The sequence below is a fragment of the Micromonospora chokoriensis genome (assembly GCF_000718555.1).
In the GTDB taxonomy this organism is placed as follows: domain Bacteria; phylum Actinomycetota; class Actinomycetes; order Mycobacteriales; family Micromonosporaceae; genus Micromonospora; species Micromonospora chokoriensis_B.
On record NZ_JOAN01000001.1, the window covers coordinates 455671 to 510311 of the forward strand.

General features: G+C 71.9%; 62 protein-coding genes and 1 pseudogene. 35 read left to right on the top strand and 28 right to left on the bottom strand.

Translation table 11 applies throughout. From position 1 onward, the window contains the following. Window positions 1-76: 76 nt before the first annotated feature. Complete coding sequence (locus IF46_RS0102090; RefSeq protein WP_030486533.1) at window positions 77-1090, top strand: potassium channel family protein; 1014 nt, start codon at window positions 77-79, stop codon at window positions 1088-1090. 34 nt (window positions 1091-1124) lie between these two features. On the opposite strand, the gene IF46_RS0102095 is transcribed toward IF46_RS0102090, so the two are convergent. Beyond that, the gene (locus tag IF46_RS0102095) at window positions 1125-1604 is read right to left on the bottom strand and encodes a MarR family winged helix-turn-helix transcriptional regulator (protein WP_030486534.1); all 480 of its coding nucleotides are present in this window, start codon (window positions 1602-1604) and stop codon (window positions 1125-1127) included. Between the two features lie 82 nt (window positions 1605-1686). Here IF46_RS0102095 and IF46_RS0102100 point away from each other — a divergent pair, with 82 nt between their 5' ends. Beyond that, complete coding sequence (locus IF46_RS0102100; protein WP_232233904.1) at window positions 1687-2331, top strand: FMN-dependent NADH-azoreductase; 645 nt, start codon at window positions 1687-1689, stop codon at window positions 2329-2331. A 69-nt stretch (window positions 2332-2400) separates the two neighbouring features. Here IF46_RS0102100 and IF46_RS0102105 read toward each other — a convergent pair whose 3' ends face one another. The 3 genes from IF46_RS0102105 to IF46_RS0102115 form a co-directional block, all read right to left on the bottom strand. Next, window positions 2401-3435, bottom strand: a complete 1035-nt coding sequence (locus tag IF46_RS0102105) for a 2-oxoacid:ferredoxin oxidoreductase subunit beta (protein WP_030486536.1) — start codon at window positions 3433-3435, stop codon at window positions 2401-2403. Further along, a complete protein-coding gene (locus IF46_RS0102110; RefSeq protein ID WP_030486537.1) occupies window positions 3428-5275 on the bottom strand; it encodes a 2-oxoacid:acceptor oxidoreductase subunit alpha in 1848 nt (615 codons plus the stop codon). Before IF46_RS0102110 ends, IF46_RS0102105 begins: the two co-directional genes overlap by 8 nt. Before the next feature lie 246 nt (window positions 5276-5521). Continuing rightward, entirely contained in the window at window positions 5522-7003 is a 1482-nt protein-coding gene (locus tag IF46_RS0102115; RefSeq protein WP_051723576.1) for a hypothetical protein, read from the bottom strand. Between the two features lie 130 nt (window positions 7004-7133). On the opposite strand from IF46_RS0102115, the gene ndhC reads away from it, so the two are divergent. Beyond that, window positions 7134-7511: an NADH-quinone oxidoreductase subunit A gene (ndhC, locus tag IF46_RS0102120; protein ID WP_030486539.1), complete on the top strand. Its 378-nt coding sequence runs from the start codon at window positions 7134-7136 to the stop codon at window positions 7509-7511. A gap of 6 nt (window positions 7512-7517) precedes the next feature. Here ndhC and folP read toward each other — a convergent pair whose 3' ends face one another. Then, window positions 7518-8387 (bottom strand): dihydropteroate synthase, encoded by an 870-nt coding sequence (gene folP, locus IF46_RS0102125; protein ID WP_030486540.1) that lies wholly within the window; start codon window positions 8385-8387, stop codon window positions 7518-7520. Between the two features lie 157 nt (window positions 8388-8544). Between folP and IF46_RS0102130 the strand changes: the two genes are divergently transcribed. The 4 genes from IF46_RS0102130 to IF46_RS0102145 all read left to right on the top strand — a co-directional run bounded on the left by IF46_RS0102130 (window position 8545) and on the right by IF46_RS0102145 (window position 10966). After that, window positions 8545-9174, top strand: a complete 630-nt coding sequence (locus IF46_RS0102130; RefSeq protein WP_030486541.1) for a DivIVA domain-containing protein — start codon at window positions 8545-8547, stop codon at window positions 9172-9174. After that, entirely contained in the window at window positions 9171-9668 is a 498-nt protein-coding gene (locus IF46_RS0102135; RefSeq protein ID WP_030486542.1) for an SRPBCC family protein, read from the top strand. The genes IF46_RS0102130 and IF46_RS0102135 overlap by 4 nt, the downstream gene beginning before the upstream one ends. Before the next feature lie 79 nt (window positions 9669-9747). Beyond that, window positions 9748-10329: a DNA-3-methyladenine glycosylase I gene (locus IF46_RS0102140; protein ID WP_030486543.1), complete on the top strand. Its 582-nt coding sequence runs from the start codon at window positions 9748-9750 to the stop codon at window positions 10327-10329. Window positions 10330-10342: 13 nt separating this feature from the next. After that, entirely contained in the window at window positions 10343-10966 is a 624-nt protein-coding gene (locus IF46_RS0102145; protein WP_030486544.1) for a hypothetical protein, read from the top strand. On the opposite strand, the gene IF46_RS0102150 is transcribed toward IF46_RS0102145, so the two are convergent. From IF46_RS0102150 to IF46_RS0102165, 4 genes are read right to left on the bottom strand one after another with little or no spacing between them, the layout of a single operon-like run. Continuing rightward, window positions 10963-12204: a DUF1501 domain-containing protein gene (locus IF46_RS0102150; protein ID WP_030486545.1), complete on the bottom strand. Its 1242-nt coding sequence runs from the start codon at window positions 12202-12204 to the stop codon at window positions 10963-10965. The genes IF46_RS0102145 and IF46_RS0102150 overlap by 4 nt on opposite strands. 14 nt (window positions 12205-12218) lie before the next feature. Continuing rightward, complete coding sequence (locus IF46_RS0102155) at window positions 12219-13517, bottom strand: DUF1800 domain-containing protein (RefSeq protein WP_030486546.1); 1299 nt, start codon at window positions 13515-13517, stop codon at window positions 12219-12221. A gap of 59 nt (window positions 13518-13576) precedes the next feature. After that, on the bottom strand, window positions 13577-14368 hold the full coding sequence (locus tag IF46_RS0102160) for an enoyl-CoA hydratase-related protein (protein WP_030486547.1): 792 nt from the start codon (window positions 14366-14368) through the stop codon (window positions 13577-13579). A 4-nt stretch (window positions 14369-14372) separates the two neighbouring features. After that, a complete protein-coding gene (locus IF46_RS0102165; RefSeq protein ID WP_030486548.1) occupies window positions 14373-15191 on the bottom strand; it encodes a PaaX family transcriptional regulator C-terminal domain-containing protein in 819 nt (272 codons plus the stop codon). Between the two features lie 190 nt (window positions 15192-15381). On the opposite strand from IF46_RS0102165, the gene IF46_RS33555 reads away from it, so the two are divergent. Then, window positions 15382-15549, top strand: coding sequence for a DUF3117 domain-containing protein (locus IF46_RS33555; RefSeq protein ID WP_007455245.1), 168 nt, complete (start codon window positions 15382-15384; stop codon window positions 15547-15549). 147 nt (window positions 15550-15696) lie between these two features. Continuing rightward, window positions 15697-17172, top strand: coding sequence for a leucyl aminopeptidase family protein (locus tag IF46_RS0102175; RefSeq protein ID WP_030486549.1), 1476 nt, complete (start codon window positions 15697-15699; stop codon window positions 17170-17172). A gap of 6 nt (window positions 17173-17178) precedes the next feature. On the opposite strand, the gene IF46_RS0102180 is transcribed toward IF46_RS0102175, so the two are convergent. After that, window positions 17179-17799 (bottom strand): O-methyltransferase, encoded by a 621-nt coding sequence (locus IF46_RS0102180; RefSeq protein WP_030486550.1) that lies wholly within the window; start codon window positions 17797-17799, stop codon window positions 17179-17181. 248 nt (window positions 17800-18047) lie between these two features. On the opposite strand from IF46_RS0102180, the gene IF46_RS0102185 reads away from it, so the two are divergent. Next, window positions 18048-19382: a S1C family serine protease gene (locus IF46_RS0102185; RefSeq protein WP_198041339.1), complete on the top strand. Its 1335-nt coding sequence runs from the start codon at window positions 18048-18050 to the stop codon at window positions 19380-19382. 76 nt (window positions 19383-19458) lie between these two features. Next, window positions 19459-19869, top strand: a complete 411-nt coding sequence (locus tag IF46_RS0102190) for a preprotein translocase subunit TatB (RefSeq protein WP_030486552.1) — start codon at window positions 19459-19461, stop codon at window positions 19867-19869. 125 nt (window positions 19870-19994) lie between these two features. Here the strand turns inward: IF46_RS0102190 and IF46_RS0102200 are convergent, their stop codons facing one another. The 3 genes from IF46_RS0102200 to IF46_RS0102210 form a co-directional block, all read right to left on the bottom strand. Further along, window positions 19995-21143, bottom strand: a complete 1149-nt coding sequence (locus IF46_RS0102200; protein ID WP_030486553.1) for an Mrp/NBP35 family ATP-binding protein — start codon at window positions 21141-21143, stop codon at window positions 19995-19997. Between the two features lie 76 nt (window positions 21144-21219). Then, complete coding sequence (locus IF46_RS0102205; protein ID WP_030486554.1) at window positions 21220-21867, bottom strand: DUF1003 domain-containing protein; 648 nt, start codon at window positions 21865-21867, stop codon at window positions 21220-21222. After that, on the bottom strand, window positions 21860-23146 hold the full coding sequence (locus tag IF46_RS0102210) for a magnesium transporter MgtE N-terminal domain-containing protein (protein ID WP_030486555.1): 1287 nt from the start codon (window positions 23144-23146) through the stop codon (window positions 21860-21862). The genes IF46_RS0102205 and IF46_RS0102210 overlap by 8 nt, the downstream gene beginning before the upstream one ends. 33 nt (window positions 23147-23179) lie before the next feature. Between IF46_RS0102210 and IF46_RS0102215 the strand changes: the two genes are divergently transcribed. Then, entirely contained in the window at window positions 23180-24049 is an 870-nt protein-coding gene (locus tag IF46_RS0102215; RefSeq protein ID WP_030486556.1) for a PhzF family phenazine biosynthesis protein, read from the top strand. Between the two features lie 12 nt (window positions 24050-24061). Further along, window positions 24062-24592: a hypothetical protein gene (locus tag IF46_RS0102220; RefSeq protein WP_030486557.1), complete on the top strand. Its 531-nt coding sequence runs from the start codon at window positions 24062-24064 to the stop codon at window positions 24590-24592. Here IF46_RS0102220 and IF46_RS0102225 read toward each other — a convergent pair whose 3' ends face one another. Both IF46_RS0102225 and IF46_RS0102230 read right to left on the bottom strand, forming a co-directional pair. Beyond that, window positions 24593-25312 (bottom strand): HAD family hydrolase, encoded by a 720-nt coding sequence (locus IF46_RS0102225; RefSeq protein WP_051723577.1) that lies wholly within the window; start codon window positions 25310-25312, stop codon window positions 24593-24595. It lies immediately after the preceding gene. A 135-nt stretch (window positions 25313-25447) separates the two neighbouring features. Further along, a complete protein-coding gene (locus IF46_RS0102230; RefSeq protein ID WP_030486559.1) occupies window positions 25448-26272 on the bottom strand; it encodes an SDR family NAD(P)-dependent oxidoreductase in 825 nt (274 codons plus the stop codon). A 126-nt stretch (window positions 26273-26398) separates the two neighbouring features. Between IF46_RS0102230 and IF46_RS0102235 the strand changes: the two genes are divergently transcribed. Continuing rightward, window positions 26399-27355 carry an HpcH/HpaI aldolase/citrate lyase family protein gene (locus IF46_RS0102235; RefSeq protein WP_030486560.1) on the top strand — a complete coding sequence of 319 codons (957 nt, stop codon included), beginning with the start codon at window positions 26399-26401 and terminating at the stop codon, window positions 27353-27355. Window positions 27356-27427: 72 nt separating this feature from the next. On the opposite strand, the gene IF46_RS0102240 is transcribed toward IF46_RS0102235, so the two are convergent. Beyond that, a complete protein-coding gene (locus IF46_RS0102240) occupies window positions 27428-27991 on the bottom strand; it encodes a DUF4190 domain-containing protein (RefSeq protein WP_030486561.1) in 564 nt (187 codons plus the stop codon). Between the two features lie 117 nt (window positions 27992-28108). On the opposite strand from IF46_RS0102240, the gene IF46_RS0102245 reads away from it, so the two are divergent. Further along, window positions 28109-29014, top strand: a complete 906-nt coding sequence (locus IF46_RS0102245; RefSeq protein ID WP_030486562.1) for an SDR family NAD(P)-dependent oxidoreductase — start codon at window positions 28109-28111, stop codon at window positions 29012-29014. 13 nt (window positions 29015-29027) lie between these two features. Here the strand turns inward: IF46_RS0102245 and IF46_RS0102250 are convergent, their stop codons facing one another. Beyond that, a complete protein-coding gene (locus IF46_RS0102250) occupies window positions 29028-29483 on the bottom strand; it encodes a DUF4190 domain-containing protein (protein WP_030486563.1) in 456 nt (151 codons plus the stop codon). Window positions 29484-29660: 177 nt separating this feature from the next. Here IF46_RS0102250 and IF46_RS0102255 point away from each other — a divergent pair, with 177 nt between their 5' ends. After that, window positions 29661-30857: an acyl-CoA dehydrogenase family protein gene (locus IF46_RS0102255; protein WP_030486564.1), complete on the top strand. Its 1197-nt coding sequence runs from the start codon at window positions 29661-29663 to the stop codon at window positions 30855-30857. A gap of 92 nt (window positions 30858-30949) precedes the next feature. Here the strand turns inward: IF46_RS0102255 and IF46_RS33030 are convergent, their stop codons facing one another. The 3 genes from IF46_RS33030 to IF46_RS0102275 form a co-directional block, all read right to left on the bottom strand. Then, window positions 30950-31708: a hypothetical protein gene (locus IF46_RS33030; RefSeq protein ID WP_051723578.1), complete on the bottom strand. Its 759-nt coding sequence runs from the start codon at window positions 31706-31708 to the stop codon at window positions 30950-30952. A 138-nt stretch (window positions 31709-31846) separates the two neighbouring features. Further along, the gene (locus IF46_RS0102270; protein ID WP_030486565.1) at window positions 31847-32254 is read right to left on the bottom strand and encodes a CoA-binding protein; all 408 of its coding nucleotides are present in this window, start codon (window positions 32252-32254) and stop codon (window positions 31847-31849) included. Window positions 32255-32273: 19 nt separating this feature from the next. Next, window positions 32274-33320 carry an Rv2578c family radical SAM protein gene (locus IF46_RS0102275; protein ID WP_030486566.1) on the bottom strand — a complete coding sequence of 349 codons (1047 nt, stop codon included), beginning with the start codon at window positions 33318-33320 and terminating at the stop codon, window positions 32274-32276. 93 nt (window positions 33321-33413) lie between these two features. Here IF46_RS0102275 and IF46_RS0102280 point away from each other — a divergent pair, with 93 nt between their 5' ends. Further along, complete coding sequence (locus tag IF46_RS0102280; protein ID WP_036390902.1) at window positions 33414-33833, top strand: thiol-disulfide oxidoreductase DCC family protein; 420 nt, start codon at window positions 33414-33416, stop codon at window positions 33831-33833. Here the strand turns inward: IF46_RS0102280 and IF46_RS0102285 are convergent. From IF46_RS0102285 to trxA, 3 genes are all read right to left on the bottom strand, one after another. Beyond that, window positions 33797-34744, bottom strand: a complete 948-nt coding sequence (locus IF46_RS0102285; protein WP_030486568.1) for an HTTM domain-containing protein — start codon at window positions 34742-34744, stop codon at window positions 33797-33799. The genes IF46_RS0102280 and IF46_RS0102285 overlap by 37 nt on opposite strands. Next, window positions 34741-35181, bottom strand: a complete 441-nt coding sequence (locus IF46_RS0102290; protein WP_030486569.1) for a hypothetical protein — start codon at window positions 35179-35181, stop codon at window positions 34741-34743. The genes IF46_RS0102285 and IF46_RS0102290 overlap by 4 nt, the downstream gene beginning before the upstream one ends. 145 nt (window positions 35182-35326) lie before the next feature. Then, on the bottom strand, window positions 35327-35689 hold the full coding sequence (trxA, locus tag IF46_RS0102295) for a thioredoxin (RefSeq protein WP_030329190.1): 363 nt from the start codon (window positions 35687-35689) through the stop codon (window positions 35327-35329). Window positions 35690-36240: 551 nt separating this feature from the next. On the opposite strand from trxA, the gene IF46_RS0102300 reads away from it, so the two are divergent. The 11 genes from IF46_RS0102300 to IF46_RS0102350 all read left to right on the top strand — a co-directional run bounded on the left by IF46_RS0102300 (window position 36241) and on the right by IF46_RS0102350 (window position 44652). Then, window positions 36241-36756 carry a MaoC family dehydratase gene (locus IF46_RS0102300; RefSeq protein WP_030486570.1) on the top strand — a complete coding sequence of 172 codons (516 nt, stop codon included), beginning with the start codon at window positions 36241-36243 and terminating at the stop codon, window positions 36754-36756. Between the two features lie 91 nt (window positions 36757-36847). Continuing rightward, a complete protein-coding gene (locus IF46_RS0102305) occupies window positions 36848-37384 on the top strand; it encodes a hypothetical protein (RefSeq protein ID WP_030486571.1) in 537 nt (178 codons plus the stop codon). 52 nt (window positions 37385-37436) lie between these two features. Then, complete coding sequence (locus IF46_RS0102310; protein ID WP_030486572.1) at window positions 37437-38060, top strand: TrmH family RNA methyltransferase; 624 nt, start codon at window positions 37437-37439, stop codon at window positions 38058-38060. A 79-nt stretch (window positions 38061-38139) separates the two neighbouring features. Next, window positions 38140-38817 (top strand): DUF6758 family protein, encoded by a 678-nt coding sequence (locus IF46_RS0102315; RefSeq protein ID WP_332261471.1) that lies wholly within the window; start codon window positions 38140-38142, stop codon window positions 38815-38817. Between the two features lie 116 nt (window positions 38818-38933). Beyond that, window positions 38934-39092 (top strand): hypothetical protein, encoded by a 159-nt coding sequence (locus tag IF46_RS34670; protein ID WP_007455302.1) that lies wholly within the window; start codon window positions 38934-38936, stop codon window positions 39090-39092. 6 nt (window positions 39093-39098) lie between these two features. Continuing rightward, entirely contained in the window at window positions 39099-39974 is an 876-nt protein-coding gene (locus IF46_RS0102325; RefSeq protein ID WP_030486574.1) for a PH domain-containing protein, read from the top strand. 103 nt (window positions 39975-40077) lie between these two features. Continuing rightward, window positions 40078-40833: a SigE family RNA polymerase sigma factor gene (locus tag IF46_RS0102330; RefSeq protein ID WP_030486575.1), complete on the top strand. Its 756-nt coding sequence runs from the start codon at window positions 40078-40080 to the stop codon at window positions 40831-40833. 89 nt (window positions 40834-40922) lie between these two features. Next, window positions 40923-42098: a hypothetical protein gene (locus IF46_RS0102335; RefSeq protein WP_157562519.1), complete on the top strand. Its 1176-nt coding sequence runs from the start codon at window positions 40923-40925 to the stop codon at window positions 42096-42098. 60 nt (window positions 42099-42158) lie between these two features. Continuing rightward, window positions 42159-43031, top strand: a complete 873-nt coding sequence (locus IF46_RS0102340) for a PHP domain-containing protein (RefSeq protein ID WP_030486577.1) — start codon at window positions 42159-42161, stop codon at window positions 43029-43031. Between the two features lie 41 nt (window positions 43032-43072). Then, on the top strand, window positions 43073-43687 hold the full coding sequence (locus IF46_RS0102345; RefSeq protein ID WP_030486578.1) for a MarC family protein: 615 nt from the start codon (window positions 43073-43075) through the stop codon (window positions 43685-43687). 44 nt (window positions 43688-43731) lie between these two features. Continuing rightward, window positions 43732-44652, top strand: coding sequence for a RecB family exonuclease (locus tag IF46_RS0102350; RefSeq protein WP_030486579.1), 921 nt, complete (start codon window positions 43732-43734; stop codon window positions 44650-44652). 18 nt (window positions 44653-44670) lie between these two features. Here IF46_RS0102350 and IF46_RS0102355 read toward each other — a convergent pair whose 3' ends face one another. Both IF46_RS0102355 and IF46_RS0102360 read right to left on the bottom strand, forming a co-directional pair. Continuing rightward, window positions 44671-45531 (bottom strand): oxygenase MpaB family protein, encoded by an 861-nt coding sequence (locus IF46_RS0102355; RefSeq protein WP_030486580.1) that lies wholly within the window; start codon window positions 45529-45531, stop codon window positions 44671-44673. An 81-nt stretch (window positions 45532-45612) separates the two neighbouring features. Beyond that, complete coding sequence (locus IF46_RS0102360; RefSeq protein ID WP_030486581.1) at window positions 45613-46041, bottom strand: Fur family transcriptional regulator; 429 nt, start codon at window positions 46039-46041, stop codon at window positions 45613-45615. Window positions 46042-46243: 202 nt separating this feature from the next. Between IF46_RS0102360 and IF46_RS0102365 the strand changes: the two genes are divergently transcribed. Continuing rightward, window positions 46244-46726, top strand: coding sequence for a DUF2231 domain-containing protein (locus IF46_RS0102365; RefSeq protein ID WP_030486582.1), 483 nt, complete (start codon window positions 46244-46246; stop codon window positions 46724-46726). A 21-nt stretch (window positions 46727-46747) separates the two neighbouring features. Here the strand turns inward: IF46_RS0102365 and IF46_RS0102370 are convergent, their stop codons facing one another. Next, the gene (locus tag IF46_RS0102370) at window positions 46748-47200 is read right to left on the bottom strand and encodes a hypothetical protein (protein WP_030486583.1); all 453 of its coding nucleotides are present in this window, start codon (window positions 47198-47200) and stop codon (window positions 46748-46750) included. 141 nt (window positions 47201-47341) lie between these two features. Here IF46_RS0102370 and IF46_RS0102375 point away from each other — a divergent pair, with 141 nt between their 5' ends. After that, window positions 47342-47524, top strand: a complete 183-nt coding sequence (locus IF46_RS0102375; protein WP_030486584.1) for a hypothetical protein — start codon at window positions 47342-47344, stop codon at window positions 47522-47524. Between the two features lie 494 nt (window positions 47525-48018). Beyond that, on the top strand, window positions 48019-48246 hold the full coding sequence (locus tag IF46_RS35005; protein ID WP_232233920.1) for a hypothetical protein: 228 nt from the start codon (window positions 48019-48021) through the stop codon (window positions 48244-48246). Window positions 48247-48308: 62 nt separating this feature from the next. On the opposite strand, the pseudogene IF46_RS35010 reads toward IF46_RS35005, so the two are convergent. Then, window positions 48309-48467, bottom strand: a pseudogene (locus IF46_RS35010) (FmdB family zinc ribbon protein); the annotation flags it as partial. Continuing rightward, on the bottom strand, window positions 48464-49141 hold the full coding sequence (locus IF46_RS0102385; protein WP_030486586.1) for a 5-formyltetrahydrofolate cyclo-ligase: 678 nt from the start codon (window positions 49139-49141) through the stop codon (window positions 48464-48466). The pseudogene IF46_RS35010 and the gene IF46_RS0102385, both read right to left, overlap by 4 nt. 85 nt (window positions 49142-49226) lie before the next feature. On the opposite strand from IF46_RS0102385, the gene IF46_RS0102390 reads away from it, so the two are divergent. The 4 genes from IF46_RS0102390 (at window position 49227) to IF46_RS0102405 (ending at window position 54632) form a co-directional block, all read left to right on the top strand. Continuing rightward, window positions 49227-51599 carry a GGDEF domain-containing protein gene (locus tag IF46_RS0102390; protein WP_030486587.1) on the top strand — a complete coding sequence of 791 codons (2373 nt, stop codon included), beginning with the start codon at window positions 49227-49229 and terminating at the stop codon, window positions 51597-51599. A gap of 9 nt (window positions 51600-51608) precedes the next feature. After that, window positions 51609-52571, top strand: coding sequence for a UTP--glucose-1-phosphate uridylyltransferase (locus IF46_RS0102395; protein ID WP_030486588.1), 963 nt, complete (start codon window positions 51609-51611; stop codon window positions 52569-52571). Further along, window positions 52568-53881: a gephyrin-like molybdotransferase Glp gene (gene glp, locus IF46_RS0102400; RefSeq protein WP_030329151.1), complete on the top strand. Its 1314-nt coding sequence runs from the start codon at window positions 52568-52570 to the stop codon at window positions 53879-53881. Before IF46_RS0102395 ends, glp begins: the two co-directional genes overlap by 4 nt. A gap of 100 nt (window positions 53882-53981) precedes the next feature. Then, window positions 53982-54632: a GNAT family N-acetyltransferase gene (locus IF46_RS0102405; RefSeq protein WP_030486589.1), complete on the top strand. Its 651-nt coding sequence runs from the start codon at window positions 53982-53984 to the stop codon at window positions 54630-54632. Window positions 54633-54641 lie beyond the last annotated feature (9 nt).

Here is a 54641-nt window from a genome sequence, read left to right on the forward strand (position 1 = left end):
GGCACCCCCATCATGCCCGTTTGCGTACCCGCTATGTTGTGGGCGTGCAGGCGACAGCGGGGGAGCAGGTTCGACGGTGATCCATTTTCCCGCGCAACGGCGGGGCCCACTTAGCGCGCTGAGCCTTCGGCTCGCCGCCGCCCTGGGCCTGGTCTTCGCCGTGGTCGCCGCGGTCTACCTGGGCCGGGACGGCTACCGCGATGTCAACGAGGACGGCCTCACCCTGCTCGACTGCTTCTACTACGCGGTCGTGTCGCTCTCGACCACCGGCTATGGCGACATCACGCCGGCCGCGCAGTCGGCCCGGCTGGTCAACGTCCTCTTCATCACCCCGGCCCGAGTGCTCTTCCTGATCATCCTGGTCGGCACCACCCTGGAAGTTCTGACCGAGCAGTACCGGACTGGCCGTCGCCTGTCGCGGTGGAGGAGAGCCGTGAAGGACCACGTCATCATCTGCGGCTACGGCACCAAGGGGCGCAGCGCTGTCTCCGCCCTGCTGGAGAACGGCCTGGACCGTTCGCGGATCGTGGTGGTGGAGCGCAGCGCCGCCGCCCTGCGGCAGGCCACCTCCGCCGGGCTGGTGGCGATCGAGGGCTCGGCGACCCGCTCGTCGGTGCTGAACGAGGCGCACGTCAAGACCGCCAAGGCCGTGATCATCGCGACCGACAGTGACGACGCGTCGGTGCTTGTCGCGCTGACGGTACGGCAGCTCACCGCCGGGCAGGTCCGCATCATCGCGGCGGCCCGGGAGGCAGAGAACGCCCCGCTGCTCAAGCAGAGTGGCGCACACCACGTGATCGTCTCCTCGGCCACGGCGGGCCGGCTGCTCGGCCTCTCCACCTCGGCTCCGCCGCTGATCGATGTGGTGGAGGACCTGCTCACTCCCGGCCAGGGCATGGCGCTGGCGATGCGCTCGGCAGAGCGGGACGAGGTGGGTCGCTCGCCGCGCGAGCTGGAGTCGCTGGTGATCGCTCTGGTGCGGCGGGGCAAGGTGGTCACCCTGGCCGACCGGGCCGGCGCGGTGATCGAGACCGGCGACATGCTTGTGCACGTACGCGACGACCGCCCCCAGTCGGCCACGACCGCCTGACCTGGGCTGACCGCTCCGCCGCTGTGGCGGCGTCTCAGTAGGGGTCGTCGCCGGCGCAGATCGACTCGGTGCAACTGCCCGGCGTGCCGGTGGAGGCTCGCCGGAGCAGCTCGTAGAGCGTCTCCCGCTCGGTGAGGTCCAGTGCGCTCAGCACCTCGTCCTCGGCACCGGCGAGGGCGCATTCGGCCTCGCTGAGGCGTTTCGCCCCAAATTCGGTGAGCTCGACGACGTGCCGGCGGCGGTCCTCGGGTGAGCGCCGACGCTCGATCAGCTGCTTCGCTTCCAGGTCGTTGAGCAGCCCGACGATGTTGGTGCTGTCCATTTCCAGGATGGTGGCGAGCGCCTGTTGACCGGTGCCGCCGCCGGCGCGCAGCACGGTCAGCGCGACCAGGTGCCGGGGGCGTAGCCCGAGCGGTGCCAGCACCGACTCCGACCGCAGCCGCATCCGCCGGGCCAGATGGTCCAGGAGCGCGCCCGAGCGGTGCTCCGAGGGGTCGAGCGGCGGGGCGGACATGTGACCGAGTCTACCGATCGAAGGGAACATCGTCCTGCTATAAATAGTTGGTGCTGCACAGACGATCCTTGGAGGAGGAATAATGCACCTGCTGCATATTGACTCGAGCATTCGCGGTGACTGGTCGGTCAGCCGGCGGCTCACCGCCCGCGCGGTCGACGCGTGGCGCGCGGCCCACCCCGATGGCACCGTGACCTACCGTGACCTGGGCGCCGAGCCGCTGCCGCACCTGGACTCGGCCGGCGGCCTGGCCCGGATGACGCCGCCCGACCAGCACACCCCGGAGCAGCGCGCATCCTGGGAGCTCAGCGAGCGCCTGGTCGACGAGGTGAAGCAGGCCGACGTGGTGCTGCTCGGCCTCCCGCTCTACAACTACGGCGCTCCCAGCAGCGTCAAGGCGTGGGTCGACCACCTGATCGTGCCCGGCCTCGCGTACGACCCGACGACCCAGGCGGGCCTGCTCGGCGACCGCGAGTTCGTGGTGCTGGCCACCCGGGGTGGCGGCTACGGCGAGGGCACCCCGCGCAACGGCTGGGACCACGCCGAGCCTTGGCTCCCGCACGGTCTGTCCATGACCGGCATGCAACCGCGCTTCATCAGCGCTGAGCTGACCCTGGCGCCCGCCGTCCCCGCGATGGCCGAGCTGATCCCGCTGCACGAGGCGAGCCTCGTGGCAGCCGAGAAGGAGATCGACAACCTCTGGCAGCCGGCCTCCGCCCAGCGCTGAGGCAGCGCCGCTACGACGAGAGCGGCCGTCCCCGATCCGGGGGCGGCCGCTCTCGTCGTTACAGATGGATCAGAGGATGGTCCAGGTGTCGCCGCTGCCCAGCAGGCCGGCGAGCTGCTGCTCGGGGGTCTCGGTGACCTTGGCCTTGGCGGCCGCGAGCTGACTCTGCACCACGCTGTCGTAGGACGGTCGGGCCACCGAGCGGAACACCCCGATCGGAGTGTTGCGCAGGTCCAGGCCGGGCAGCCGGGACAGCGCGAAGGCGTACGCCGGGTCGGTCACCGTCGCGTCGTGCACGACGATCTCCTCCGGGCGAACCGAGCTGGTCTCCCGGACCTCCAGGCCGAAGCCGCCCGGCGGGTGCACCACGCAGAACTGCCCCTCAGCGCCGAAGGTGATCGGCTGGCCGTGCTCCAGGCGGATCAGGTAGTCGTCCCGCGTGGACGGGTCCTTGAGCTGCTCGAACGCCCCATCGTTGAAGATGTTGCAGTTCTGGTAGATCTCCACGAAGGCCGAACCCTCGTGCTCGGCGGCGGCCCGCAGCACCGACTGCAGGTGCTTGCGGTCGGAGTCGATGGTCCGGCCGACGAAGCTGGCCTCCGCGCCGAGCGCGAGCGAGAGCGGGTTGAACGGGGCGTCCGCCGAGCCGGCCGGGGTCGACTTGGTGACCTTGCCGACCTCGGAGGTGGGCGAGTACTGACCCTTGGTCAGACCGTAGATCCGGTTGTTGAACAGCAGGATCTTGAGGTTGACGTTGCGCCGCAGCGCGTGGATCAGGTGGTTGCCACCGATCGAGAGCGCGTCACCGTCGCCGGTCACCACCCAGACCGACAGGTCCGGCCGGGACACCGACAGGCCGGTCGCGATCGCCGGGGCTCGGCCGTGGATCGAGTGCATGCCGTACGTGTTCATGTAGTACGGGAAGCGGGACGAGCAGCCGATCCCGGAGACGAAGACGGTGCGCTCCCGGGGGATGTTCAGCTCCGGCATGAACTGCTGGATGGCCGCCAGGATTGCGTAGTCACCGCAGCCGGGGCACCAGCGCACCTCCTGGTCGGACTTGAAGTCCTTCGCGGTGAGCTTGAGGGCGACGGGCTCAGACATTCTTCAGGACCTCTTCCAGCGTCGTCTCCAGCTCGGCCGACGTGAACGGCAGGCCGCGGACCTGGTTGTAGCTGATCGCGTCGACCAGGTATCGGGCCCGGATGACGTGGGCGAGCTGGCCCAGGTTCATCTCCGGGATGACCACCCTGTCGTACGAGCGCAGCACCTCGCCGAGGTTGGCCGGCATCGGCGCCAGGTGTCGCAGGTGCGCCTGGGCGATGGACAGGCCGCGTTGGCGGACACTGCGGCACGCCGCGCCGATCGGCCCGTACGTCGAGCCCCAGCCGAGGACCAGCACCCGAGCGTCGCCGTCCGGGTCCTCCACCTCGATGTCCGGCACCGGGATCGTCTCGATCCGGGCGGCCCGGGTGCGCACCATGAAGTCGTGGTTGGCCGGGTCGTAGGAGATGTCCCCGGTCTTGTCGGCCTTCTCCAGACCGCCGATCCGGTGCTCCAGGCCCGCCGTGCCGGGGATCGCCCATGGCCGGGCCAGGGTCTCCGGATCACGCAGGTACGGCAGGAAGGTGGTGCCGTCCTCGCCGTTGGGCTCGGTGGCGAACTCGACCCGCAGGTCGGGCAGCGACTCCACGTCGGGCAGCAGCCACGGCTCCGATCCGTTGGCGACGTAGTTGTCGGACAGCAGGATCACCGGGGTGCGGTAGGTCAGCGCGATCCGGGCCGCCTCCAGTGCCGCGAAGAAGCAGTCCGACGGTGACCGAGGCGCGATCACCGCGACCGGCGCCTCGCCGTGCCGACCGTAGAGCGCCATGTTGAGGTCGGCCTGCTCGGTCTTGGTCGGCATGCCGGTCGACGGGCCGGCGCGCTGCACGTCCACGATCACCAGCGGCAGCTCCAGCGCCACCGCGAGCGAGATCGTCTCGCTCTTGAGCGCCACGCCGGGGCCACTGGTGGTGGTGACGCCGAGCGACCCGCCGTAGGAGGCGCCCAACGCCGCGCCGACGGCGGCGATCTCGTCCTCGGCCTGCACGGTGAGAACGCCGAAGCGCTTGTGCTTGCTCAGCTCGTGCAGGATGTCCGAGGCGGGCGTGATCGGGTACGCGCCGAGGAAGACCGGCAGCCCGGAGCGGACCCCGGCGGCGACCAGCCCCAGGGAGAGCGCCGCGTTGCCGGTGATGTTGCGGTACGTGCCCGGCTTCATCTTCGCCGGCTTGACCTCGTAGCGGACCGCGAAGTCCTCGGTGGTCTCGCCGAAGTTCCAGCCGGCCTTGAAGGCGGCGACGTTCGCCGCGACCAACTCCGGGCGTTTCGCGAACTTGGTCTCCAGGAAGCGCAGCGTCGACTCGTAGGGACGCGAGTACATCCAGGAGAGCAGGCCGAGGGCGAACATGTTCTTCGACCGCTCGGCGTCCTTCTTGGACACCTGGTGGGCGGCGAGCGCGCCGACGGTCATCGAGGTCAGCGCCACCGGGTGCACGACGTAGCCGGCCAGCGAGTCGTCGTCCAGCGGGCTGGTCTGGTAACCGACCTTGGCGAGGTTGCGCTTGGTGAACTCGTCGGTGTTGACGATGATGTCCGCGCCGCGCGGCAGATCGGCCAGGTTGGCCTTGAGGGCCGCCGGGTTCATCGCCACCAGCACGTTGGGCGCGTCGCCCGGGGTGAGGATGTCGTAGTCGGCGAAGTGCACCTGGAAGCTCGACACGCCGGGCAGGGTGCCGGCGGGAGCCCGGATCTCGGCGGGAAAGTTTGGCAGCGTGGAGATGTCATTGCCGAGCTGCGCCGTCTCCGAGGTGAACCGGTCGCCGGTCAGCTGCATGCCGTCGCCGGAGTCACCGGCGAACCGGATGACCACCCGGTCGAGTTGACGGATCTGCTTGGTCACTGTGCCACCTTCGTTCGCGACTGCGGGGCTCGCCCGGCCACGGAACCTCCTTGACGCAACGTTTCACCGCACCGCCCCAGGCTGGTCCGGTCGCTGTCGTTCCTCACCTGAGAGCCTACGTCTAAGGGAGCCCTAACCATCCCCGGAGGTCCGCCGACTGGGACCACGTAGGGTCGAGAAACACCCCTTTTTGCGCTGTTACGCCCCGCCCGCCGTAATTCAGATCACCAACAGGCCGTCCGTCGATCAGTCGGTGGGGCGGGGTGCGCGCTTGGGTGCCAGGCCGCTGAACCGGCGACGCAGCGAGGTCGTGGCCAGCGTCAGAGCCAGCACCACAAGCAGCGTGGAGACCACGATCAGGATGACCGCGGTGCGCTGCACCGAGGTCAACCCGCCGTCTCCGGTCGCGGCACCGGCAGGGAGTACGCCCTGCGAGCCGGTCGGCGCGGGCGCGGAGACCACCGGCGTGGCCAGGGCGGCCGCCGCGGTGATCCGGAAGCTCATCTGCACCCGACGGGCCGGGCCGCTGCGGGGATCGAGTTGACCGACCACGGCGCCGGACAACGGCGCTTCCCGCTGGGCCTGCGGCGTCGCCTCCACCGGCAGCTGCACCTCGGCGGCCGTGCCCGCCAGCACCAGGCCGGCGTCACAGCGGGTACGCGTCTCCTCGACCGCCACGCAGCCGAGCGGTGGGGTCGGCACGGTCACCCCGGCGGGCAGGACGACCTCGACCTGGCCAGCGGCGTCCACCGTGCCGGTGTTGCCCAGCCGGAGCGTGAGGGTGCTGGGGCTGCCGCTGATGTCGAAGACCACCTCGTCGGCGGCGAGCGCGATCCCGGGCGCCGGCGGGCCGGGTGGGAAGAGCACCGCGAAGCCCTGGTCGTCGGTCGCCTCCCCGGGCACCCCCGGCGCACCCGCGACGACCTGGACGGAGCCACTGAGCGGCATCTGCTTCCACGCCGTGCCAGCGACTCGCAGGTGGAGCAGAGTGCTGAACCGTACGCCGGCCTCGGCCGTCCAGGCCCCACAGCGGTACGCCCCAGCGCCGACGGCGGCGCAGCCCTTAGTGCCGGCGTCGGTCAGCCCGGCCGGCAGCGTGTACGAGAGTTGGATCCGTTCCGCGGTGGTGCCGGTGTTGTGCACCGTGACCTGCAAGGTGGCGGCCATGCTCGCCGAGTTCCAGTACGCCTCGCTGAGGGTCACGTCTGCGGTGCTGACCTGTACGCCCAGCGGGCTCTGCGGCGGCGCTGCCGAACCCGGTGCCGGCGGGCGGACCGACGTGACCGGCGGAGCCGGAGCGGTCGGCGGGATCGGGCGTACCGTCGGCCCGGGTGGCGCTGGGTTCGACGGTCGGGTGCTGGTGCCCGGTGTGGGAGCGACCGTGGTCGGTGTCGGTGGGACCTCTGGGGCGGTGGTCACCGGTGCCGGTGGCGTCGTCTCCGGTGGTGGCGCGGAGGTCTCCGGTGCCGGGTCGGTCGGCCCCGGCTCGCCGCCCGTCACCTCGGTCGGGGTGGGCTCCGCCGGGCCGGTCGGGGGCTCCTCGCCTCCCGGCCCGTTGGCGGGGTCGGTAAGTGTCACGACCGGGTCCGCGTCCGGTGTGGCCGCGTCGGCCCAGGCCGGCCCCACGGCGAGCGCCGCGACCAGGCCGAGCGCGAACGCCGTCGCCAGCAGGGACGTGGGACGCAGCCCCTCCGCCCGGTTGCCGGGCGATGCCTTGACGCGGGCCATCTGTCCTCCGGTGACATGGGTGGGGTGTCCAATGTTCGGTAACAGTTGCCCTAGCGCACTAGTCCCATCTGGAAACAAATTCGTAACGTGTTTGGGACGGCCCGTCCGGGCAGACGGTAGGCTGCCGACTGTGACCGGATACCTGGGCTCGTACGCGACGCTCGGGCTCCTGCTGCTCGCCAGCGTTCTCTTCTTCGTTACGGCGTTCTCGGCCAATCGGGTGTTACGCCCCGCGCGTCCGGCCGACCCCCCTGGTAAGCGGGCCAGCTACGAGTGCGGGCTCGACCCGGTCGGTGCCGACTGGGCGCAGGTGCAGATCCGCTACTACGTGTACGCCTACCTGTACGTGCTGTTCGCGGTCGAGGCGGTGTTCCTCTTCCCCTGGGCGGTGGTCTTCGACCGACCGGGCTTCGGCCTGGTGACGGTGGTGGAGATGGCGGTCTTCGTGGCGGTGCTCGCGCTCGGCATTCTCTACGCCTGGCGTAGGAACATCCTCCGCTGGACCTGAGCGCGTTCAGGCCAGTCCCCGGCGGGTCGCCGTGGGCGGGCGGTCGCCTCGGATCGAGGCCACCATGTCCAGCACCCGACGGGTCGGGCCGACCTGGTGGGCGCGGAAGACCCGGGCGCCCAGCCAGGCCGAGACCGCCGTCGCGGCGAGCGTCCCCTCCAGCCGTTCGGCCACCGGCAGGCCCAGGGTCTCACCGATGAAGTCCTTGTTGGAGAGCGCCACCAGCACCGGCCAGCCGGTCCCGGTCAGCTCGTCCAGACGTCGAGTGATCTCCAACGAGTGCCGGGTGTTCTTGCCGAAGTCGTGCGCCGGGTCGATGAGGATGCCGTCCCGGCGTACCCCGGCCGCCACCGCGCGCTCGGCGAGCCCGGTCACCGTCGCGACCACGTCGGAGACCACGTCGGCGAAGGCGGCCCGGTGCGGCCTGGTCCGTGGCGTCAGGCCGCCGGCGTGTGAACAGACCAGGCCGGCGCCGGTCTGCGCGGCCACCCGGACCAACGTCGGGTCGGCACCCGACCAGGTGTCGTTGAGCAGGTCCGCTCCGGCCGCCACGGCCTCCGTCGCCACCTCGGCACGCCAGGTGTCGATGGAGATCACCACCTCCGGAAACGCGGCTCGAACGGCGGCGATGGTGTCCACCGTCCGCCGGATCTCCTCGGCCACGTCCACGTCCGCACCGGGGCCGGCCTTGACCCCGCCGATGTCGATGATGGCCGCGCCCTCGTCCACCGCCCGTTCCACCGCACGCAGAGCGCTGTCCGCGGCGTAGGTGGCCCCCCGATCGAAGAACGAGTCCGGTGTGCGGTTGATGATCGCCATCACCACCAGCTCGCCCGGGGCGAACGTGTGCCCACCGAGCCGAAGCGCCCCGGCCATGCCCGCCTCCTGGAAGTTCGCGCCGTCGCCGCCGCGTCGGCCGGTCCCGACGCTAGTCGGTCGTCCGTCCGCGATTCCGGGCGGGCGGCGGCAGCGATCGTGATCGAGGTGGGTGGCGGGGGTCGCTCCGAGCCGGCAGCCATGCCACGATCAGTGCATGGGTCACCTTCTGCTCCTCCTGGTCGTGGCGTTGACCGTCGCGGCGGTGATATTCGGTGTGACGGTGCTGGTCAGCGGCCGTGATCCCGGCCTGGTGCCGGCCGAGCCGGATTCGCAGGCCGTGGCGTTGCCGGGCACCCGCCCGCTGCGCGAACCCGATGTGGGGGCGGTCCGTTTCGACACCGCGCTGCGCGGGTACCGGATGGACCAGGTCGATCAGGCGATGCGTCGCGCCGCCTACGACATCGGATACAAGTCCGAGCTGATCGGCGTACTGGAGTCGGAGGTCATCGCGTTGCGTGAGGGACGCACCGACGACGCGGACGTGCTGCGCCAAGCCCGTGAGCAGTCCGCCAACAAGGTGCCCACCGCGGACACGGCGGAGCCGGGCAAGCCGGCGGAGCCCGGTAAGGACGCGCCGCTGACCGGCGAGGCGGGCTCGGCCCCGGTCGGCTCGACGGCCCCCGGCCCGTTGCCCACCGCCACCTCGTCTCCGGCGGATTCCGACGGCGTGGCGCCTGCCGTCGCCCCCGCCGACGACGAGTCGGCCGATCGTGAGCAGACCGCCGGCGTGCCCGCCGACGGCACCGAGCAGCGCGACGCGGTGGTTCGGTCGGAGTCGGCGTGACCGACCCGGAGGGCGCTGACGATCTTCGGGAGGCGGCCCAACCCGGTGCCGGTGAGGTGACCGCCACGGTGATCGTCAACGCCCCGGCGGAGCGGGTCTTTGCCGCGTTGCTCGCCTGGGAGCGTCAGTCCGACTGGATCCCGTTCACCCAGGTCCGGGTGGTCGAGGGTGACGGACGCGAGGGCAGTCGGATCGAGGCGGTGACCGCGCTCGGCCGGGCGACACTGCGCGACGAGATGCGGGTGGTCCGGGTCGACGAGCCGTACGAGATCGCCGTGGTTCACCACGGCCAGTTGCTGCGCGGCCCGGGGGTGCTGCGCTGCACCCAGCTGGGCCAAGCCCGCACGCAGGTCGTCTGGCACGAGTGGTTCCACCTGCCGGGCGGCCGGGCCGGTCGGCTGGCGTGGCCAGTGCTCTGGCCCGGCTCCAAGCTCGGCCTCACCCAGGCGCTGAAGCGGTTCGCCCGTCTGGTCGAGCAGGGCCAGCTGCCCTGACCGTGCGGCCCGGTGCCGGCGGCTCCGCCGGGCGACCGGCGGCAATGGGGTGTCAGGCCGATGCCCTAGCGTGTACGAGGTGACTGACCTGGTGATCGGCGCCGATGGGCTGGCTCGCTGCGCCTGGGGGTCGAGCACCCCCGACTACGCCATCTACCACGACACCGAGTGGGGGCGGCCGCTACGTGGCGATGACGCGCTCTACGAACGGATGACGCTGGAGGCGTTCCAGTCCGGGTTGTCCTGGCTGACCATCCTGCGCAAGCGTCCGGCGTTCCGGCTGGCCTTCGACGAGTTCCACATCCCGACCGTCGCCCGTTACGACGACGCCGACGTGACCCGGCTGCTCGCCGACGCCGGCATCGTCCGCAACCGGGCCAAGATCGAGGCGGCGATCGCCAACGCCCGCGCCGCGCTGGAGCTGCCGGAGGGGTTGTCCGCGCTGCTCTGGTCCTTCGCGCCGGAGCCCCGGCCAGCTCGCCTCGCCTCGTTCGCCGAGCTGGCGCCGATCACCGCGGAGTCGACGGCGATGGCCAAGGCACTCAAGAAGCGCGGCTTCCGGTTCGTCGGCCCGACCACCGCGTACGCCCTGATGCAGGCCACCGGGATGGTCGACGATCACATCGTCGGCTGTCACGTCACCCGCCCACCCGCGGCGTGATGAGATGGCACGCATGACGACCGAGACCGCGCACCGGGCCGGTGCGGCCGGCAACGCCGATGGGGTGCGTAGCTGGGCGGTGCTACTGCCCGCCGAGCGTTATGAGGCCGAGCGGCTCGTGCACCACGACTCGCTGGAGCTGACCGGGCTGAGCGACATCGCCCGGCCAGGGCCGGGAGACCAGGTGGCGGTGCTGGTCGACGCGCCGCCACGGCTGGTCGCCCTCGGCCGGGTCAGCGCGCCGGGTCGACGCCACCGCGAAGACCCGGACGACCCACAGTCCCCGGCCGAGCCGGGGACGCTCGTCGTCGCGTACACCCGGCGGGCCTTCGACGAGCCGGTGCCGGCCGATCTGCTGACGCTCGACGAGCCGGTGTTCGCACTGGAGCCGGCCGCCTTCCGGGCGCTGGCCGACCAGCTCGGCCCGCCCCCGGCGCGGCGCACCTGGCTGGTCAGCCTCGACCTGCCGATCGAGGCCGGCACGCCCGCCGAGGCGGTTGGGTTGTTCTGGTCCTACGTGCAGGAGCTGGGGCCGCGTGAGCTGCCCGCCTTCGTCTCGCCGGCCGGTGACGAGCTGGCCATGCAGGCCTTCGTGCTGGGCGAGCAGGCCAACCAGGACCCGGAAGAGGACGACTAGAACAGCTTGTCCACTCGTCCCCGCCAGTCGGCGAGGATCGGGCCCGGGTCGGTGTCCAGCACCCGCTCCAGCAGCGTGGCGTAGACGTCCCGGAAGTCGGTGGTGTATTTCAGGTCGCCGTCGTCGAGGTCGGTGAGGCTCGGCGGTGCGCCGTGCCACCCACCCCGGACGCCCGCGCCGAGCAGCAGCACGTCCGAGGCGGTGCCGTGGTCGGTGCCGTCCGAGGCGTTGGCCCGTACCCGACGGCCGAACTCGGAGTAGACCGCCACCACCACCTTCCGGCCCGCCTCGGTGCGACTCATCCGGTCGGCGAATCCGGTCAACGCCCGGTCCAGCTGACCGAGCAGGACGGCCTGCAACTGCAACTCGTCGGCGTGCGTGTCGAAGCCGCCAAGCGACACCGAGAAGACCCGGGTGGACACGCCCGCCTCGACGCACTGCGCTACCAGGTCGAGCTGCGCGTCCAGCGGTGTGCGTGCCCCGCCGGTGGCCGTCGCCGGGGCCTGCTCGCCGTCCGGGTCCGCCGTGTCCGGGTCGGCGGAATCGCGTACCTGGCGGATCATCTCGTCCACCGACCGTAGGTCGGCGAAGCAGGCGGCCGCTCGACGCCGGGCCGCCGACTCGCCCGCCTCCGCGGCGGCGAACGCGCCAAGCGTCTCCGCGGGCAGCCCCTTGGCGGCCTTCCGGTCGGTCACCGGCATGGCCGCGCCGGCGCTCTGGGCCCCGGCCAGCAGCGGCGGAAGCGCCGGCTCGAAGGAGACCGCCAGCCGGGGGTCGCCACCGGCGCGGTCCAGCCACCGCCCGAGCCAGCCGGTGTTACCGGGCCGGTCCGGTTGAGCGGTGTGCCAGATGTCCATCGACCGGAAGTGGCTGCGGTCCGGCTTCGGGTAGCCGACCCCGCGCACGATCGCCAGCCCACCGCCGGACCAGCGCTGGTGCAGGCCGGCCAGCGCCGGGTTGAGGCCGAAGCCGTCGTCCAACCGCCGCACCTCCCCGTCCGGGTACGCCAGCTCGGGGCGAGCCGCCCGGTAGGCCGGGTCGCCATCCGGAATTACCGTGTTGAGCCCGTCATTTCCGCCGTAGAGGGTCACCAGCACCAGCGTGCGGGACTGCGGATCGCGGTCCCCGGTGGTGTCCAGCAGGTCCCGCAGGCTGTATGCGCCGGCCCCGGCGGCCAGCGCGCCCGCGCCGATCACTCCGCTGGTCAGCAGGAACCTGCGTCGGGTCAGGGTGTCCATGTCGACTCCTCCGCTCAGCTGACTGTGTATTCGGGGCTGACCAGACCGGCGGCCAGCAGCTTGCGGGGCTCATCGGCCAGCGGGGCGAGGGCGGCGCGGGTGCGCGGGCCCCAGCCGTCGACCACCAGCACCCGGGCCAGCGCGTCCGGTCGGCCGGCGGTGGGCGCGGCGGCCAGCCGGGCCAGCACCGCTGGTGCCGTGGCGGCGGCGAGCACTCCAGCCGTCCGCAGCCGGGCCTGCAACGAGGAGGTGGTCAGCCAGGCGGCCCCGGCCGGCCAACCACCCACGCTCGGTGGGCGCAACGGCACCTGGTCGAGCGCGTTCAGGCCGGTCAGAAGTTGTCTGCGTTGCTGCTCGGGGAGCGCTGACGGCCGGATGCCAAGCTGCCGCAGCGCACCGACCAGCCACTCCACCGGCTGCTTCACAAGCGTGCCCCGGGTCTGCGCGAAGGCCGGTGCGGAGAAGATCGCGCGCAGGGTCGCGATGGTGTCCGCGCCGGCCAGACCGTCAGGTGCCGGGGTGTCGGTGCCCGCGTAGCGGAACCAGAGCCGCCCGGCCACGAAGGTCGCCGCCGCCGGTTGGGCGGCCAGCAGACCGGCGTACGCCTCAGCGTCGAACCGGCCGCTGTGCCCGAGGATACTCTTCTCGCCGGGGTCGTGCCGGCGGGCCTCGAAGCGGGCGGCACCGGTACGCCTGTCGACCACCCAGCCGGTCAGCGCCCGCGCGCCGGCCTTCACGTCGGCCTCGCTGTAGGCGCCGATGCCGAGGGTGAACAGCTCCATCAGCTCGCGGGCCAGATTCTCGTTAGGTGCCTTGCGGGTGTTCTTCTGCCCGTCCAACCAGACGATCAGGGCGGGGTCGCGCACCATCGCGGCGACCAGCGGGCCGAGCGGCCCACGGCCGTGCCGGCGCAGCGTCTCCAACTGGCCCACCATCAGCCGCGCCGACTTGACCTTCTGCGCGCTGGTGGCCCAGTGCCCGTGCCAGAAGAAGAGCAACTTCTCGGTCGGCCCGTCCTCGGCGGCCACCATCCGGTCCAGCCACCACTCGGTGACCTGCTGGAGTTGCTTGCGGCGCTCCGCGTTGGCCTGCTGCCGTTGCTCGCGGGTGGAATCCTTGGTCAGCTCGGCGTACGGGTCGGGGGGCAGCGCCGGGATCGGCGTGGCCGCCGCACCCCGGTCCGCGCGGGACGCGGCGAGCACCCGGTCCAGGGTCGCCGCCGGCCCGGCCCGCTCGGCCGCGTCCACCTCGTCGGCGGTCGGCCCGAAGGTGGCCCGGCGCAGCAGGTGCGCCACCGCTTCACGATCGCTCATACCGGCCGACGCTAGGCGGCCTCTGTTCGAGGACGGTAAGGGCGGCGTCCGGATCGCGTTCAGCGTCCCTCGAAGACCGGTTTCTGCTTGGCGACGAAGGCGAGCGTGGCCGCTCGGTGGTCGGCGGTGGCGCCGCAGATCGACTGGGCCTGCGCCTCGGCGGCGAGGGCGTCGGCGAGGGTGCCGGCGTCGGCGATGGAGAGTTGCCGCTTGATCGCCCCGTACGCGACGGTCGGGCCGGCGGCGAGGCGGGCGGCCAACTCCTGGGCGACGGGCAGCACCTGCTCGTCGTCGTCGGTCAACCGGTTGAGCAGGCCCAACCGGCAGGCCTCCTCGGCGCGGACCGGCTCGGCCAGCATCAGCAACTCCACCGCCTTGGCGTGCCCGACCAGGCGGGGCAGCGTCCAGGAGGCGCCGGTGTCGGCGGCGAGACCGACCTTGGCGAAGGCCATCAGGAAGCTGGTGGTCGGGCCGCCGATGCGGATGTCGGCGAGGAACGCCAGCGACGCGCCCGCCCCGGCGGCCATCCCGCGGACCGCGGCGATCACCGGCTTGGGCAGGTTGGCGAGCCGGGCGGCGATCGGGTTGTAGTGCGCCCGCACGGTGCCCAGCGGGTCACTTGCGGAGTTTTCCAGGGTGGAGACGTGCTCGCGCAGGTCCTGACCGGCGCTGAACGACCCGCCGGCCCCGGCCAGGACGACCGCGCGGCAGGACCGGTCGGTCTCCAGCTCCGCCAGGGCGTCCCGCAGCGCCTCCTTGAGCGCCACGTCGAGCGCGTTCATCGCGGTCGGCCGGTTCAGCGTGAGGGTGACGACGGCGTCGGTCCGGTCGACCAGCAGCGGCTCGGTCACGTGTCTAACGACCCTTCTGTCGGACGATGCGGTTGCCGGCGTCGAGGCATTGTTCGACGTACCGGTCGGCGGCCGGACGCAGGCGGGCCGCGTGCCGGTCGAAGAAACTGGCCGCGGCGGTGCCAGGCCACCGCTCGGGCAGCAGCGCCGGGGGCAGCTGCGGATCCTGGAAGAGGAACGTACGCCACGCGTGCACGAGCCGGAACCGCGTCGCGTACGCCTCCTCGTCGCTGCTGCGCACGGTGACCGCGGCGAGTAGGGGCCGCTGGTCCGCGACGAACCGTTCGTAGGCGCGGCCGATCTCGGCCAGGTTCCAGGCTCGCCGGACCACGCCCATCGCGCCGGCTGTGCCGGCGAAGTGCGAGGCGGTGAACCGCTCGAAGCGGATGCCGGCCTCGGCGAGGAGCAGGTCGACGTCCTCGCCGGGGCGGGTGGCCACCCAGGTCTGCTCGTCGAGCGTCCCGTAGCCGAGGAAGCTCAGGTTGGCGGCGAGCCGCTGCCGGTCCCGCCGGGAGCCCGGGGCCTCCAACACCAGCAGATCGAACCGCCCGTCCCAGGTGACCCGCCCGGTCCGGTAGATCCGAGCCGCTGCCTCGTCGAGTCGCCGGGCGGCTTTCGGTGTGATCGAATATCCCGGTCCGGAGACCAATCGGAGTGGTTCGAGCCAGCCCTGACGCACCATCCGGGAGACGGCGGTGCGAACTGCTGGCGGCGCGATTCCCAGCGGTGCCAGCAGCTTGACCAGGGCAGCAACCGGTGCCCGGCCACCCCTCGGACGGAGGTGGTCGCCGTACAGGTCGAAGAGTGCCGACCGTGCCTGCATGACCGCACATTGTGACAGGCCTTCTCAAGATAAGCTAGATGCTGTTACATCAATGCTGCTCCGGTTTGGGTCCGGCGGTGTTCATCAGGGAAAATCGTTTATCGACACCCCCGTGACGGTTGCGGGTGGTCGTGACGAAGTGGCTGTGGGGCAACCCACCGACCCTGGTGTAGGTCTGAGGGGAGACAACATGGCGGCGATGAAGCCGCGGACGGGCGACGGTCCGCTGGAAGTCACCAAGGAGGGTCGGGGCATCGTCATGCGGGTCCCGCTGGAGGGCGGTGGCCGGCTCGTCGTCGAGATGACTCCCGACGAGGCCAACGCGCTCGGTGACGCACTGAAGGCAGCGGCCGGCTGAGTAAGGAGTGCTCCGGGCGGCGTGAGCCGCCCGGAACGTTCTTCGGACCCTGAGCCACCGGAATCGCCGGTGGCTCAGGGTCTTCAACGCTGCGGGCAGGTGGGTTCGCTTCCGGTCCGCGACTCTTTCCTGGAGGTGCGGTTCCGCGTGCTCGCCATCAATTTGATCGCCGAGCCCGACCGGCTCGACGTCCTCGTGCTGCCCGTCCGCCCCGCCGATTCGACGGCGGAAGGTGACACCTCGGTCGAGCCCATGTCGACCGCCGTGGCGGCACCGGACGGCACGGCCGACGAGGCCTCCGCGCTGGTGTCAGCGGCCCGGCTGACTGGCCGGGCGGGCGAGATCCACACCCAACTACGCCCCGGGCGTACCCCCGGCCGACTGCTGCTGCTCGGCATCGGTGACGGCGACGAGGCGGCCTGGCGGACGGCCGGCGCGGCCCTGGCCCGCTCTGCTGCGGATGAGACGCATATCACCATCGCGCTGCCAACCGAGGTGACTCCGGCCGCGGTCCGTGGGTTGACCGAGGGGCTGCTGCTCGCCCCGTACCGGTTCCGACTCACCGAGGCCGGCGACCGACCGGCGCTCACCGACGTCGACCTGCTGTTCGACGACCCGACCGGGTACGAGGACGTCGTCGCCACGGCCCGGACCACGGCCGCGATGACCCATCTCGCCCGGGACCTGACCAACACCCCGTCCTCGGTGAAGACCCCGCAGTGGTTCGCCGACCAGGTGGCCTCCGCCGCCGCCGACCTGCCGGACCTGCGGCTGCGGGTCCGTGGCCCGGCCGAGCTGACCACCGAGGGCTTCGGCGGGATCCTCGCCGTGGGCGGCGGTTCGGCCAGCGGACCCCGGCTCGTCGAGCTGGACTGGCACCCCGCCAACGCGCGCACCCACGTCGTGCTGATCGGCAAGGGCATCACCTTCGACACCGGCGGCATCTCGATCAAGCCGGTGGCGTCGATGAAGCTGATGCGCAAGGACATGGCCGGCGCGGCTGCGGTCGTCGCTGCCACCCTGGGTGCGGCCGCCCTGCGGCTGCCGGTCCGGATCACCACGTTGGCCCCGCTGGCCGAGAACATGGTCAGCGGCTCGGCGTTCCGCCCCGGCGACGTCATCCGGCACTACGGCGGCACGACCAGCGAGACGACCAACTCCGACGCCGAGGGCCGGCTGGTCCTCGCCGACGCGCTGGCGTACGCGGTGCAGCAGCTCAAACCGGACCTGCTGCTCGACCTGGCCACGCTCACCGGCGCGAACTCCGTGGCGTTGGGCAAGCGCACCGCCGCCCTGTACAGCGAGAACGACGAACTCGCCGCTGACGTGCTGGCGGCGGTCGAGGCGGCCGGCGAGTCGGCGTGGCGGATGCCGCTGCACACCGACTACGTGGAATACCTCGGCAGCGAGATCGCCGACCTCTACAGCGCACCGAACCAGGGCGCCGGTTCGGTGCTGGCCGCGCTCTACCTGCGCGAGTTCACCGGCGAACTACGGGACCGCTGGCTGCACCTGGACATGTCGGCCCCGTCCTGGGCAGACAGCGACCAGGCTGAGGTCAGCCGCGGCGCCACCGGCTGGGGCGTCCGGTCGTTGCTGCGCTGGCTGGCCAGCGTCGACTGAGCCCGGTCAGCACTTCACGGCGGCGAGCAGCCCCTGCCCGACCGCAAGCAGCGCGGGGATCCAGTGCTCCGACTCCCGGACCGCCTTGATCGTCTCGCGGACCGTCACCGTCTCCGCGTCCCGGGCGGACGGGTCACCGATCCGGTCGCTGGCGAGCACGCCGTTGAGCGCCAGCACGCCCCCCGGGCGCAGCAGCCGCAGCGCCGCCTCCACGCAGGCATGGAAGCCGGTCGCCTCCGCGTCCACGAAGACCAGGTCGTACGCGCCGTCGGCGAGCCGGGGCAGCACGTCGAGCGCGCGGCCGGTGATGATCCGGGTGCGCCCGGCCGCGAAGCCCGCCTCGGCGAAGATCCGCCGGGCGATCCGCTGGTGCTCCACCTCCACGTCGATGGTGGTGAGCACCCCGTCGGCACGCATACCGCGCAGCAACCAGACGCCGCTCACGCCGGTGCCGGTGCCGATCTCCACCACCGCGCGGGCGTTGCCGGCGGCGGCCAGCAGTCGCAGCGCCGCCCCCGCGCCGGGGGTGACGGCGTCGAGGCCCACCTCCCGGGCCAGGCTGCGGGCGGTGCGCAGAACGAGATCCTCGGTTACGTACGACTCGGCGAAATGCTGAGCCTGCGTCATCGAACTGCCGGAACCGGCGACCGTGGCGATGTGGCACCTCCGGGGGCGGTGCGTGGTGTGGGGGCGGGTTGGCACTGTGAGCGTAGAGGCGACCGCCGTGCGGCGCAGCCGCGCCTCCGCCTGAAGCGATCACCGGGGCAACCGCTGACTCCACCGCGTACATCCGTGCAATCCTGGAGGCGGTATCCCGTCAGCCGCGACCAGACCGGCCCGTGGCCGGGCGACGCGGCGCGGGATCCGGGGACGGACTGGGAGGCACCGACGTGACCGACGGCTGGGACTGGCGCCGGGGCGGTGAGACTCCGGCTCCGGCGCGACCGCCCGGGGCAGGAGGCCCGCCGGTGGGTCCGCCGACCATGCCGGGGGCTGACCGTGTGCCCCTCGCGTCGCCCTGGTGGTCGGACGCGCTCGCCGACCCCTGGCGTGACCCGGCGGCGCCGACGGCGGTGGTGGTGCCCGGGGTGGTGGCGGCCGGCACCGAGCCCGAGCCGGTCACCGATCCCGACGCGCCAGGCCGGCCCACGCTGCGCCACCTGCTGCTCATCCCGGTGATCACCGCGCTACTGGCCGGCACCCTCGGCGGTGCGCTGGGCTACGCGTTCGCGGTACGCGGCGGGGCCGGTTCGGCGGTCCTCGGTGGTGCGCCCGCCGAGGTGCCGGCGCTGGCTCAGCGCAGGCCGGAGTCGCTGGCCGGGGTCGCCGAGCGGGTCCTGCCCAGCGTGGTCACCGTACGGGTGAGCAGCCTCGGCGGGACCAACGAGGGTTCCGGGTTCATCGCCACCGCCGACGGCCATGTGATCACCAACGACCACGTGGTGGCCGGCGGCACCGGCAAGGCCTCGGTGGTCTTCAACGACGGCAGCACCGCGCCGGCGACAATCGTCGGTCAGGACCCAGAGTCGGACATCGCCGTGATCAAGGTGAACCGTCCCGGGCTGCGTGCGGTGGAGTTCGGCGACTCCGACGCGCTGGCGGTCGGCGACCCGGTGCTCGCCATCGGTTCACCGCTGTCGCTGGCAAACACGGTCACCGCCGGCATCGTGAGCGCCCTGGACCGCACGATGCAGGCCGGCGAGCCGGGCGGCCCGGTGCGCTACTACGCGGCCATCCAGACCGACGCCGCGGTCAACCACGGCAACTCGGGTGGCCCACTTGTCGACGGCGCCGGCCGGGTGGTCGGGGTGAACTCCACCATCAAGTCACTCGTCGCCGAGGGGCAGGAGGCGGGGAACATCGGGCTCGCCTTCGCCATCCCGATCAACCAGGCCAAGCGGGTGACCCAGGACATCATCGGCACCGGCAAGGCTCGGCGTACGGTGATCGGCGCCCGGACCGACGGCCTGACCGGGGTTGTCGGGGGTGGCCTGCGGCTGGCCGAGGTGGCGCCGTCCGGCCCGGCGGACAGCGCCGGGTTGAAGGTCGGCGACGTGATTCTCAAGATCAATGGGCGGCCGATGACCGAGCCGACTGACCTGACCGCGTTGGTCCGCAAGTACGCGCCGGGCTCGGTGGTGACCGTCGAGTATCGGCGGGGCTCCGCCCGGCAGAACACCTCGGTAACTCTCGCCGCGGACGCTAAGTGAACAGCGACGCACCCCTTGCCAGAAAGCCGTTCGGCGTGCGTAGTCTTGCTGCTGACGCCGAGAGGAGGCCCGCGGGATGCTCGACAACCTGAACTGGTGGGAGATTGGTGCGCTGCTGCTCTTGGCGCTGCTGATCTTCGGTGACCGGCTTCCCGCCGTGATCACCGACGGCCTGCGGTTGGTGCGCAACCTGCGCAACATGGCCCGCAATGCCACTGGCGACCTGAGCCGCGAGCTGGGCACCGACATCCAGCTGGAAGACCTGCACCCGAAGGCGTTCATCCGCAAGCACCTCCTCAGCGAGGAGGACGAGGCGGCGATCCGCAAGCCGTTGCAGGGCGTCTACGACAACCTGCGTGCGGACGTCAGCGGCGTGCACAACGACCTCAAGGACGTGGCCAGCGCCGCTGACCTGCGGTCGACCGGCACGGCCACCAGCAGTCCCTCGGCGCCGGCCCCCCGGGCCAGCTACGACGACGCCACCTGACCAACTCGGGCCCGCGCAACCCGTGCCCGCCCGGGCTCGGCAATCGCTCTGCGCGAACCTACCCACCGACGCGAATCAGCCCGCCGGCCAACAGATGGCCGACGGGCTGACGGTGTTCGGGGTGGTCAGCGACCGGCGGGCTTGAGGCCGAGCGGCTTGCCGAGCAGTGACTCACGGCGCAGCGCGAGCCGGTCGGCGATCGTGCCGAGCGCCTGCGCGGCCGGGGACTCCGGCTCGGCCAGCACGATCGGCTTGCCAGCGTCGCCGGCCTCGCGGACCCGGGTGTCCAGGGGGATCTGCCCGAGCAGCGGCACCTGCGCGCCGATGGTCCGGCTCAGCGACTCGGCGACGGCCTCACCACCGCCGGCGCCGAAGATCTCCATCCGGGAGCCGTCCGGCAGCTCCAGCCAGGACATGTTCTCGATGACGCCGACCACCCGCTGGTGGGTCTGCAGGGCGATCGAACCGGCCCGCTCGGCCACCTCGGCGGCGGCGGTCTGCGGGGTGGTGACGATCAGGATCTCCGAGTTGGGCAGCAGTTGGGCCAGCGAGATGGCCACGTCACCGGTGCCCGGCGGCAGGTCGAGCAGGAGCACGTCCAGGTCGCCCCAGTAGACGTCGGCCAGAAACTGCTGCAACGCCCGGTGCAGCATCGGGCCGCGCCACACGACGGCGGCGTTGCCGGACGTGAACATGCCGATCGAGATCACCTTCACGCCGTGCGACTGCGGCGGCATGATCATGTCTTCGACCCGGGTGGGCCGGGCCTCCGTGCCGAGCATCCGGGGCACCGAGTGGCCGTAGATGTCCGCGTCGACCACGCCGACGGAGAGCCCACGGGCGGCGAGCGCCGCCGCCAGGTTGACCGTCACGCTGGACTTGCCGACGCCGCCCTTGCCGCTGGCCACCGCGTACACCCGGGTGCGGGAGCCGGGCTGGGCGAACGGGATGACCGGCTCCTCGGTGGCGCCGCCGCCGCGCAGCTGCGACTGCAACGACTGCCGCTGCTCGGGGGTCATCACCCCAAAGTCGATCTCCACGCCGGTGACGCCGGGCACTGCGGCGACGGCGGCGGTGATGTCGTTACGCAGCTTGTCCTTCAGCGGGCAGCCGGCGACGGTGAGCAGCAGCTCGACGAGCACGACACCGCTGGCACCGATCGTGGCGGAGCGGACCATGCCCAGCTCGGTGATGGGCCGGCGGATCTCCGGGTCGTTGACGGTGGCCAGGGCGGCCTGGATCGCGTCCTCGACGGTGCTCACGGGTGCTGACATGCCCGCAATGCTACGTCGCGGGGCATCCGCTGCCGCCGCTGCCCGGGGCGGTGTGAGCCAATCGATGACGCGGCGGTCAGCCCTCCGAGCGGCGTGGGCCGGTGCCGTCCGGCCTGTCCGGGGCGAAGTCGCCATCCAGGTCGTCGCGGGGTTCGTCCAGACCCACACCGTCGGTCGGCCGCTGGCCACGCCGCTCCTGCCGGCTGTCCTTCTCCTGTTGGCGGCGCTCCAGTCGCTGCCGGCGCTGCCCCGCCTCGTCCAGCTCCTCGGCCAGCCGGGCCAGCTCGGAGCGGAGGAAGTCACGGGTGGCCACCTCGCCCAACGCGATCCGCAGGGCTGCGATCTCCCGGGCCAGGTACTCGGTGTCCGCCTTCTGCGCGGTGGCGCGCCGCCGGTCCTCCTCCAGGGCCACCCGGTCCCGGTCGGCCTGCCGGTTCTGCGCCAGCAGGATCAGCGGCGCCGCGTAGCTGGCCTGCAATGACAACACCAGGGTCAAGAACGTGAAGGTGTACGGGTCGAAGCGCAGGTCCGCCGGGGCCAACGTGTTCCAGACGAACCAGATCGTGATCACCACCGTCATGACGACGATGAAGTTCGCGGTGCCCATGCCCCGGGCGATGCCCTCGGACCACCGGCCGAACGCCTCCGCGTCGAACCGGGGCAGCTTGATACCCCGAGGCTCGCGTGGCTGGTCCAGGCGCTCCGTCCGCCGCTGCTCAGCCATCCGCGCCGTCCAACACGGTGTCGGTGGTGCCCGGGGCGGCCAGGGCGTCGCGGTCCCGCCAGTCCCGGGGTAGCGAGTGGTCCAGCACGTCGTCCACCGTCACGGCGCCGACCAGCCGGTTGCTCCGGTCGATCACCGGCATGGCGACCAGGTCGTAGGTGGCCATCCGACGGGTGATCTCCGGTAGTGGCGTGGTGGGGCGAAGCGGGTCGATGTCGTTGACCACCACCTTGCCCAGCAGGTCGGCCGGTGGTTCGCGCAGCAACGCCTGGAAGTGCACCATGCCCAGGTAGCGGCCGGTCGGCGTGTTCTGCGGTGCCCGGGTCACGAAGACCTGCGCGGCGACGGCGGGGGAGAGCTGGGGCTCCCGGATCCGGGCCAGCGCCTCGGCGACTGTGGCGTCCGGCGGCAGGATGACCGGCTCCGAGGTCATCACACTGCCCGCCGTGCCGGGGGTGTACTTCAGCAGCTGACGTACCGGGTCGGCCTCGTCCGGCTCCATCAGGTCCAGCAGCACGTCCTGCTCGGGCGGGGGCAGCTCGTTGAGCAGGTCCGCGGCGTCGTCCGGGTCCATCTCCTCCAGGACGTCGGCGGCCCGCTCCCGGTCGAGGGCGGCGAGGATCTCCACCTGGTCGTGCTCCGGCAGCTCGCTCAGCACGTCGGCTAGCCGCTCGTCGTCCAGCGCGGCCGCGACCTCGTTGCGCCGCGCGTCGGGCAGATCCTGCAACGCGTTGGCCAGGTCGGCCGGGCGCATGTCCTCCAGGACGGCGAGCAGGTTCGCCGTACCCCGGTTGTCGGCGATGCCGCTGAGCCCACGCACCCGGTCCCACTCGACCTGGTGCAGGTGGCCGCGGCGGGTGAGCCGACCGGTCTGCTCGCGTACGGCGACGCGGGTCAGCGACCACTCGCCACCCCGGGCGCACTCCATCGCGACGTCCACGACCGCGCCGGGCTGGCCGCCCGGGTCGAGCTGCACCCGCCGGTCCAGCAGTTCCTGGAGCACCAGCAGCTCGTTCGCGCGCTTCTCGAACCGGCGCAGGTTGAGGGTGCCGGAGCCGAGCACGACGGCGTCCGCGTCGATGGAGGTGATCCGGTTGATGGACAGGAAGATCCGCCGACGCATCGGCATCTCGGCGACGAGGCCCACCACCTCCGGCGGACGCTTGGTCGCCCGCAGCCGTGCCACGGCGTCACGAACCCGTCCCACCTGATCACCGTTCGGGTCGAAGACGGCGACTCCGGCGAGACGGGCGATGTAGACCCGGGTCGGCGTGCTCACGGGCACCAGCCTAAGCGCCTAGTGTTTATCAACATGTCGACCTTGTCCTACGAGATCGTGGACGTCTTCACCGATCGCCCTTTCGCCGGCAACCCGCTGGCCGTGGTGTTCGGCGCGGAAGGGCTGGCCACCGAGCAGATGCAGGCGCTCGCGCTGGAGTTCAACCTCTCCGAGACGGTGTTCGTGCTGCCGCCGACCCAGGTCGGCGTCACCTACCGGGCCCGGATCTTCACACCGGTGGAGGAGTTGCCGTTCGCCGGGCACCCGAGCGTCGGCGCCGCGGTCACCGCGTGCCGGCGGGGCATGTTCGCTGTGGGGCAGGTGACCCAGGAGTGCATGGCCGGTGTGCTGCCGATCGAGGTGACCGGGTCCGGTGCGACGTTGACCGGTGGCACCCCGACCCTCGGGCCGGAGTTGGACCCGGAGCCGTTGCTGGAGATCGCAGGGCTGGTCGCCGACGACCACATCGGGCCCGCCCCCCGTGTCGCCGGCTGTGGGCTGGAGTTCCCGTACCTGCCGGTGCGGCCGGAGTCGGTGGCCCGGGCCCGGTTGAACCCGGCGGCGGCGCAGCGTTACGGGGTGTCGCACGTCAGCGTCTTCTCCTGGGACACGGCCGCGCAAACCGCGCACGCCCGGGTCTTCGTTCCGGGGATCGGCGTCCCGGAGGACCCGGCCACCGGCTCGGCGGCGCTCGGCCTCGGTGTCTGGCTGGTGGCGAGTGGTCTGCTGCCCGGCGAGGGGCGGTCGGAGTACGCGGTCCGCCAGGGCGTGGAGATGAACCGCCCATCCGCGTTGGCCTGCACAGTCACCGCAGCGAGCGGCGCGGCGGTCGGCGCGACGGTCGCCGGTCAGGTGATGCCGGTGGCCCGGGGCGAGATCACCGTGCCGCCGTTCGTGGGTTGAGCGGAGGCGCCGATGCGGGAGGATGCGGGAGTGACGGACGAGGACGCCCCCGAGAGCACCCCACTTGTCGACGAGGCGATGAAGAAGGCCGCCGTGGCCTGGGTCAGCGTTGCCGGTGGGCCGGCGCTGGCGCTCTGGTGCGCCCCGCTGGAGGGCTCGCTCCTGGTGGTCAGCGGGCCGGGCGAGCAGGCCGCGCCGGGCCTGGCTGACGCGACCGAGGCGCAGGTAACCCTGCGTGGCGACCACGGCGGTCGGATCGTCACCTGGTCGGCCCGGGTGAGCCGGGTGCAGCCGGGCACCGAGGCGTGGGACATCACCGCGCCGCTGGTGGCGGCGAAGCGCCTCAACGCGCCAGGTCCGACCGCCGACCTGGTGGCCCGGTGGGCCGCCGACGGATGCGCGGTCAACCGGCTCGCCCCGGCCGGTACGCCGCTGGCCGGAGCGGACCTGCCGGCCGACGCGCAGGCCGAGCCGCCCCGGGCCTCTCCGGCGGTCCGGGCCACCCGCAAGCCGTTTCGCCTGCACCGGGTCCGTCGCCGCTGATCAGCGTGCCCGACCGCCGGCACCCACCACTGCGGCGTCGGCGTCGACGAGGGCGAGCACCTCGCCCAGACCGGCGAGCGTGGGGCCGCGCCAGTCGTGGTCGGCGTTGAACACCATGTGCGTGGCCAGATCCGGTGCGGCGAGCCGGACGGCGGTCATCCCGGCCCGCTCGGCGCCGGTCAACTCCTGGCTGCCGCCGTCACCGACGTAGAGGCAGTCGCCGGGCCCGAGCCCCAGCCGCTGGCAGGCGGTCAGGTAGAGCGCCGGATCCGGCTTGCACCGCCCGACCTGCACCGAGAAGACCCGCACGTCGAGCAGCGGGGCGACCGCGAGCTGCGGCAGGAAGGCCGGCAGTTCGTGCGTACAGTCGCTGATCACGCCGGTGCGCAGGCCGCGCTGGCGCAGGGCCGCCAGCACCGGCACCGCGTCGGCCCGCAGCCAGGTGTCGGCGCGGACCGCTCGGTGCCGGGACGCCACCGCCGCCCGCACCGCCTGGTCACTGGGTTGTACGCCGACCTGGGCGCACACCCAGCGCAGGGTCGCCTCCGCGTTGCCGAGCCGGCCGGTGGCCCGCTCGTAGTAGGTGCGGTTCAACACCTCGGCCAACGTGTCGGTGGGACACCCGAGCAGCTCGGCGGTGCCGGCGTGCGCGACACCGCGTTGCACCGAATGGGTCAGGGTGCCGAAGAAGTCGAACAGCACCGCCTGGTAGCTGGGCATGGGGGAACGCCTCCGGGCGGTCGAGGGTCGCCGGCGCGGAACCGCGTGATCGTAACGGAGTGATGACCCACCGTGTCGACCGTCATACGTGTGAGGATTACCTCCCGTGCCCCACCGTCACCCTCGGTCGACCTGTTAGTCGTCCAGACCGACGGCCTTGGCGCTCGCCGTCCAGAGCCGGGCGGCGAGCTGCGGATCGGCAGCCTTCCGGAAGGGTCGACGCAGCCGACGGTCGGCGTAGTAGCCCCCGTCGACCAGCCGGGTGCGCTCCTGGTTGGCCAGCCACACCAGGGTCTCGGCACCCTTGTCCGGGCTGCGGAACGGCATGAACCGCATGCCGAACGCGACAAGCCTGCTGTCGTTGGCGAACCGGGTGCGGACCACCCCGGGGTGGAAGCTGTACGCGGAAATGTCCGGCCAGCGCCGGGCGGCCTCGGCGGTGAACAGGACGTTCGCCTGCTTGCTGGTGCCGTACGCGCCCATCGGCCGGTAGTCACGCAGTGGCTTGTTCAGGTCGTCCGGATCGAGCGCCCCCCAGCGGTGCGCGCCGGAGGCGGTCACCACGACCCGGCCCACCCGGTCGGCGAGCAGGTTGGTCAGCAGGAACGGGGCCAGGTGATTGGCCTGGATCGACATCTCGAAACCGTCGACGGTGCGCAGTGGTTGCAGCGCGATGGCGCCCGCGTTGTTGGCGAGCACGTCGATCCGGTCGTACGCGGCCCGGAGCTGCTCGGCCAGTCGGCGTACGTCGTCGAGGATCGCGAAGTCGGCCCGGAACAACTCCGGGCGCTCGCCGGAGTTTTCCCGCACCCGTTCGGCTGCGGCCTGTAGGCGGGCCGGGTCTCGCCCGACCAGCACCACCCGGTCACCACGGCAGGCCAGCTGCACGGCGGCGGCCAGCCCGATGCCGGAGCTGGCCCCGGTCACCACCACAAGTCGACGCCCAGTGAGATCTTCCACAGGTCCATTCACCCCGGTCATGGCGCGAGGCTACCGTGACGTCACAACGCCCTTTGGGATCGTTAAGTTTCCTCGGAGCCAGGCGGCGTCGGCATCCCCGCCGGCCGCTGGAAGGAGAGCGCATCCATGGCCGCAGTCGGTCGCCCCCGTAGGTCCTGCCTCGCCGTCCCGGGTTCCAGCGTCAAGATGCTCGGCAAGGCCCAGGGGCTCCCGGCCGACCAGGTCTTCCTCGACCTGGAGGACGCCGTCGCCCCACTGGCCAAACCGGACGCGCGCAAGAACATCGTGGCCGTCCTCAACGAGGGTGACTGGGCCGGCAAGACCCGGGTGGTCCGGGTCAACGACCTGACCACCCCGTGGACCTACCGGGACGTCATCGAGGTCGTCGAGGGTGCCGGCGTCAACCTGGACTGCATCATGCTGCCGAAGGTGCAGACCGCCGCGCAGGTGCAGTGGCTGGACCTGACGCTCACCCAGATCGAGAAGACGATCGGCCTGGAGGTCGGTCGGATCGGCATCGAGGCGCAGATCGAGAACGCCGCCGGTCTGGTCAACGTGGACGCGATCGCCGCCGCCTCGCCGCGGGTGGAGACCATCATCTTCGGCCCGGCCGACTTCATGGCATCGATCAACATGAAGTCGATGGTGGTCGGCGGTTTGATCCCCGACTACCCGGGCGACCCGTACCACTACATCCTGATGCGGATCCTGATGGCCGCGCGAATGCACGACAAGCAGGCCATCGACGGCCCTTTCCTGCAGATCCGCGACGTCGAGGCGTTCCGCGAGGTGGCCAAGCGCTCGGCCGCGCTGGGCTTCGACGGCAAGTGGGTGCTGCACCCGGGCCAGATCGACGCCGCCAACGAGGTCTACCAGCCGGCGCAGGCCGACTACGACCACGCCGAGCTGATCCTCGACGCGTACGAGCACTACACGTCGGAGGCCGGCGGCCGGCTCGGCGCCGTGATGCTCGGCGACGAGATGATCGACGAGGCATCCCGCAAGATGGCGCTTGTGGTCGCCGCCAAGGGCCGGGCCGCCGGGATGAGCCGTACCTCGTCGTTCACCCCACCGGAGCAGTGACCGCCCGGCCGGATCGACCGCCGCCGGCTGTCGATCCGGCCCGACAACCGGCGGTACGTCGTCCCGCGCTGGTCAGTAGCTGCTGCTGTCGCTGCCGGCGTTCGTCGTGACCGCGAAGACGATCGCGACGACGTAGAAGGCGATCAGCAGCACGAGCAGCCCGGTGAGGATCCAGCCGACGATGATCGCGGCCTTCGCCATCCCCTCGCCACCCTCGCCGCTGAGCCGGATCTGCTTCTGCGCCACGTGTCCGAGGATCGCGCCGACCGGGGCCGTGATGCAGGTTGCGAAGCCGGAGATCGCCAGCACCAGCGCCGCGATCGCCAGCCCGTTGGTCTTCGCCGGGGGCGGGTAACCGTAGCCGTAGCCGGGGTGCTGCGGCGGGTAGCCGGGCGGGGCGTAACCGGGTGGGGCGTAACCCTGCGGCGGGTAGCCGGGCGGGGCGTGTCCGGGCATCGGCTGGATCGCCGACGGCTGTGCACCGGCGTACGGGTCGACCGGGGCGTACGGGTCGACCGGGCCGGGTTGTGTGGGGACCGGCTGACCGGCCACGAGGGTCGGTTCGGGCGCGGGGCTCGACGGCTGGGCCGACCACGTTGGATCGGTCCAGTTGCCAGGCGGCGGGGGATTGGTCATGCGAACTCTCCGTCACGTCGGGTGCGGAGTCAGGGTAGCCAGCGCCACCCAAACCCGATGCCCCCGCTTCCGGGTGCCGCGTTGCTCGGGCCGGTCGTAACGGGCAGGATCCCTGGCATGGCATTCGACGCGCGCGCCGCGGACCGCTCTGGCAGTCGACCCCGACGGGACGTCAGCCGCCCGGGTGGGGCCCGGCGTGCGCGGACGGCCGCCCCGGCGGGCAGCCCCGGCCCAGACGAGCCGGTCGCGCTTGCCGACCCGGTCACCATGCGCCTCGACGGGCGGGTCGCCCTGGTCACCGGGGCGGGCAGCCCGGACGGCATCGGGTACGCCACCGCCCGGCGACTCGCCGACCTGGGCGCTCGGGTGGCCATCGTCTCCACCACCCGGCGCATCCATGAGCGGGCCGGCGAGTTGGGGGTGACCGGCTTCGTCGCGGACCTGACCGACGAGTCCGAGGTCGGCGCACTGGCCGATGCGGTCGCCGAGCAGTTGGGCGACGTCGAGGTGCTTGTCAACAACGCCGGCCTGGCCAGTCGGGCCAGCCAGGGGGTGCTGCGGCCGGTTGCCCAGCTGACCTACGACGAGTGGCGCGGTGAGATCGACCGCAACCTCTCCACCGCGTTCCTATGCAGCCGGGCGTTCATCGGCGGGATGGCCGAGCGGGGCTGGGGTCGGATCGTCAACCTGGCGGCCACGGCCGGCCCGGTCAACGCCCTGCCCACCGAGGCCGCGTACGCCGCGGCGAAGGCCGGAGTCGTCGGGCTGACCCGTGCCCTGGCCATGGAGATGATCGCCGACGGCGTGACCGTCAACGCGGTGGCGCCGGGCACCATCTACACCGCGGCGTCCACGATGGCCGAGATCAAGCAGGGGCTGGGCACCCCGGTGGGTCGACCGGGCACCCCGGACGAGGTCGCCGCGGCGATCAGCTTCCTCTGCTCGCCGGCCGCCTCGTACATCACCGGGCAGATGCTTGTGGTGGACGGCGGCAACAGCGTCCGCGAGGCTCGGTTCCGCTGACCGGCGCGGCGGGTCAGTAGCCGCTGCTGTCGCCGGTGTTGCCGAACGCCACGAGTGCCAGCCAGCCGCAGCAGGCCAGCACGGTGAGCCCGGTGAAGACGTAACCCAGGATCAGCCCCCAGGTGGCGAGCTGGTCGCCGTCCTCGCCACTGGTGCGGAGCTGCCGCTTGGCCACGTGGCCGAGCACGGCGCCGGCCGGCGGGAACACGAAGGCGAACACCAGCGACAGGATCGCCAGGATGTTGGTGCCCCGACCCGGCCCGGACGGGGGTGGGCCGTACTGCCCGTAGGGGCCCTGCGGAGGATACGGCGGCTGCTGGCTCCAGTGCGCCGACTGCTGCGGCCCCTGGTGGCCGTACGGCGAAGGCTCACCCGCGGTCGGCGCGTACGGCGACTGGTCCCTGGGTGGCTCGTAGGGTGACGGTGGCGGCTCGTCCCCGGGCGGTCCCGACGGCGGCGGGTAGCTCACAGCATTCCTCCTCCTGCCGGTGCCGGAAAAGTCCCTCTTGCCGGACGCTACCCGCAGCGGTGAACCTTTTCACAACGGTTGTGTGGACTGGTCACCTTGGCCTCGTCGGCCGGTGGGGCCGATACTGACCCAGCGTTCAGTTACCCACGAGTAGTGCGCGGATCCCCGGAGGCTGAGATGGCCCGACTCGCCCAGACGCCCGGTCTGACCGATGTGCAACAGTCGATCCTGGAGACCGTTCGGGACTTCGCCGACAAGGAGATCATCCCGCACGCGCAGCGGCTGGAACACGCCGACGAGTACCCAACCGACATCCTCGACGGCATGCGCGAGATGGGGCTGTTCGGCCTCACCATCGACGAGGAGTACGGCGGGCTCGGCGAGTCACTGCTCACCTACGCGCTGGTGGTGGAGCAGCTCTCCCGGGGCTGGATGTCGATCTCCGGCATCGTCAACACCCACTTCATCGTGGCGTACCTGATCTCCCAGCACGGCTCCGCCGAGCAGAAGGCGCGACTGCTGCCAGAGATGGCCACCGGTGAGGTGCGCGGCGCGTTCTCCATGTCCGAGCCGGAGACCGGCTCCGACGTTTCGGCGATCAAGTCCCGGGCCGTCCGCGACGGAGATCGCTATGTGCTCAACGGGCAGAAGATGTGGCTCACCAACGGCGCGTACTCCTCGGTGGTGGCCACCCTGGTCAAGACCGACACTGGCGCCGACTCCGTCTACGGCAACATGAGCACCTTCCTGCTGGAGAAGGAGCCGGGCTTCGGTGAGACCGCACCGGGCCTCACCATCCCGGGCAAGATCGAGAAGATGGGCTACAAGGGCGTCGAGACCACCGAGATGGTCCTCGACGGCGTGACCGTGCCCGATTCGGCGATCCTCGGCGGGGCCGACCAGGTGGGCCGGGGCTTCTACCAGATGATGGACGGCATCGAGGTAGGCCGGGTCAACGTGGCCGCCCGCGCCTGCGGCATCTCCATCCGCGCCTTCGAGTTGGCGGTCAGCTACGCCCAGCAGCGCAAGACCTTCGGCCAACCGCTCGCCAAGCACCAGGCCATCGCCTTCAAGCTCGCCGAGATGGGTACGAAGATCGAGGCCGCGCACGCCCTCATGGTCAACGCCGCTCGCCTCAAGGACGCCGGCCAGCGCAACGACGTCGAGGCCGGGATGGCCAAGCTGCTCGCCTCGGAGTACTGCGCCGAGGTCGTCCAGGAGGCGTTCCGCATCCACGGCGGCTACGGCTACTCCAAGGAGTACGAGATCGAGCGGCTGATGCGGGAGGCTCCGTTCCTGCTCATCGGCGAGGGCACCTCGGAGATCCAGAAGACCATCATCTCCCGAGGCCTGCTCAAGGAGTACAAGCTCTGATCCGCGCCTGCTCAACGGTTGCCCGTTGTCCGGCCGGCCTGTCCGCGTCGTCGGTCAGCGGCGTCGGTCGAGAGCGTGATGACTGTGAGGCATCAATATGACTCAGAGGCATCACGCTCTCCGCCGAAATTGTCCGCGCCGACGAACGCGTCGTCTCTGCCGCCCGCCGGCTCCCTGGCCAGGTCCTGCGGTCGGGACCGGTACGCCTCGATCGCGGCGACCAGCCGGTCCTCCGGCACCGCCGTGTCCCGGCCGCCGACCACCGGGGCGGGCCGTAGCGACTGCCAGACCGCCGGCCGCAGCCGTACGCCGTCGATCCGGCCGTCGCGCCGGTGTGGGCTGACCCGGTCGATGTTCGACCAGCCCAGGGCCTCACGACCGTGCCGGATCGCGCTGGCGGTAAGCGCCAACTGACCCGTGAACCGCACCTGCTCGTACGTCGTCCGACCCAGCCACGCCGCGGCCCCGACGGCGACCACCGGCCGGACGACGTCGACCCAGCGGCCCTGCTGAGGCAGGCTGGCCAGCAGGCCCGCACCGATCACTAGCACCATCACCCACTCCAACGCCAGGTCGACCCAGCCGGCGAGCGACCGGCGCGCCACCAGGCCGGGCTCGACCGCGTTCAGGCCACTGACCCGCTCCCGCCGGTGCAGGTGGCCATCGCGTCGCGGCCACCACCGTCTGCTCAGCCATCGAAGGCCGAGGGTTAGCCACACCGCCACGCTCACCGCGGATGCGTTGACCGAGGGCACCCGGAGCAGGCCGGCGGTGACTGCCCCCGCCACTGCCGCCGCGACCGTCAGGGCCAGCAGCCGGCGCGGCCACAGCCCGTCACTCAACGAAGGCACGCGGCCCAGCCGCCCCAAAGCCACACCCAGACGATAAGGCCCCCGCCCCATCCAGTCGATCATGGCGTGGTGCGGAGGTGTCCCGAAGCTGGCTCCACGGTTTCCTGACCGACGCCTCGGCGCGGGGCGGGGTCTGGGTCAGGCGAGGCGGGTCAGGTTGGCGGCGGCGCGCTCGACGATGAGGCAGCGGTCCTCGACGTAGTCCATGCCGGCCTCCTCGGCGATCCGCCGCGCCTCGGCCGAGACGATGCCGAGTTGGAGCCAGACCGCCGGGGCGCCGATCGCCGCCGCGTCCCGGACGACCTGCACGGCGTCGGCGGCCGGCCGGAACACGTCCACCAGGTCGACGGGGTGCGGAATGTCGGCGAGCGTCTTGTACGCCCGTTCTCCGAACAGTTCGTCGACCGTCGGGTTGACCGGGATGATGCGCCAGCCGTACTGCTGCATCTGCAACGGCACGCCGTGCGCGGCCTTGAACGGGTCGCGGGACGCGCCCACGACGGCGATCACGGCGGAGTCGGCGAGGATCTGCTGAGCGGTACGCACCCGCCGACTGTAGCCCCGACTACAGCAGTGTGAGCTGCTCGGCCGCTGGCGGCTGCGAGGGCTCGGGAAGGCTGCGGTTGTCGCCCCGCTCGCCGCGGTGCAGCCCGTGCCGGCGGGCGGCGATCCGCACCCGCGCGGTCAACTCCCGCTGGTACGCCTGCGGGGCGTACGCGCCGGCCCGGTAGAGCTCGCGGTAGCGGGGCACGAGGTGTGGGTGCTCGCGGGCGAGCCACTGCGCGTACCACTCCCGTGCGCCAGGGCGTAGGTGCAGGGGCAGGGCGGTCACGCTCGTCGCGCCGGCGGCGGCGATCGCCGAGACGGTGGCGTCGATCGACTCGTCGCTGTCGCTGAGGCCGGGCAAGATCGGGGCCATCAACACCCCGACGGAGAAGCCAGCGTCGGTGAGCGCCCGGACCGCGTCCAGTCGGCGGCGGGGGTGCGGTGTGCCGGGCTCGACGGTGCGCCAGAGGTGCTCGTCGACGAAGCCCACCGAGAAGGAGACGCCGACCGTGGTCACCTCGGCTGCCTGGCGCAGCAGGGGCAGGTCACGCAGGATCAGCGTGCCCTTGGTGAGAATCGAGAACGGGTTGGCGAAGTCCCGCAGGGCCGCGATGATCTGCGGCATCAGCCGGTAGCGGCCCTCGGCGCGCTGGTAGCAGTCCACGTTGGTGCCCATCGCCACGTGGGCGCCCCGCCATCTCGGCGCGGCCAGCTCACGCCGGACCAGCTCGCCGGCGTTGACCTTGACGATCACCTTCCGGTCGAAGTCCGTACCGGCATCCAGATCGAGATAGGTGTGAGTGTTTCTCGCATAGCAGTAGGTGCAGGCGTGAGAGCAGCCTCGGTACGGGTTGATCGTCCACTCGAACGGAACGCGGGACTGGCCGGGCACCCGGTTGAGGATGGACTTGGCCTGCACCTCATAGAAGGTCATCCCGGCGAACTCGGGGGTGTCGAAGGTGCGGGCGACGGCGCCGGGCAGCGCCAGCGGCAGGGGTGGCGTCGCTGGCGCTGCCCGCTCGGGGTCTCCCTCGACCGGGGGAGCGGTGAGGTTGTCCCAGCGCATGGCCACAATTCGAACACGTGTACGAGTCAAGCGCAAGTGACCCGCCGTACACCGGTGGTCGTTCAGGTGCTCGGAGAGGGGAGGATGGACGCCATGGAGACGTCGACCTTCGTCTACGACGGGGACTGCGCGTTCTGCACGACCTGTGCGGAGTTCATCGAGCGCCGCATCCCCACCGCCGCGCGGGTGGTGCCCTGGCAGTTTGCCGATCTCGACGCGCTCGGCCTCAGCGTGGCCGAGTGCGAGGAGGCCGTGCAGTGGGTCGGCGCGGACGGCTCGCGCGCGGCCGGTCCGGACGCCATCGCGAAGCTGCTCGCCGCGAGTGGTCCGTTCTGGCGGGTCGCCGGTGCCGGCCTGCGGTTTCCTCCGGCGCGCGCAGCAGCCTGGCCGTTGTACCGCTGGGTGGCGCGCAACCGGCACCGCCTACCGGGCGGCACGGCGGCCTGCTCGCTGCCGCAGGAGGCGCGGGAGCGGCTCTACGGCCCGACCGGTCGCCCGACCACCGGCGCCTGATCGTCGAGCGCCGGCCCGGCGCCGGCTGCCACCGGGTCGACGTCGGCCGGGCGCTGTTCCGGGGCATCCGTCGTCGCCTCGGGAGAGCCACGCCCGACGAGCCGGCGTGCCCAGACCAGCGGGCGCACCCGCTCCAGCGGTAGAAAGCTGGTCATCGCGGCCAGGTGCGGCGCGAACGAGATCGTGATGGTCGCGATGGTGACCGCGTGGAACGAGTAGAAGAAGCCGACCATGGCGAGTCGCCAGCGGGCCGGCAGCAGGAAGACAACCGGGCTCAGCAGCTCGAATGCCACGATGCCGAACTGGGCGACGATCAGCAGGTGCGGCACCTGGGCGATCAGGTCGGCCAGGTCGGTGCCCCGCCGGATGATCGCGCGGGCCAGGACCGAGCCGGTCAGCCAGTCCAGGCCGCCGAAGCGCAGCTTGGCGAAGGCGGCCAGGAAGTACGTGCAGATCACCGCGATCTGGGTGACTCGTAGGGCCCAGCCACCGGCCTCGGTGCGGGTGGTGTCGCCGTGTCGGGCACGACCTGCGGTGGGCAGCACGGCAAGTGCGACGAGCAGCCCGATCCGGTCGTGGTCGACCTTCCCGTAGCTCATCGCGATGATCATCCACTCCAGGTAGAGCGCGCACACCGCCCAGCCGAGCAGCCGCGGCGCCCGTCCGGTCGCGGCGAGGAGGGCGAGCAGCAGCAACGCCCAGAAGATCACCGCCACCAGCGTCGGGGTCGGCGTCGGCAGTGGGAGCAGGCGGCCGATCAGGAGCGGCTGGTACAGGTCACCGGGCACGCTGGCCCGGGTGCGTACCCAGGGGGTGAAGATCAGCAGGTCGGCGGCGACGAACAGGTAGATCAGGGTGCGGAACGCGGCCACCCGGCCACGCGGCACGGCCTCGGTCAGCCAGCGGCTCATCGGGGGGCCTGCCAGCGGACGACGGTCTCGTCGGTGTGCTGGCCGGTCGGTCGGCCGGCGCGGATGCCGTGCCAGCGGATGACGATGCGAACCTCGACCAGCGCGGGGGCGTCCGGGTGGCGTTCGGCGTACGCGTCGGCGACCTCGGTGAGCAGCGTCGGGTCGGCGGCGTACCGGGCCTGCTGGCCCTCGATCTCGGCGCGGCGGATGCCGGTCGCGTCCTGGTCGAGGTCGATCACCGCCCCGGAGCTGTTCACCCCCTCGACGCGGGTGTCGGGTGCGGGTGAGTTCGGCGGGTTGGAGGTGGAGTACATCCGGAACGGGCCGAACGGAAAGTGGTCGTCGCTGCCCCAGAAGGTGCCGGCGATGAGCAGCGCGAGACCGAGTGCGGTCGCGCCCAGCCGGGTCACGCGCCCGCGGGTGGTCAGGTTCTCCATCGGGTCGTGACGATACGGGATGTACCGGCTGCGTTGCGTCCCTCTCCCGGCCAGTCTGACCTGCCCAGGAAGGTGATCATGCGGACGCTCGTGGGGGTACGACGAAGGCCGGGCCCGCACCGGGCCCGGCCAACGTGTCGACGACTCAGTGGTTGTGCTCGGCCAGCTGCTTGCGGACGTCGTCCATGTCCAGCGCCTCGACCTGCTCGATGAGGTTCTCCAGCGCGGACTCGGGAAGGGCGCCCGGCTGGGCGAAGACGATGACGCCGTCACGGATCGCCATGATCGTCGGGATCGAGCGAATGTCGAACTTGGCGCCCAGCTCCTGCTGAGCCTCAGTGTCGACCTTGCCGAAGACGATGTTCTGGTGCTTCTCCGAGGAGCGCTCGTAGACCGGGGCGAACCGCTTGCACGGACCACACCAGTCGGCCCAGAAGTCGACCAGGACGATGCCGTCGTTGCCGGTCACCTCGTCGAAGTTCGCCGAGGTCAGCTCAACGGTTGCCATTGCACTCTCCGATCACCGCGGTTTATCTACGCCCCATAGAACCAGGGCTGACCGTATCGAATTCCCGGGCGGTGGGGCACGAAACGTGCTGGGGGCTGCCCCGGGGCGCTGCGGACCATCGACACGCATCTGTTCACACCCGACCTGCGGATCGCAAGTGCACGACGCACTTGCGTGACCTGCGGTAATGGGAGCGTTTCCAGGGAGATCCACCCGATTGAGCACTACGAATCGGTAACTTGCCGCTTGACAAGGAGGTATCCGGCCTGCGGAGATCGCTGATCAACCTGCGGCTTGTTACTGAGAGTAATGTTACAAAAAGATAAATGTGACCGCGATCTCTGTTGAACCTACGCTGGCGTAGGGCAGAATTCCTCACATCAGAGCGTGGGCGGCGGGTGCCGGGGAGGGCCCCGCCGCTCATTGCGTCTCCCCCCGTGTGAGTGCTGACCGGCGTGACATTTCCGCCGCCGTCGCGCCCCGCCGATCGCCTTAACCACCGGTAAGGCATGCTGTGCCGAACTCCATCGCCGCCCGTCGAAGGGACCAGGATGCAGTTCGGTCGCTACTACGAGGAGTTCGAGGTCGGCGCGGTCTACCGGCACTGGCCGGGCAAGACCGTCACCGAGTACGACGACCACCTCTTCTGCCTGCTCACCATGAACCACCACCCGCTGCACATGGACGCGCACTACGCCGCGACAGCCAGCCAGTTCAAGCGCAACGTCGTGGTCGGCAACTACATCTACTCGCTGCTGCTCGGCATGTCGGTGCCCGATGTGAGTGGAAAGGCGATCGCCAACCTGGAGGTCGAGTCGCTGCGGCACGTCGCGCCGACCTTCCATGGCGACACCATCTACGGCGAGACGACGGTGCTCGACAAGCGTGAGTCCGGCTCGAAACCCGACCGAGGCGTGGTGTCGGTGGAGACCCGCGGCTACAACCAGGACGGCACGATGGTCTGCGTCTTCCGGCGCAAGGTCATGGTCCCCAAGCGGGAGTATGCGGCCGCTGCCGTGCCCGACGGAGTGGATCCAGAGCGGCCCAGCTTCCCCGAGCCGCGCTGACCGTCACGGCGGGCTCGACCGGCTACGGATTCTGGGCTCCTCCCCGCCGCGCGTCTGCGGGGAAGGAGCCCGGTCCCCGTTTTCGGGGCATATGCTGACGCCGGAGGTTCCGATGAGCCACTCCGTCGCCGGAGAGCCGCCCTCTGCCGGCCGCCGAGCCGCACCCTTGACCACCGCTGTCTACTCCGCCGCCGAGTGGGATCTGCTCACCGGCCTGCCCGGTCGGGTCCTCGTGGCCGCCGCAGCTCCCGGCCCCGGCCGCACGGAGCGAGGGGTCATGGCGAGTCTGGCCGGTCTGGACGCCGTCGCCGCGGGCCGAGCCTCCGACAGTGATCTGGTCCGCGCGGTGGTCGCCGCGATCTACGCCCGTCACGACGGTGCCCAGCAGCCCGCCGAGCGGCTCACCGACCTGGTGGACCTGCTGGCCGCCTGCCGGGCGGCGAGCCGGGTCCTACGGCGGCGTGCCGACCCCGCCGACTCGGCCGCGTACCGCCAGTGGGTGCAGTCGGTCGCGGCCCGGGTCTGTCGCGCGGTGCCCGGCACCGGCGGGCGTCGGGTGGACCCACCGGCCAGCCCGGCGGACCGGCGCTTCCTGGACCGGCTCGGTGCCGTCCTCGATCTGGGCTGACCCGGCAGGTCGTCGCACCGAGCGCCGACGCGGTCCGTACCCTCTGATGACCGTGACCGACGACCAGCTTGAGGTGGGCGTAGGCCCCTGGCCGGGGGACCTGCCGGACGACCCCCGTTACGACCCGCAGCTGCTGGCGGAGGGGGACCGGCGCAATGTCGTCGACCGCTACCGCTACTGGCGGCATGAGGCGATCGTCGCCGACCTGGACCGGCACCGGCACGGCTTCCACGTCGCGATCGAGAACTGGCAGCACGACTTCAACATCGGCACTGTGGTGCGCAACGCCAACGCGTTCAACGCCGCCGAGGTGCACATCGTCGGACGGCGACGATGGAACCGGCGCGGCGCGATGGTGACCGATCGGTACCAGCACGTACGGCACCACGAGACGATCGAGGAGTTCGTCGCCTGGGCGGCCGAGCGAGGGCTGCCGGTGTTCGGCATCGACAATCTGCCCGGGTCGCGTCCGCTGGAGACCGGCACCCTGCCGCGGGACTGCGTCCTGCTGTTCGGTCAGGAGGGGCCCGGGCTCTCCGCGCCGGCCCGCGCCGCGTGCGACCAGCTCTACTCCATCGCCCAGTACGGCTCGACGAGGTCGATCAACGCGGGCGTCGCCAGCGGCATCGCGATGCACGCCTGGATCCGCGCGCACGCCGGCACGCCGCCGGACTGACCCACGTCCGGTGCCGAATCGGACGTTCCGGCTTGACGTGCCGGCCGTGCGGGGAGACGGTGGGGATGTGAGTCTCGCGGTGAGTTGTCCGAGATGCGGGGGCCCGGTACGGGCGCCGGATCTGATGAACACCGACTCGAGGTGTGTGCGTTGCGGCCCGGTGCCGCCGCTGCATGTGCCCGAGCACATCGGAGCGGAGATCGTGGCGAGCGTGGTGGAGCGGATCATCGCGACCGCCGATCCGCCGGTGACTCCGCTGTGGTGCCCGTGGCCGCTGCCGCCCGGGTGGACACTCACCGGCGTGGCGTACGCCGGGGACGACCGGACGGGAGTGCGGGCGACCGCGGTGGCCTGCGCGGGCCCGGCGCCACTCGGCGGTGGTCCGGCCGATCTGGTCTTCGTGGCCGAGGAGCCCGGTGTGGGCCTGGGCACCCGGCTCGCCGGACTGGCCGGCCCGGACCCGGGGCCGGAGTTGGCCGACGCGCTGACCGACCCGGGGCCTGGTCATCCTGACCACGTCGGACAGGCGAAGATCAAGGTCGGCGGGCATCCCACTCCACTGTGGTTGGTGAATTCTCCGACGGATCGAAGCGCGTACGCAGGCGAGGCTCGGGGAATGTGGCTCCATGCGATAGCCTGGCCGGCGAGTGCGGGTCACCTGCTCGCGGAAGATGTCGTGCTACACGACCTGACCGAGTGGACTCCGCCCGAGCTCGTGTACGGCGCACCGTCCCCGTATTTACCTGGTAGAGCTTGACTTCTCTGCCGGATTGACGGAGAACGGACGCAGATATTCACTGTACGACACCACACTGATACTCTGGGTGCCGCTGCGGTAATGGGACCCGGCGCCGCGCGAGAGGATGGCCCGCCATGGTCAAGAAGGTCCTCACCTGGGCCGGTATCGCGTTCTTGATCTTCTTCGTCGCCTATCGGCCAAACTCGGCGGCGGACGTGTTCAAGTCGCTCGGCGGCGGGATCATGGATATCGCTCAGGGGTTTGGCGACTTCTTCACCAGTCTCGTCGCCTAGCCGCCAATGGGCAGCCCCTCCGGTCCACCCTTCGACCCGGACGACCCCGACCGGGAACGCCGCGAGCGTGACACCGAGCCGATCCCGCGGATCGGGCCTGATGACGGCCCGGGCTACGGGGCCGGACCCGGCCTGTCCGACGGTCCGTCCCTTTCGGACGACGTCGGCTATGGCGACGGGCCCGGCTATGCCGGCCAGGGGCGTTCGGGTCGAGCGTGGATCCGTGATCCGGAGGCCGCCTACCAGCCGCCGCAGATCTCCGAGGACGAGCTGGCCGGGTTGCGTGCCGACGCGACCGGCTCGACCCCTCGACGGGTGCTGCCACTAGAAGACGAGCCCAGCTCGTTGGTGGCCCGCTACCTCTTCCCCACCGAGCGCTACCGGGGTGAGTGGAAGCGGCACTGGATCCACCTGACCAACCCGCTGTTGATCGGCGTCGCGGCGACCTTCGTGCTCGGCTACCTCTCCGGCTTCCTCGCCGGGCAGGACGTCGGAGCGCTGACCACCATCGCCGTGCTGCTCTGGTTCGCGGTGATGGGCTGGGTGGCGTGGAAGGTCGCCGACTGGTGGTATGACCGGTTCATCCTGACCAACAAGCGGGTCATGGTGGTCAACGGCATCGTCACCCGCAAGGTGGCGATGATGCCGCTGGTCCGGGTCACCGACATGAAGTACGAGCAGACCCCGACCGGCCGGGCGCTCAACTACGGCACCTTCGTGCTGGAGTCCGCCGGCCAGGAGCAGGCGCTCCGCGAGATCAAGAATCTGCCCAACCCGAACGAGCTCTACCTGCGTGTGGTCGAGGAGATGTACGAGCCGCAGGCGGTCGAGGCCCGGCTCGGCAAGGAGGCCGACGAGGCCAAGGCCGACGACGGCGCGTGAAGGTTTCCGACCGAACATCGGAGTAAGTGCGCACCTTTCGTCATGGACCAGAGCGCCTCTGACGTGGCACTCTGCCATGACGGCAGGTGTGTGGAGGTGGGCGGTGGCGAGCAAGGACTCGTTGGAGGAGCAGTTCCGCGAGTTCGTCGCGGCACGCTCTTCCGCGCTCCTGCGCACCGCTTACCTGCTCACCGGGGACTGGTCCACGGCCGAGGACCTGCTCCAGACCGCGCTGACCAAGACCTACCTCGCGTGGAAGCGGCTCGGCGGGATCGAGGCGGTCGAACCGTACGCCCGGCGTGTGATGGTCAACACCTCGACCAGTTGGTGGCGGCGGCGCTGGCACGGCGAACGCCCGACCGAGGTGTTGCCCGAGCGGGCCGGCGTCGACGAGTTCGAGCAGCAACTCGACCGTGATCTGCTCTGGCGGCATCTCCGGGCGTTGCCCAACCGGCAACGGGCCGTGCTGGTGCTGCGTTACTACGAGGACATGTCGGAGGCGCAGACCGCCGCGATGCTGGACATTTCGCCGGGGACGGTGAAGAGCCAGACGTCTCGGGCGCTGGCCACGCTGCGTCGGCGGATGGACGCGGACACCGCAGCGGACCTCGCCGCCGCAGCCGGCATTGCCCGACCGGCCACTGCCCCCGGTGGGTCGGCCGGTGACGCGGGGCGGACGGCGGGCTCCGCCTCCCGGACCGGACGGGCTCCGGCCACCGGTGCCGTCGCGACTTCCCGGCCACGGCAGGTGCCTGGCCGACCCGTGCCGCGCCCTGCCGTGCCGCGTCCGATCACCCCGCAGATCGTGCTGCCCACCGCCCCGGCGGCCGTGCCCGTCGGCACGGGCTCCGGGGAGTAGTAGTGATTGAGTTCCCCGACCGGCCCGACAACCTGACGGACGGCCCACGGCGTTCATACCAGGTGCGGCCTGACGAGCTGGAAGGTGCGGTGCGGGAGACCCTCTCGCACCAGGTAGCCCTTGCCCGCCCACTGGGCGTCGATCCGGCGGGTCAGGCCATCCGCCGCGCCAACCGGATTCGGCGTCGGCGCACCGGCGCCGGACTGGCCCTCGCGGCGGTCACCACCGTGCTGCTCGGCGCTGGCATGGTCCAGCTCGGTGCCGCGACCGGGCGGGACGACTCACCCATCGCGGTGATCGGTGATCCGGACCCGGCCCACCGGCCGCTCCCGACGGCCAGCGTTCCTGGCCCCAGCCCTGCACCCAAAACGTCGGCCTCCCCGCTCGTGAGCCAGACACTTGTCAGCGCCGACGGGCGACCGCTGGTGCTGTCCGACGTCGGGCCGGCCGAACGCGCCCAGCCCCTGTCCGGAGGCGGCGGTTGGCTGGTGGTCGGTGTGCCGACCACCGCCGGGCGCTCCCTCTGGGTGGTGCGCGACGACGGCCTGGTGCAGGTGCTGCTGGCCGGGGCGGGCACGATCGTCCTGGCCCCGGACAGCCTCCAGGTCGCCTGGCGCGACGGCAGCGACCTGCTGGTGGCGGGCGTGGCGAACGCCCAACTCATCGGGGCGGTGCGCACCCCGGCACCTGCGGCGGCGGAGCCCGTCCGGTTCGTCGGTGACAGCGTGCTGGTCCGACTCGACCCGGCCGGCCCTGGCCACACTCTCTGGCGGCCCGGTGCCGGGCCGTTGCCCGAGACGCTCGATGAGAAGAGTCTCAACGTCTACGGGCAGCTACCCGACGGGCGGCTCGTTGGCCAGGTCGCCACGATCGACCTGGGCAGGACCTGCCTGGCCGTCCTCGCCCCGGAACGTCACCTGGACCCGGTACGCACCGGCTGCGGCCCAGACCTCAGCCGGGACGGGATCGGCGGGGTCTCCCCGGACGGGCGGTGGCTGCTGGTGAACGGGTCGATCGGCAAGGCCAGCCGGTCCCTTCTCGTCGACCTGCAGCGGCTCGGGCCGGGTGCGACAGCCGTGCCGGCCGGGCCGCCGATGACCGGTGCGATCGTCTGGAGCAACGAGATCCAAGCCTCCTACCTCGACGGCGACGGCGAGCTGGTCCGGGTCGACGTCGGTCGGGTGCGGGCCGGGAGACCCGCCAGCCCCGCTGCGGTGCCCAGCGTGCCAGCCGGGGGCCGGCCGGTTCTGGTGCAGAGCTTCTGACCCCGGCAACCGGGCACGCTATGTGAGCCAGGCTCGCGTTTTCCTCGGTAGCGTCAGACGGTGACCTCGCGTACCGGCTCCACCCCTCGGATCGACCTGCACACCCACTCGACGGCCAGCGACGGCACGCTGACCCCGGCCGAGCTGGTCGGCGCGGCCTTCGACGCCGGGCTGGACGTGCTCGCGATCACCGACCACGACACCACCGCCGGCTGGGCGCCGGCCGTGGACGCGCTGCCGCCAGGGCTGCGGCTGCTTCGCGGCGCGGAGTTGTCGTGTCGCTGGTCCGGTGCGCAGCCGGCGGTGCCGCTGCACCTGCTGGCGTACCTGTTCGACCCCGACCATCCAGAGTTGGTGGCCGAGCTGGCCCGGGTGCGGGCCGCCCGGGAAGAGCGCGGTGAACGGATGGTCACCCTCCTGCGGGCCGACGGCATCGACGTGAACTGGCCGGACATCCTGGCCGGCGCGGGTGGCGGCACCGTGGGGCGTCCGCACATCGCACAGGCACTCATCCGCGCTGGCCTGGTCGGCAGCGTCCGGGAGGCGTTCGGCCCGGACTGGCTGGGCGAGCGGTACCGGCTGCCCAAGGAGGACATCGACGTGTTCCGGGCGGTCCGGCTGGTCCGGGAGGCCGGAGGTGTGCCGGTCTTCGCCCACCCCCGGGCCACCCGACGCGGCCGGGTGGTGCCCGACGAGCTGATCGCCGAGCTGGCCGCCGCCGGGCTCGCCGGGCTCGAGGCCGACCACGAGGACCACAGCCCGGCCGAGCGGGAGCAGGTGCGGGCGCTCGCCGCCGAGCTGGGCCTGCTCGTCACCGGCTCGTCGGACTTCCACGGCACCCACAAGACCGTTCAGCTCGGAGAGTTCAGCACCAGCGTCGAGGCGTACGAGCGCATCGTCGCCGCCGGGGTGATCGAGGTCGCTTCGGGCTGATCCGGGTATTTCGCCCACGACGGCGCGGCTAGGTTGACCATGTGGACCTGAAGTTGTTCGGCGAGGTTTTCGTGACCCTGCTGGTGATCACCGACCCGCCGGGCATGGTGCCGATCTTCCTGGCGCTGACCGGCCCGCTGCCCGCTCGTGACCGCAATCGGGCCGCCTGGCAGGCCGTCACGTTGGCGTTGGGCGTGATCGTGGTCTTCGCGGTGGCGGGGCAGACCCTGCTGGACTACCTGCACGTGGACCTGCCGGCGTTGCAGGCGGCCGGTGGGCTGCTGCTCGTGCTCGTCGCCCTGGAGCTGCTGACCGGCAAGACCGACGGCCCGAGTCCGGACGCCACCTCGAACATCGCGCTGGTGCCGCTGGGCACCCCGCTGCTGGCCGGCCCGGGCGCCATCGTGGCCACCATGCTCTTCGTCCAGCAGGCCGACGGGTTTGGCGACTACACCGCCATCGCCGTGGCGATCCTCGCCGTGATGCTCGCGGTCTGGATCGTGCTGCGCTTCTCCGGCGGCATCGTGAAGATCCTGCGCCCCGGCGGGATCGAGGTGCTGACCCGGATCGCCGGCCTGCTGCTCGCCGCGATCGCCGTGCAGCTCATCGCCGACGCGGTGTTCGCCTTCGTCACGCAGTACGTGAACATGACCTGACCGCCTCACCCACGGTGTCGGAGGTGGATGGCAGGATCGCAGGCGTGCGACGATCCTCATCAGCGGGCCGACCCGCCGCCGGCGGCCGGGCCCCGAAGCAGCGCGCCGGCGGCGCCGAGCAGCTCGGCTTCGAGGGCATGCCGGAGCGGCTGTTCGTCTGCACCCCGAGCAAACTCGGTGCGTACGCGGACTGCCCCCGCCGCTACCGCTACTCCTACGTCGACCGGCCCGCCCCACCCAAGGGCCCACCGTGGGCGCACAACTCGCTCGGCGCCAGCGTGCACACCGCCCTGAAAAACTGGTATGCGCTCGCCGCCGACCGGCGGCGCCCCGAGGCGCTGGCGACGCTGCTCAAGGGCACCTGGGTCCGCGAGGGCTACCGTGACGACGAGCAGGAACGGGCCGCCTACCGGCGGGCGTTGGGGTGGCTGGAGGCGTACGTCGAGACGCTGGAACCGGATAACGATCCGCTCGGCGTGGAGCGGGTGGTGGCGGTCAAGACCGCCGTGTTGGCGTTCAACGGCCGCGCCGACCGGATCGACTCACGGCCCGGGCCGGAAGGGCCGGAGCTGGTCATCGTCGACTACAAGACCGGTCGCACCGGGCTGGACACGGACGACGCCCGGGGTTCGCAGGCGCTGGCGCTCTACGCGTACGCCGCCGAGCGGGTGTTCCGCCGGCCGTGCCGTCGGGTGGAGCTGCACCACCTGCCGACTGGCACGGTCGCCGGCCACGACCACACCGTCGAGTCGCTGGCCCGGCAGCTGACCCGCGCGGAGGAGACGGCCCGCGACATCATGGCCGCCGAACGGGCAGTCGCGGACGGCTCCGACGCGGACGAGGCTTTCCCGGTGGCACCCAGCCCACGCTGTGGCTGGTGCGACTTCCGGCGGCACTGCCCGGCTGGCGCTCAGGTCCCCGGCAAGGAGCCGTGGGCGGCCATGGACCGGCCGGCCGACGGTTGACCCCGGAGCACCGGACGGTCAGGCCAGCGGAGTAGCGGCGTGGCGCGCGGCCCGCTCCTTGGCGGCCTGTATCAGCGGCCCCTCCACGTAGCGGCGGGGGACGGCAGCGAGCGCGAGCCGCAGCGCACGCACGCTCAGGTCCGCCGACAACGCGGTGGTCGGTAGACCGAGACCCCCGTACATTCGGCGCGCCCACGCCGGGAGCAGCGCGAACGCGGTGCCGGCGATCCCCAGGTACGCCCAGCGCGGCGGCCCGAGCGTGAGCCCCAACCGGGCCGGCAGGCTGAGCTTCCACGGCAGCGGCGGTGCGGTGAGGAACAACGCAGTCTCGGCGGCCTCCCGGGTCATCCGCAACTGTGGCCGTACGGCCTCGTAGTAGTCCGCGACCTCGGCGGCGGTGCCCGGGACAGTGGTCGGGTCCAGGCCGACCAGGGCGGCGCAGCGGCGCTGCTCGGTGTAGTAGCCGTCCACCTCGGCGTCGCTCAGCGGCAGCCCGGCCCGCCGGGCCGTGCTCAGGAACGACTCGACCTCGGTCACGTGCACCCAACGCAGTAGGTCCGGATCGTCGATTCGGAACTCGGCACCGGTGAGCGGGTCGGTGGCCCGCAGCCGGGCGTGCAGCCGGCGCAGCCGGGCTCCGGCCGATTCCGCCTCGGCGGTGGTCCCGTAGACGGTGGTCGCCACGTAGGTGCCGGTGCGGACCAGTCGACCCCAGGCGTCGGTGCGGTAGTTGCTGTTCTGCGCGACCCCCGCCATGGCCCGCGGGTGCAACGCCTGGAGGTAGAGCGAACGCAGACCAGCGACGATCAGGATCGGCTCCTCGTGCACCTTCCACGTGACCGAACCCGGACCGAAGAGGCCGAGGTCATCGGAGTCCACCGCCCAAGAGTGCCACGGTCGGGCGGGCCTCGCCGGTCCCGTGCCGCCTGCGCCCCGGTCCCGTGCCGCCTGCGGCGCCGCTCAGACGTCGGCGGAGCGGCGGGCCCGGCAGCCCGGGCAGAGACCCCAGAAGGTCACCTCGGCCTCGTCCACCTCGAACCCGTGCGCCACATTCGGTTCCAGGCACGGGGCGCTGCCCACCGCACAGTCGATGTCGGCGATCTCGCCGCAGCCCCGGCAGACCACGTGGTGGTGGTTGTCGCCCACCCGTGCCTCGTAGCGGGCGGGACTGCCGGCCGGCTCGATCCGACGCGACAGCCCGGCCCGTGACAGCGCGCCCAGCACGTCGTAGACCGCCTGGGTGGAGACCGAGTCGAGACGTTCGCGGACCTGCCGGGTGATTTCGTCGACCTCCAGGTGGCCGCCGTCGGCCAGCACGTCGAGCACCGCGAGGCGTGGCCGCGTGACACGTAGGCCCCTCGACCGCAGCAGCTCCTCAGCACCGGACATTCGCCAATGACAGCACGCCCGATCAGCATCGACAACCGTCGCCCGCCCCGGGTGGCCACCGACACAGCCAGGCAAGATCTAGAGTACGGCCACCGAGGGTGAACCCGATCGACGCCGCGCGCGTGTGTCCGGTCGAGAGCCGGGGGACGATCGGCGGACCATAGGCTGACCACCCCTGACCATGATCCACCTGGAGGGTGCGATGTTCGAGGAGATCCTGGGTCTACCGGCACACGTTCTGGTGATCCACGCGGTCGTCGTGTTCGTACCGCTGCTGGCGGTGCTGGCCATCGCGTACGTGGGGCTGCCGAGGTGGCGGCATCGGCTGGACTGGGCTCTGGGCCTCCTCGCCGTGGCCGCGCCGGTGACCGCCTTCGTCGCGGTGGAGTCGGGGGAGGCGCTCACCGACGCGCTTGTCGCCCGGGGCTTCCAGGGGCCGATCCTCGATCAGATCTTCGAGCACTCCCGCTACGGCGACATCCTGTTCCGCGTCGTGGTGCCGCTCGGGATCGTGGCCATCCTGCTGCTCGTCGCGACCAGTGGGCACCCCCGGGTACCGCAGTTGCCGGCGCTGGTCACCCCGGTGCTGTCGGTGGCGGTCGTGGCGCTCGCCATCGCCGCCCTGGTCTACGTCTACCTGACCGGCCACTCCGGCGCCGAGACCGTCTGGGGCACCACCCTCTGACCTCCCGCCCGGGGGCGAGCGTCAGAAGATGACTCGCGAGCAGAGCAGGCAGAGCAGAACCAGCAGCACCACACCGGCCGCCGCGCCGAAGCCGTAGGTGACCCGCTGCGAGCGCTGCTCGGCCGCGTCCAGGTCGGCCATGTCCTGCGGCGGCAGCTGTCGCGGTGGCGCCGGCTGCAGATGTACGGGCGGACGCCAACCCGCCGGCGGCGGCATGCTCGGCGGCGGGCCGGCGTACCCGCTGGCGGCGTGCCCGGTCGGCGACGGGCCGGTGGGGCTGGTCGACGGGCCGGTGGGGCCGCTCGGCGGTGGGCTGGCGTACCCGCTTGGCGGTGGGTTGGTGGGGCTGGTCGACTGGCCGCTTGGCGGTGTGGCTGCGGGGGCGGCGGGAGGTTGGTCCGGCACCGCGCCGTCACCGGTGCCGGGCCGTCGCCAGTAGTCGTCCGGGTCGCTGCCACCGCTGGGGGTCGTCACGCCGTCCGACGCTACCAACGCCACCGGCAGCCCGGTCGGTTCTGGCCGGCGTGCCACGGTCGACGCTCCGGTCGGTTCTGGCCGGCGTGCCACGGTCGACGACCCGGCCCGCCGCTGTCGGCTGCGCTAGTCTTGCCGCTCGTGAGCACCGAGGACCCCGGCACGCACGGCGCGCGTGGCGACGATGACCGCGCCGTCGACCTGAGCGAAGACTTCGTGGTGCTGCCCGAGCAGACCTCTGACGACACCGACCGCGGTTGGGGCGAGCGGTCGAGCGGCAACGACGACTGGCTGCTCGCCGAACGCCCCCCGCACTGGGACTGACTCCGACAGCCCGACCGGATCCTCCGGCGGACATCCGGCCGGGGTGTGAAGTACGGCGGCGGCCAGGCTGAGCAGCGCGGCGATCAAACCGGCCCGGAGCAGGGCTCGCCCGCCGGGCAGGGCGGGCCAGCGCAGCGGGCGTAACGCCCGCGCGGAATGTGGATTGCCCATCGCCTCTGCCGCCTCCCGTCCCAGGGCGCCGTAGTCGGCACCCCTGGACGGCAGATTAGGCGGCTCCAGCCGCCTCGGCCGGCCCACGGCCGACGCCTGTGGATAACCGCTCGGCCTGTGGATAACGTCCATTCGGCGGCTGGATTTGCTATGGCAGGCGTGTTGGTCGGCTCACCTCGGGCCTTGATCGACTCGCGCTCAAGGAATCCGGGCTATCCAGGTGACGCGGACGGGCCGACTTCCTGGAACCCGAGTGGATCAAGGCCCGACCCCACCGGGTCGGGCCTTGCCGAAATCAGGACGAGGAGCTGGCCGCTGCTGCCTTGCCGCCGCTCGATCCACCCGAGGACGAGCCAGACGACGATCCGGAAGACGACCCCGAGGAGGATGACGAGCCCGAGGACGACCCGGACGAGGACGAAGACCCCGACGAGGAGGAACCGGACGACGAGGACGAGCTGTCACCAGAGGACGACTCGGACTTCGCCGGCTTGCTGGCCGTGCCGCCGGCCGTCGTGTCGGAGCCGGACGCCCGGGAGTCGGTGCGGTAGAAGCCCGAACCCTTGAAGACGATGCCGACCGAGTTGAAGACCTTGCGCAGCCGCCCCTGACACGCCGGGCACTCGGTCAGCGGCGCGTCAGAGAAGGACTGCACCGCCTCGAGCTGGTTACCGCACGCGGTGCAGGCGTACTGGTACGTAGGCACGTTCTCCTCCGGATCTGGACTCGGCCAGTTGGCACTCGACGTATTCGAGTGCCAATGGTGCGTCATTCGCCCCGGGTTCGTCCAGCGGACGTGTGGGGCGCGACACCGTGCGCCGCACCCGGGCCGCCGTCAAGCGTACGCACCCCGTCGGTGGGGGTGACGACCGCGCGCACCCGGCGGTCATGGGGCTCCGCCGGCAACGCCTCGACCAGCTCACCGTCGTGCAGGGGCACCACCGTCAGGGTCGCCTCGGGCACCCGGGCGAGTGCGCGGTCGTACGAGCCGCCGCCACGCCCGAGCCGCCGACCGTGGTGGTCGACCGCGAGAGCCGGTACGACCACCAGCTCCGCGTGTGCCACGGCGGCCACCCCGAGACGGGCACCGACTGGTTCTCGGATACCCCGACCGGCGGCGATCAAGGCATCCGGCCCGGTATAGGCCGCCCAGTCCAGATCCAGGTCGGCGAGGAGCACCGGCAGCAGCAACTCGGCGTCCGCCGGCAGCGCCGCCCGCAGCACCTCCGGGAGGTCGGGGCCGCCCGGTTCGGAGCCGACCGGCACGTACGCCGACACCCGACGTGGGCGTAGCCGGCGTACCAGAGCGACCAGCTCGGCCTGCACGCGCCCGGCGGCGGCTGCCCTGGTCGCGGCGGGCAGCGACCGGCGGCGGGCGAGCAGCTCGGCGCGGGTCTCCCGCTTCGCCACTCGGGCCACTTCCGCTTCATCAGAAAAATCCGGCACGCAACACTCCTGACGCAACGCCTCTCCCACGGTTGCTCTGTGTCAGCATCGCAAGCAACGGAGGCGGAACTTCCGGGGGGACCGAGTGACGCTACGCGGGCGGTTGACGGCAGCCTTCCTCGTGGTGGTGCTCGGGCCGGTCCTGCTCGGTGCGCTCTTCGTCGCCTCCACGGTCGCGGCGGTCGACCGCAGCCGCTCCACCGAGCGCCTGGCAGTGGCGGCGTCCACCGTGCGTACCTCGGTCGACGCGCTCTGCCAGCAACTACGCGCCGCCGCCGACGCGGTGGCCCTCGCCGCCGACCCGGCCGTGGCCGCCGCGCAACTGGTCGGCCGGGGTCTGGCCGCCGCGATGCTGATCACCGACGTGGCCGGCCAGGTCACCTACGTCTCGCCCGGTGCGCCGTCGACCCCGTGGCAGGACTGCGCCGGCTCGACCGAGGGCTCGACCGAGGGTCCGACCAGCCCGGTCCGGGCGCTGGCCGCCCAGGTCGACCTGCTCGATCGTGGTGGTACCCGGCTGGGCACGGTGACCGCCGCGCAACTTGTCGACCCGGCCTTCGTGGCCCGACTGGCAGCGGTGACCGGGGTGGCGGTCACCCTGCTCGACAGCGGGGCGAGCGCCGCGCGGGTCACCCACACCACCGAGTCCCATGACGTACGCGACGCGGTGCTGGCCGCCGCCGTCGCCGTGCGGGGCGAGCAGGTCACCGAGACCAACGACGGCCGGTACGTGCGCAGGCTCGGGCCCTCCGACGCGCAGCCGCTGCCGCTGGTGCTCTCCGTGCCCAGTGAGCGGCCACCGGGACTGCACGCCACGCTTGTCGGGGTGGTCGTGCTGGCCGGGCTGCTCGCCGTGCTGACCGCCTGGCGGCTGGCCCGCGTCACCACCCGGCCGCTGGCGGAGTTGGCCAGCGCGGTCGACCGGGTGGCCCACGGCGACCTGACCGCACGGGTGCCGGTACGCAGCCGCGACGAGTTGGGTCGGCTGGCCGCCGCGTTCAACCGGATGACCCGAGAGACCGGGTCCTACGTCGCGGCGTTGACCAGCAACCGGGATCAGCTACGGGGGCACCTCGCGGTGCTCGGCGACACCCTGGCCAGCACGCACGACCTGCAACGCATCCTGCGGGTGATCCTGCGCAGTGCCATCGGCGCCACCGGCGCGCGGGCCGGGGCCGTGCTGCTGGTGGAGACCGGCGGGGTGCTTGTCGCGCAGTGCACCGAGGGGTTGGACGGGCGCTGGCCGGACGAGGAGGCGGACGGGCCGCAGACGCTCCGGGTGCCGGTCGGCGTCGGCGTGGTCGGCGCCGTCGCCGCCACCGGGGAGCCGCAGCGGGGGAAGGTCGAGCCGACCGAGGCCCCGACGGGTGAGCCGCGCTGCCGCACGTACGTCGCGGTCCCGTTCGCTGCCCCGGGCGGCGGTGCCACGGCCCCCCTCGGCGGAGCCGGAGTCGGACCTGGACTCGGACTCGGACCGTCGGGGTCGGCCGACGAGGCTGGCGCGGCGGCCGCGCTCGGCGTGCTGGCCCTCTACGACCGGCTGGGCGCCGACGAGTTCGACGACGACGACCTCGCCACCCTGCGCACCTTCGCCGGCCACGCGGCCGTGGCGGTGGACAACGTCCGGGTGCACGAGGAGGCGCAGCGGCTCTCCCTCACCGACCCGCTCACCGGGCTGTGGAACTACCGCTACCTGCGCGAGTCGATCCGGCGGGAGGTGGAACGGGCCAGCCGCTTCGGGCGGATGCTCAGCGTCCTCGCGTTGGACCTCGACCGGTTCAAGGACGTCAACGACACGTACGGGCACGCGGCGGGGGACACCGTGCTGGCCGAGTTCGCCCGGCGGGTGCGCGGTGAGATCCGCGAGGTCGACCTGGCCTTCCGCCAGGGTGGTGAGGAGTTCGTGCTGCTGCTGCCGGAGACCGACGCGCGGGGTGCGGCGATCGTGGCCGAGCGGCTCGGCGCGGCGGTACGCGACACGCCGATCGCCGTCGAGGCGTACGCCGGGCCGGTCCTGGTGACCGTGTCGGTGGGCATCGCCGTCTTCCCGGACCACGGCAGCACCGGGCGGGAGGTGCTGGAGGCCGCCGACGACGCGCTCTACGCGGCCAAGGCGGCGGGCCGCGACACGTACCGGGTCGCCGAGGTGCGCTCGGATCTGCCGACCCGGGAGATCCCGGTGCTCGCGGGTGCGGTGAGCCCACCCGACGGGCTGCCGCGCGCCGGCCAGCCCGTGCAGGTCATCCGGGAGCCGGGCGGGCCCGCCCGGCCCGACCCGGCTGTGGGCGTACCGGAATCATCGCTGGCGGGCCCGGCGCACGCCCGGCCGGATTCGGCCGACGACACGCCGGAGAGCGCGACGGGCGCGGCACGGGCCGGCCCGGACGCGGCACGGCCGGGGTCGGGTGGCGGCGCGTCTTCCGGGCCACACCCGCCGCGGCAGAGCCGTGGCCGATAGTCTCGCGGCATGTCGGAGCACTCAGCGAACCCCTCATCGACGGTCGCCGCAACTGGCCGTCCCCTGGCGGTCAAGGCCGTCATCCCGGCCGCCGGACTGGCCACCCGGTTCCTGCCGGCCACCAAGGCGGTGCCCAAGGAGCTGCTGCCGGTGGTGGATCGGCCGGTGTTGCAGTACATCGTCGAGGAGGCCACACAGGCTGGCATCGGTGACGTGTTGCTGATTACCGGTCGGGGTAAGACATCGATGGTGGACCACTTCGACCGTCGTCCGGACCTGGAGACCAGGCTGGAGCAGAAGGGCGACTCCGAGCGCCTGGCCGCCGTGCGTCGGCCCAGCGAGCTGGCCGAGATCTACACCGTGCGGCAGCCCGAGCAGCTCGGGCTCGGCCACGCCATCGGGTATGCCGAGTCGCACGTCGGTGACCAGCCCTTCGCGGTGCTGCTCGGCGACGAGTTCGTCAAGCCGTCCGAGCCGCTGCTGCCGGCGATGCTGGAGTTGCAGGCCCGCACCGGCGGTGTGGTGCTCGCGTTCTTCGAGGTCGACCCGGCCGAGACGAAGCGGTACGGGATCGCTTCCGTCGAGCCCGCCGAGTCGGAGCTGACCGACATCGGCGAGGTCGTCAAGGTGACCGGGATGGTGGAGAAGCCGCAGCCCGAGGACGCCCCGAGTAACCTCGCGGTGCTGGGCCGCTACGTGTTGCCGGGCAAGATCTTCGACGCGATCCGGCGGACCAAGCCGGGCAGCGGCGGCGAGATCCAGCTGACCGACGCGATGGAGTTGCTGCGCACCGAGGGCATCCCGGTGCACGCGATCGTCTACCGGGGCACCCGCTACGACACCGGCATGCCGCTGGGATATCTCCAGACGGTGGTGCAGATCGCCGCCGAGCGCGAAGACCTGGGCGCCGAGTTCCGGTCCTGGCTGGCCGACTTCGTCAAGGCCGACGCGGCAGGCGGATCTGGTACATGACCGCGACGGCCGACGCCGAGGCGGCCGCGAACGAGTTGACGCCGCTCGCCGACTACCTGGGCAGCGTGCTGCGCAGGTTGCGCGCGCTGCCACCACTCGACCTCGACCTCACCCAGGCACACGGCAACGTCCTCGCCGAGGACGTCGTCGCGCCGCACGCCTTCCCGGCCTTCGACCAGGCGGCCGTGGACGGCTACGCGGCACGCTGGGAGGACATTTCCGGAGGGGGCCGGGGGCCGAGCTACGTCCCGGCCCCCTCCGGCACGCCCGGCGGCCGCACCATCCGGCTCAACGTGGTCGGCGATCTCGGCGCCGCGAGCTGGCGTCCGGTCCGGCTCACCCCGGGTTCGTGCTTCTCGGTCGCCGCCGGGGCGCCGCTGCCGGTCGCCGCGGACGTCGTGGTCCCGGTGGAGTGGACCGACCAGGGCATGGCCGCGGTGGAGATCTTCCGCACCCCCAAACGGGGGTACGGGGTACGCCGAGCGGGTGAGGAGTTGCCGGCCGGCACCCTGCTCGCTCGGGCCGGCACGTACGTGTCCCCGGCACTTGTCGCGGTCTTCGCGGCGACCGGCATCGGGCACGTGGTGGTCCGGCCCAGTCCACGGGTGGTCATCGTGGCCACCGGTGACGAACTCGTCGACGTGGGCCGGGGCAGTCAGCCCGGCCAGGTGGTGGACGCGAACTCGCACGCGTTGACCGCCGCGGCGGCCGAGGTGGGCGCACTGGCGTACCGGGTGGGAATCTGCGACGACGACCCGGAGGGGCTGCGCGGGCTGCTGGAGGACCAGACGCTGCGCGCCGACCTCATCATCACCACCGGGGGCACCGGTACCGGCCCTGGCGACATGGTGCGCCGGATCCTGTCCCGCCGCGAGGGTGGTCGCGCCGGGCCGGTCACGTTCACCGACGTGGCGCTCTACCCCGGCACCGCGCTCGGGTTCGGCACGGTCGGCGCCGAGGAGGTGCCGGTGGTCTGCCTGCCCGGCGACCCGGGCGCCGCGTTGATCGGCTTCGAGGTGCTGGCCCGCCCCGCCATCCAACTGCTCGCCGGCGCCGAGCCGGTGTTCCGGCCGAGTGTGCGGGCGCACCTGCTGGAGACCGTGTCGTCCCCGGCGGGGCTGCGCGAGTTCCGGCCGGCGCACGTCGCCGAGCGGCGCGGCGGCGGGTACACGGTCCAGCCGCTCAGCGGCGGCCCGTTCACCCTCTCCGGGCTGGCCGAGGCGAACGGGCTGCTGGTGCTCGGCGAGCGGGTCACCACGGCCGCCGCCGGCTCCACCGTGGACGTCCTGCTGCTGGACCGCCGCCGGTGACGCTGCCCCGGTCGGTCAGTCGACGGGTGGCTTTGGTGGGTGTGGGTGGTGCCGTGGGGCTACTTGCGCGCGACACGGTCCCGCGCGGGAGACTGTGCGGGTGAGTCTCTTCGGACCCGCGCGGTCACCGGGCTGGCCGGTGGAGCTGGCCGACGGCCCGGTGCTGCTGCGGCCCTACCGGCGCTCCGACGCGGCCGCTTGGTCGGAGGTGCGGCGGGCCAACCGGGCCTGGCTGGCGCCCTGGGAGTCGTCGCTGCCCGGCGGTTGGGACGAGATGAACTCACCAGCCGTGTTCCGTTGGGTGCACCGTGACCAGCGACGTTCAGCCCGCGAGGGTGAGGGCATGCCGTTCGCGGTCTGCCTGCGCGAGGGCGACCGCGAACGGCTGGTCGGGCACATAAACGTCGGCAGCATCGTGCGGCGGGCGCTCTGCTCCGGCTACGTCGGCTACTGGGTGGATGCGCGGGTCGCCGGCCGGGGTGTGATCCCGACAGCGCTCGCGCTCGCCGTGGACCACGCCTTCGGCCCCGGAGGGCTGCACCGAGTGGAGGTCAACATCCGCCCGGAGAACCGGCCGTCCCGGCGGGTGGTGGAGAAGTTGGGTTTCCGCGAGGAGGCGTACCACGTGCGCTACATGCACATCGACGGCGCCTGGCGGGACCACATCGGGTACGCGATGACGAGTGAAGAGATCGCTGCCGAAGGTGGCCTGCTGGCCCGCTGGCATCGGGTACGCGCCAACGCGCGGTGAGCCGTCCCA

Excerpts from the sequence above, each read along its gene's own strand:
- IF46_RS0102095 (WP_030486534.1), bottom strand. The coding sequence starts at position 1,604 with ATGTCCGCCCCGCCGCTCGACCCCTCGGAGCACCGCTCGGGCGCGCTC.
- IF46_RS0102100 (WP_232233904.1), top strand. The coding sequence starts at position 1,687 with ATGCACCTGCTGCATATTGACTCGAGCATTCGCGGTGACTGGTCGGTC.
- IF46_RS0102105 (WP_030486536.1), bottom strand. The coding sequence starts at position 3,435 with ATGTCTGAGCCCGTCGCCCTCAAGCTCACCGCGAAGGACTTCAAGTCC.
- IF46_RS0102115 (WP_051723576.1), bottom strand. The coding sequence starts at position 7,003 with ATGGCCCGCGTCAAGGCATCGCCCGGCAACCGGGCGGAGGGGCTGCGT.
- folP (WP_030486540.1), bottom strand. The coding sequence starts at position 8,387 with ATGGCCGGGGCGCTTCGGCTCGGTGGGCACACGTTCGCCCCGGGCGAG.
- IF46_RS0102130 (WP_030486541.1), top strand. The coding sequence starts at position 8,545 with ATGGGTCACCTTCTGCTCCTCCTGGTCGTGGCGTTGACCGTCGCGGCG.
- IF46_RS0102145 (WP_030486544.1), top strand. The coding sequence starts at position 10,343 with ATGACGACCGAGACCGCGCACCGGGCCGGTGCGGCCGGCAACGCCGAT.
- IF46_RS0102150 (WP_030486545.1), bottom strand. The coding sequence starts at position 12,204 with ATGGACACCCTGACCCGACGCAGGTTCCTGCTGACCAGCGGAGTGATC.
- IF46_RS0102155 (WP_030486546.1), bottom strand. The coding sequence starts at position 13,517 with ATGAGCGATCGTGAAGCGGTGGCGCACCTGCTGCGCCGGGCCACCTTC.
- IF46_RS0102165 (WP_030486548.1), bottom strand. The coding sequence starts at position 15,191 with ATGCAGGCACGGTCGGCACTCTTCGACCTGTACGGCGACCACCTCCGT.
- IF46_RS33555 (WP_007455245.1), top strand. The coding sequence starts at position 15,382 with ATGGCGGCGATGAAGCCGCGGACGGGCGACGGTCCGCTGGAAGTCACC.
- IF46_RS0102180 (WP_030486550.1), bottom strand. The coding sequence starts at position 17,799 with ATGACGCAGGCTCAGCATTTCGCCGAGTCGTACGTAACCGAGGATCTC.
- IF46_RS0102190 (WP_030486552.1), top strand. The coding sequence starts at position 19,459 with ATGCTCGACAACCTGAACTGGTGGGAGATTGGTGCGCTGCTGCTCTTG.
- IF46_RS0102200 (WP_030486553.1), bottom strand. The coding sequence starts at position 21,143 with ATGTCAGCACCCGTGAGCACCGTCGAGGACGCGATCCAGGCCGCCCTG.
- IF46_RS0102205 (WP_030486554.1), bottom strand. The coding sequence starts at position 21,867 with ATGGCTGAGCAGCGGCGGACGGAGCGCCTGGACCAGCCACGCGAGCCT.
- IF46_RS0102215 (WP_030486556.1), top strand. The coding sequence starts at position 23,180 with ATGTCGACCTTGTCCTACGAGATCGTGGACGTCTTCACCGATCGCCCT.
- IF46_RS0102220 (WP_030486557.1), top strand. The coding sequence starts at position 24,062 with ATGCGGGAGGATGCGGGAGTGACGGACGAGGACGCCCCCGAGAGCACC.
- IF46_RS0102225 (WP_051723577.1), bottom strand. The coding sequence starts at position 25,312 with ATGCCCAGCTACCAGGCGGTGCTGTTCGACTTCTTCGGCACCCTGACC.
- IF46_RS0102235 (WP_030486560.1), top strand. The coding sequence starts at position 26,399 with ATGGCCGCAGTCGGTCGCCCCCGTAGGTCCTGCCTCGCCGTCCCGGGT.
- IF46_RS0102240 (WP_030486561.1), bottom strand. The coding sequence starts at position 27,991 with ATGACCAATCCCCCGCCGCCTGGCAACTGGACCGATCCAACGTGGTCG.
- IF46_RS0102245 (WP_030486562.1), top strand. The coding sequence starts at position 28,109 with ATGGCATTCGACGCGCGCGCCGCGGACCGCTCTGGCAGTCGACCCCGA.
- IF46_RS0102255 (WP_030486564.1), top strand. The coding sequence starts at position 29,661 with ATGGCCCGACTCGCCCAGACGCCCGGTCTGACCGATGTGCAACAGTCG.
- IF46_RS0102275 (WP_030486566.1), bottom strand. The coding sequence starts at position 33,320 with ATGCGCTGGGACAACCTCACCGCTCCCCCGGTCGAGGGAGACCCCGAG.
- IF46_RS0102280 (WP_036390902.1), top strand. The coding sequence starts at position 33,414 with ATGGAGACGTCGACCTTCGTCTACGACGGGGACTGCGCGTTCTGCACG.
- IF46_RS0102285 (WP_030486568.1), bottom strand. The coding sequence starts at position 34,744 with ATGAGCCGCTGGCTGACCGAGGCCGTGCCGCGTGGCCGGGTGGCCGCG.
- IF46_RS0102290 (WP_030486569.1), bottom strand. The coding sequence starts at position 35,181 with ATGGAGAACCTGACCACCCGCGGGCGCGTGACCCGGCTGGGCGCGACC.
- trxA (WP_030329190.1), bottom strand. The coding sequence starts at position 35,689 with ATGGCAACCGTTGAGCTGACCTCGGCGAACTTCGACGAGGTGACCGGC.
- IF46_RS0102300 (WP_030486570.1), top strand. The coding sequence starts at position 36,241 with ATGCAGTTCGGTCGCTACTACGAGGAGTTCGAGGTCGGCGCGGTCTAC.
- IF46_RS0102305 (WP_030486571.1), top strand. The coding sequence starts at position 36,848 with ATGCTGACGCCGGAGGTTCCGATGAGCCACTCCGTCGCCGGAGAGCCG.
- IF46_RS34670 (WP_007455302.1), top strand. The coding sequence starts at position 38,934 with ATGGTCAAGAAGGTCCTCACCTGGGCCGGTATCGCGTTCTTGATCTTC.
- IF46_RS0102325 (WP_030486574.1), top strand. The coding sequence starts at position 39,099 with ATGGGCAGCCCCTCCGGTCCACCCTTCGACCCGGACGACCCCGACCGG.
- IF46_RS0102360 (WP_030486581.1), bottom strand. The coding sequence starts at position 46,041 with ATGTCCGGTGCTGAGGAGCTGCTGCGGTCGAGGGGCCTACGTGTCACG.
- IF46_RS0102365 (WP_030486582.1), top strand. The coding sequence starts at position 46,244 with ATGTTCGAGGAGATCCTGGGTCTACCGGCACACGTTCTGGTGATCCAC.
- IF46_RS0102395 (WP_030486588.1), top strand. The coding sequence starts at position 51,609 with ATGTCGGAGCACTCAGCGAACCCCTCATCGACGGTCGCCGCAACTGGC.
- glp (WP_030329151.1), top strand. The coding sequence starts at position 52,568 with ATGACCGCGACGGCCGACGCCGAGGCGGCCGCGAACGAGTTGACGCCG.